The sequence below is a fragment of the Amycolatopsis sp. WAC 04197 genome (assembly GCF_003947475.1).
Classification (GTDB): Bacteria; Actinomycetota; Actinomycetes; order Mycobacteriales; family Pseudonocardiaceae; genus Amycolatopsis; species Amycolatopsis japonica.
Window position 1 is genome coordinate 112493 of record NZ_QHJK01000008.1, and the last position, 55183, is coordinate 167675.

Genomic DNA, 55183 nt, shown 5'->3' on the forward strand with positions numbered 1-55183 from the left:
ACCCGGAGCAGGGTCCGGGCAAGATGAGGACATGCCGAGTCCCGACGAGTTCACCGCCCATCTTGGTCTTCAGCCGTTGCCCGTGGAGGGCGGCCGCTGGGCGCAGAGCTGGCGCGACGAAACCGCGTCCGCGATCTACTACCTGCTCGCGCCGCCGGAAACCTCGGCGCCGCACCGGCTGGACCGCCTGGAGATCTACGCCCACCACGCCGGCGCGCCGGTGCGGATGCTGCTGTTGTTCCCCGACGGCCGGGTTTCGCGGCCGGTGCTGGGACCCGACGTCGCGGCCGGCCAACGTCCGCAGGTGGTGGTGCCCGCCGGGGTCTGGCAGGCGTCGGTGAGTACCGGTGAGTGGAGCCTGGTCGGGACCGTGGTCGTGCCGCCTTATACGGACGACAGCGTCGAGTTCCGGTCGGCGACCGCGTTGGCCGCCGAGTGGCCCGACGCGACGGAAGACCTGGCGCCCTGGCTCCGATGACCCCCGCATTTAGTCCTCTGAATGCGTCGACGCAGGTGCCCCGAACGCTAGGAACGGTCCTTTCCTTGCGAAATTTGCAAGGAAAGGACCGTTCCTAGCGTTCGGCTGCGGTTCAGGGGCCGTCGACGCCCGGTGTCCAGCTCTCCGGGTCACCGGATTCGGTCAGTACCGGCTGATACCGCGCGAAGCCCTCGGGCGCGTCCGGATGCCACGGAAAATGCCCGTCCGGCGTGGCGACGATCAACTGCAGCGCCGGGAAGTCCCCGTCCGGGTAGATCAGGAACGCGCTCCCGAAGTACTCGGGATAGTGCCCCTTCGCGACCCGTTCGAAGACCACCGGCGCGCCCTCGAAGAAATCGTCGTAGCGCTTGCCGACCTCGAAGATCTCCCCGGCGGCCGCACGGTCGACGTAGGCGTCGAGAAGGACCGGCCCCATGTGCTCGGGCAGTCCGATCACGACCGCTTCCGCGACGTTGTGCAACGCCCAGGCGCACGCGGTGAAGCAGAAGTTCGCTTCCTCCTCGTCGCCTTCGACCGCGATGACCGCGTTCCCTCTCGCCTTCGCCTGCGCCTCGATCCACTGGATGAGTTCGGTTTCTTCGGCGGTGAGGGCATCGGCTTCGGAGGTCGTCACGCGCGACATTGTGCCCCACGCGAGCGCCCGCACCTAGTCCCGGGACCGATTTTCCGCGGCATGACGGGAAAATCGATCAGCCGACCTCGGCCATGACCTCGTCCGAGACGTCGAAGTTCGCGTACACGTTCTGCACGTCGTCGCAATCCTCGAGCGCGTCGATGAGCTTGAAGACCTTCTTCGCGCCTTCGACGTCCAGCGGGACGCTGACCGACGGCAGGAACGTGAGATCCGCGGACTCGTACTCGAAACCGGCTTCCTGCAAGGCTTTCCGGACCGGGACGAGGTCGGTGGCCTCCGAAACGATCTCGAAGTTCTCGTCGAGGTCGTTGACCTCTTCGGCGCCCGCGTCGAGGACGGCCATGAGGACGTCGTCCTCACCGGCGTCACCCTTGGGCATGATCACGACGCCCTTGCGGTTGAACATGTAGGCGACCGAGCCCGGGTCGGCGAGCGAGCCGTTGTTCCGGGTGAGCGCGGTGCGCACCTCCATGGCGGCGCGGTTCTTGTTGTCGGTGAGGCATTCGATCAGCACGGCCACACCGTTCGGGCCGTAGCCTTCGTAGGTGATGGTCTGCCAGTCGGCGCCACCGGCCTCTTCACCGGCGCCGCGTTTGCGGGCGCGCTCGATGTTGTCCTGCGGGACCGAGTTCTTCTTGGCCTTCTGGATGGCGTCGTAGAGCGTCGGGTTGCCGTCCGGGTCGCCACCGCCGGTCCGGGCCGCCACCTCGATGTTCTTGATCAACCGGGCGAAGAGCTTGCCGCGCTTCGCGTCCAGGTTGGCCTTCTTGTGCTTCGTGGTGGCCCACTTGGAGTGGCCGCTCATCTCTCCTCCATCTACTCCTGTGCCCGCCGCTGAGCACAGTGTCGGTTTTGCTTAAGCCTGCCGCACGAGGTCGACGAACAGCCTGTGCACGCGTTCGTCCCCGGTGAGTTCGGGGTGGAACGACGTGGCGAGTACCGCCCCCTGCCGGACCGCGACGATCCTAGCGGCCGCGTCCTCGGAGCCCGGCATTTCGGGGACACTGGCGAGTACCTCGACCCCGTCGCCCGCCTTTTCGACCCACGGGGCGCGGATGAACACAGCGTGCACCGGGCCGCCTTCGATACCGGTGAAGTCGAGGTCGGCTTCGAAGGAGTCCACCTGCCGCCCGAACGCGTTGCGCCGGACGACGACGTCGAGTCCGCCGAGTTGCCGCTGGTCAGGCCGTCCGTCGAGGGCCTGGCGGGCGAGCAGGATCATCCCGGCGCAGGAGCCGAACGCGGGCATCCCGTCCGCGATGCGCTCGCGCAGCGGTTCCAGCAGTTCGAAGGTCTCCAGGAGCCTCGACATGGTGGTCGACTCGCCGCCCGGCAGCACCAGACCGTCCACTTCGGACAGTTCGCTCGCGCGACGGACCGGCAGCGCCCGCGCACCCGCGCGTTCCACCATCGCGGCGTGCTCCCGCACGTCGCCCTGCAGTGCGAGCACGCCGACCACCGGCCGTGCCCCCGTCGCGATCGCCACCCGACCTCCCGAAAGACCTTCCCCTTAGCTTAGGCGCCTCGGGGAAGGGCCAGGTCAGGGGACCCCGGCCAGCCGCAGCAGGGCGGCGGTCGCGGCCGCCGCGACGACGACCAGCGCGAACGGCGCCTTGCGCCAGGCGAGCACGCCGCCGACCAGCACCCCGGCAGGCCGGGCGTAACCGGCGAACTCGTGTCCCTCGGTGAGCGCGGCGACCGCGACGAGGGCGGCCAGCAGGACGACGGCCGAGCGCGCCATCAGCTTCTCGGCCTTGGGCGACACGGTGAACCGCGCCTTCAGCACGGGTCCGGCGAACCGGAAGGCGAAGGTCCCGGCGGCGAGCACACCGCCGGCGATGATCAGTTCCAGCGGATCCATCAGTGCACTCCCTCGGGTTCGCGTTCGGCGGGTTCCTTGGCCGCCACCCCGGCCAGCACGCCGACCAGCGCGAGCAGCACCGGCAGCCCGGCGGGCAGGAACGGCGTCGTGGCCAGTGCGACGGCGACGCCGACGAGTACCGGCAGCCGGGCGGCGCGGTCGCGCAGCGACGGCAGGACCAGCGCGAGCAGGACCGCCGGGAAGGCCGCGTCGAGCCCGAACGCGTCGGTGTCGCTGATCGCCGTCCCGGCGTAGGCCCCGGCGAGGACACCGACGTTCCAGCAGACGAACAGCCCGATCCCGCACACCCAGTACGCGGCCTTACGCCGCTCTTCGTCGCGCTGGGCCAGCGCGAACGCGACGGATTCGTCGATCATCAGGTGGCTGCCGACCACCCTCGACGACCACCGTTTCCCGAGGACGTCGCCGATCGCGAAGCCGAAGGGCAGATGCCGCGCGTTGGCCAGCAGACCCGCCGCGACGGCCGCGACCGGGCTGCCGCCCGCGGCGATGATGCCGACGAACATGAACTGCGAGGCACCGGCGAAGACCAGCACCGAAAGCAGCATCGGCGCCCAGATCGGGAAGCCGGAGCCCACCGCGATGGCGCCGTAGGAGATGCCGACAATGGTGTCGGCGAGGCAGACCAGCCCGATGTCACGGAGAAGATCGCGCCCCAGGACACGAGTGGTTGTTCGCCATATCGAACGCATAGCGTCATACAATGAACGAACGCAGCCGTGTTCGTCAAGGCGAACGCAACGACCGATGGAGCGAACGCATGTCCCCGACCGCGTCCGACGGTGCCCCACTGGACGTCATCGCCATGTCCCTGCGCCGGGAACGTGCCCGCACCGGGCTGTCCCTCACCGAGGTCGCCAAACGCGCGGGCATCGCGAAATCCACGCTCTCGCAGCTGGAGTCCGGCACCGGGAACCCGAGCGTCGAGACGATCTGGGCGCTGTGCGTCGCGCTCGACGTCCCGTTCTCGCGGGTGGTCGAGCCGGAACGCCCGCGCGTGCAGGTCATCCGCTCGGGCAGCGGCCCGACGGTGTTCGCCGAACACGCCGATTACGCGTGCACGCTGCTCAGCTCCTGCCCTCCCGGCGCCCGGCGCGACGTGTACCTGATTCGCGCCGAGCCCGGGAAACCGCGGCTTTCGGATCCGCATATGAGCGGCATCGTGGAGCACATTGTCCTCAGCGCGGGCCGCGCCAAGGTCGGGCCGCTGGACGAGCCGATCGAACTGCTGCCCGGCGACTACATCTGTTACCCCGGCGACGTGCCGCACATCTTCGAGGCGCTGGAACCGGGCACGTACGGCGTGGAGATCGCCGAGTACACCTGATCAGGCCGGCTCCTCCGCCTTCTCCTCGGTGACCTCGGCGAGCTTCCAGTCGCCCTTCCGCCGCAGCACCAGGACGTAGTACGCGATCGACAGCAGGGCGACGCAGGCGGTGACGATCAGGCTCGGCCGTCCGACCGCCGGGTCGAGCACGTTCTGGTAGACGACGAACACGAGGACGCCCAGCGCCAGCACCGGCGCGACCGGGAACCACGGCATCCGGTACTTCGCGTGCGCGGTGGCTCCGGTGCGCCTTCCGACGATCGCGCCGAGACAGAGCGCCGCGTAGACGGCCACGATCGACGTGCTGGTCACCACCAGCAGCAGTTTCGGGTCGACGAAACAGAGCAACGCGGCGACCAGCCCGGTGCCGACGGTGGCGACCCACGGCGTCCCGAACTTCGGGTGCACCGAGGCGAGCGCCCGGTTGACCGGCGACGGCCACGCGCGGTCGCGGCCGCTGCTGAACAGCATCCGTGAGCTGATCAGCACGATCGCCAGCACGGCGTTGATGATCGCGAGCGCCACCGCCAGGCCGATAACGGTGTCGAGGGTCCCGCCGCCGCGCGAGCCGATGAAGTAGGACAGCATGTTCTCCGAGGTGAACAGCGCGTTCAGATCGGGCGCGCCGAGCAGGACCGCGGTCACCGGGATCAGTTCGGCGAGCACCGTGATGCCGAGGGCCATCAGGATCGCGCGGGCGATGCCGCGTGAGGCGTCCTGCGTCTCCTCGCCGAAGTACACCGCCGAGCCGTAGCCGTTGTAGGCGAAGATCGCGACCGAGGTGGCGATCGCGATGGCGCCGACCGTGGCCGGGCCGCCGTCCGAGGCGACCGGATGGGCCAGCAGTTCGGTGAACGAGCGCGCCGGGTTCAGCAGGCCGAGCGCGCTGACCACGATCAGCGCGAGGATCTCGATCGCCAGGAAGATCCCGGTGACCCAGGCGTTGAGCTTGATGTCGAACACCCCGACGACGGCCGCGACCACGCAGGTCACGGCGGCGATCACCGAGCCGGGCACCCCGGGCAGGAGCACGCCGAGATAGGTGCCGACGCCGAGCGCGATCACCGCGACGATGAGCACCTGCGTGATGATCATGAGGCCGAGTACCGCGAAGCCGGGCAAGCGGCCGAGCGTGCGGGTGACGATCGCGTACTCGCCACCCGCCAGCGGGAAGGCCGACGCGAGTTCGGCGTAGACGAAGGCCATGAACACACCGACCACCGCGGCGGCCACGAAGCTGTAGAAGGCGCCCGTCCCGGCGCCGGAGAGCACCCCCGGCGCGATGATGAAGACCGACGAAGCGGGACTGATCGCGGAGAGCGTGATGAGCAGCGTGCCGAGGGTGCGCAGACCGCGGCGCAGGGCGGGAGTGGACACGGCCGACCTCCTACAAGGTGGGTTCCTTGAATCTCCTTCGAAGAACTGTTGAGCACGCATCAAAGGCCCTCCACGGTGTGACGTCAAGGGCTGATCGCGCGCAGCTCTTGCGTTTTTCGAACAAGATTCGAAGAATGAGGGACATGGCGAGACCGAGCAAGGCACCGGAGCGACGAGCCGAACTGATCGAGGTGGCCAGACGAGCCGTCCTCGAACGCGGCGTGCTGAACCTGCGGCTGAGGGACGTCGCCGAGGGCGCGGGCCTGTCGCCGGGTTCGGTCCTGTACTACTTCCCCACCCTCGCGGATCTGCTCCAAGAGGTGCAGCGCGAGGCGGTGGCGCGGTTCTGCTCGGCGAGGGAGCAGGCCGCGGGCGCGAAGACGAAGCCGTCCGACCGGCTGCTGGCGATGATCCGCAGCGGTCTGCCGACCGGTCCCGACGACGAACTCTGCGTGCTGCTCTACGAACTCGGCACGATCGCCCGCCGCGATCCCGCGTACGCCGCCCGGCACATCACGCTCTACGAGCAGCAGGTCCGGATCTACACCGGCATCCTCGAAGCCGGCGCGGCCACCGGCGAGTTCACCCTGACCGCGGAGCCGGTGTCGATCGCGCGGAACCTCGTCGCGCTGGAAGACGGCTACGGCCTGCACCTCACCCAGGCCGTGCCGACGATGGAAACCGCCACCGCCGAAGCGATGTTGCTCTCCTATGCCCGCACCGCCACCTCGAACTCCTTGGAGGACCGTTCATGACCCGCGCCCGTGACCTGGGTGTCCCGCTGCCCGGCCGGACCGGCGAGCACAACGCGCTCACCGACGTCCCCGGCGTCGAGATCGGTTTCACGACCCTCGTCGAGGGCGAGTCGGTGCGCACCGGCGTCACCGCCGTCCTGCCGCGCGGACGCGAGGACTTCGCCGTACCGTGCGCGGCCGGGACGTACGCCCTCAACGGCAACGGCGAGATGACCGGCACCGCGTGGCTGGCCGAGACCGGGTCGCTGACCCTGCCGGTGCTGATCACCTCGACGCACGCCGTCGGCGCGTGCCACCGCGGCACGATCGACTGGGTCGTCCGCGAGCGACCCGACGTCGCGGCCGAATGGCTGCTGCCGGTGGTCGCCGAGACCTGGGACGGCTACCTGAACGACAGCACCGCGCCGACCATCCACAGTGGACACGCCATCGCCGCGATCGACGCCGCGCGGCCGGGTCCGGTCAGCGAGGGTTCCGTCGGCGGCGGCACCGGGATGACCTGTTACGGCTTCAAGGGCGGCACCGGTACGGCCTCCCGCGTCGTGTCCTATGGGGACGACGAGTACACCGTGGGAGCGTTGGTACAGGCCAACTTCGGCTCACGCCGCGAGCTCACCGTCGCGGGCGAGCACGTCGGAGCCGAACTCGGCGCCGACAACCCGATGGAGGAGGCATGGACGGCGCCGTCCGGTGCCGGGTCGGTGATCGTGATCATCGGCACCGACGCTCCCCTGCTGCCCGGCCAATGCACGTCGCTCGCCCGCCGGGTCCCGCTCGGCCTCGCCCGCACGGGAACCGCGGGTTCACATTTCTCCGGCGACCTCTTCCTGGCGTTCAGCACGGCGAATCCGGGAGCGCTCACCAGCCGGTTCCCCCGCACGGAGGAAGCCGAGTACGAAACCATGCGTTTCGTCCCGTGGGGCAGGCTCGATCCCTTCTTCGAGGCTGTCGTGCAGGCGACCGAGGAGGCGGTGCTCAACGCGCTGTTCGCGAACGAGGAGATGACCGGTCACCGCGGGCACCGGGTTCCCGCGCTGCCGACCGGACGCTGGACCAGGTCCTGACGCTCGTCGCCGATCAGAGCCAGTCCGCCTCAATACCGCGGGCGCGCAACGACTCCAGCGCCGCTTCGTTGCCCGTGAAGAGCAAGGTCATCGACTTCAGGTTGGGAAAGTGTTCGACGTCGGCGAACTCGTCGACGTCGAACAGGGAGTCCTCGCCGTCCCAGTTCGGCGCGATCTCGAGGTAGATCTCGTTGCCGCCGTCCATCTCGATCTCGGTGATCTTCTCCGCGAGCTCGGCGGGGACCTCGAGCGCCTCGAAGTAGGCCGACGCCTCGGGGACCGCCTCGACGCTCCCGGCGTCGTAGGTGAAGCCCTTCTCGGCGGCGTACTCCCGCAGGTCGAACTTCGGGAGGAGTTCCTGGTTGTACATCAGCTCTTGGACCACGGCGAGCTTGAAGTTGAAGTCGGTGAACTGGATCGTCTGGCTCATGCCCGGACCTTATAGCGCGACATGTCCGGATAGGTCGGGTTCCGGAGAAGTGGTCCGATGGCAGGATGGTGGCCTGATGACCGAACTGACTCTCGAAGACGCCCGGAAGGGCCTCGCCTCGCAACCGTTCAGCGTTCTGCTCGGGGCGAGGGTGGCCTCGTTCGGGAACAGTGCCGCGACCCTGGAACTCGACATCCGCGAAGATCTGTTGCAACAGAACGGGTATCTCCACGGCGGCGTGCTCGCCTATGCAGCGGACAACGCGATCACCTTCGCGGCCGGGACCACCCTGGGTCCGGACGTCCTCACCGGCGGCTTCAGCATCAACTACCTGCGGCCGGCACAGGGAATCCGGCTCGTGGCGGAGGCGCGGGTCCTGCACAGCGGCCGGCGCCAGGCGACTTGCCGCTGCGACCTGTACGTGATCGGCGAAGACGGGACCACGACGCTCAGTGCCGCAGCGCAGGGAAGCGTGCTGACCAGGAACGGCCCCACTCGCTGATGGACGCGGGACGGTGAGACCGACAACAACGGCGAACTGAACACCGCGATGCTCGACACGACGTCGCGCTTCGCCGGTGCTCGCGCAGCAGGTGCAACTTCGCCCAGCCGACCAGGCGGGGACGCAGAGTCCGGCGGAAAGCATCGTGTCCGCGAGCCGACACGCGGTCCACTACCGTGTAGTCGGCGCCGTGCTCCGGTTGTCGTCATGGCGAGAGGGGATCGCGTGGAGTCTCTGTGGACGACGCTCGGTGTCGTGGCCGTTGTGGTGATCATCGCCTTCGTCCTGATCACACTGTTCCTCTTGGTCAAACTGGTCAGGAAACATCGCCAGGTCCATCGGCCTGACACGCCGGTGCCGACCAAGGTCACCTACTGGCTTTCCCTTGCCTACACGGTGTTCCCATTCGACCTGCTGCCCGACCCGGTCTACTTCGACGACATCGTGGTCTTGACCGGCGGACTGATCTACGTCAGCAAGTCGCTCACCAAGAAGACCCGCGAAGCCCGCCGATCGGACTAGCGGGAACTGGCCGCGGCCGTCGTGAAGGGGACTTTCCCCGCATACGATGCGGGGAAAGCGCCCTCACCACGTGAGACGAAGAGAACCGTCCACTAGGGACAGCCCTGGTAGCCGATCGACGAGGCGCGGTCGTTCCAGTCGGGGGTGAAGTTGCCGCTGGTGCCGGCGGGCATGGTGTTGTCCGGGTTGCCTCCCCAGTAGCCGTCGGAGACACAGAAGTTCTGGCCCGTACGGTTCCACCACGAGGTCGCCTGATTGTCGAAGGTCCCACCGCACGCGCTGCACGAGATGGTCCGGAAGTCGCCGTTGTACTGGTTCGGGAGCCAGTAGACGATGGTTCCTTCGCCGTTGGCGTGCTGGAACAGGCACATCTCCCCGTTGTAACAGTCGTTCCAGCCTGCCGCCTGCCGGATTCCCTGCGACACCGAGGATCCCTCGGCCGAGTCCCCCGACGAGGCCGTGGCGGCCGGAGCGCCGGCAAGCAGCGTCACCCCCACCATCATGGCGAGGCCCCATGCACTCCTCGAACGTGTTCTTCCCGATCCGTTCATGATCAACCTCCACGAGAACGAGTGGACGCACAGCGCGATCGATTTCCGGACAGCCCCACGAAGCAGATAATATGACTGGAACGCCATCCTCGATCACTTTGATGACACGATCGACTGTAGTGACCCGGTTCCAACGTGGTCAATAAGCTGACTGGCCTACAATGCTCAGTCATTTCAGTGGTTCTCGCGAGCCGACTGCCCGCCCGCATCGGGGCAACAGTGCTTTACCAGAACGATCTGCGGCGATCGACCCGACTGATATCGTCCTTGAAGGCCGATCAGTCTACTGATCCACGTGGAGCGGAGGTTGTCCGTGGACAACGAGCAGCCGGTCCCGCGGACCCTGGCCGAGAAAGTGGACTACCTGTTCCGGGAGGTCCATCCACGCGACCGGAAACCCTTCACCCATCCCGAGGTGGCGAAGGCCACCGGTCTCTCCACTGGACTGCTTTCCGCGCTGCGTTCCGGGAAGAACGTCAACCCCACCAAGGACACCTTGGAGAAGCTGGGCAAGTTCTTCGGCGTCTCGGCCGTCTATTTCCTGGACGACGAGCCGTCCGAACAGGTGAGCGCTCAGATCGCGTTGGCCGCACTGTTGCGGGACGCCGGAATCGCCCGGGTGGCCGCTAGGATGGTCGGTCTGTCCGATGGGAGTCTGGAAACCGTCACGGCCATGACCGAACAGCTACGAAAGCTGGAAGGACTCGACTCCGACAACGCTGGGGGGCGTCGAACTTGAGGTGGCGTCGCGGATCCCGCGGGATCGAACGACGGTGTCGGCAGGTGGTGGGTCAACTGGTGGTACCGGACTCGTGCGACGTCCTGCAATTGTGCGCTCAAGTGGGGGAACAACGGGGCAGGCCGATCGCGCTTCTGCCGCTGCCGATGGCGGCCTCGGGCGCCTGCGGGCTTTGGATGTCGGGATCCTCGACTGACTACGTCTGCTACGAGCGCGACACCACGCCCGTGCACCAGGCGCATATCGTCCTCCACGAACTGGGCCACATCCTCTGTGAGCATCCCGGCGCTGAGCGCCCCGAGTCGGTGCTTGCGGGCATCTTTCCCGACCTGAGCGGCACCACGCTCAAGATCATGCTGGCCCGGCAGCACGCGGGTTTCACCACTCAGGACGAGGCCGAAGCGGAGACCGTGGCCTATCTGATTTCCGAGATCATCGAGACGCGACCGCGTCGTCCGTGCCGGGAACCGACCGAGATGAGTGCCCGGTTGAGTCAGGCGCTGGAACGGTGACGGACCCTGGGGGATGCCTGGATGCCGGTGGCCAGCGTTGTTCATCTCATCGCACTGACAGCCATCGCCGCTGCCGTCGTCTACCGGGCCACGACCTGGCGTGAAGACAACAAGGCCCCCGCCGGCCGGGCCTTGTCCTTGACGATGGTGAACCTCTTCGCCCTCTATCTCCTGGGCTGGGCTCCGGCCTACTGGCTGGCCTACGACCTGCTCGGCCGCGTTCCCAGCTTGCCGCAGGTCATCCAGCACGTGGCGTGGATGGCCATGTCCTTCTACGCCCACATCTTCGTCATCCGGGTCTCCGCCCCGGCGGGGCGGTTACGACGACGTCTGCGTTTCGGCAGGGCATTGTTCGGGGTCGCTCTCCCGTTGCTGCTGATCGGCTATGTGATCGGACCGCTGCGCATCGGGTTGCCGATCGTCGGGCCGAGCGGCACCCATGATCCAGGAGTGCTCGTCTACGACCTGATCTGGGAGACGCACAACATCATCGTCCTGGTCGACGTCTTGCTCGTCCGGTGGCGTGGGATGACCATCGAGAGCACCTATCTGCGGATCGGGGTGCGCTTCATGGGGCTCGGCTGTCTGATCTGGCTGGTCATGCTGATCCACAAGGTGGCTTACCAGACAATCGTCGGCTTGGGGTACGACTTGCCGTACGAAGAGAACGGCGTACACGGCATCCAGTTCTTGTTCTCCGCTCCAGGGGTCTGCTTCCTGGTGATCGGTATGACCATCCCGTCCTGGGGACCGCGAGTCGCCCGGTACCGGCACCAGCGTCGTGCCTACCGCCATCTGACCCCGCTGTGGGAAGCACTCGCACCGGCGCGCACGGCCATTCCGGTCGCGGCCCCGCGCGGCCCTCATGCCCGGCTGCGCCACCGAGTCATCGGCATCCGCGACGCACTGGTCGGTCCGCTGCGCGACCACCTCGACGAGAACACGATCCACCTCGCCAAGTGGGAAGCGATGCGGTCCGGGCTGACCGACGATGACGCGCAGGCGGTCGCCGAGGCGGCGCTCATCGCCGCCGCGGTGTCGGCGCATTCCCACAGCGGATCTGCCTCGATCACCGCGCCCCCTGCACCGCGGCTGCGGCAGGAAGAGAACTTCGACGCAGAGACTGCCTGGCTGGTCAAAGTCAGCCAGGCATACCGGCACTCCCCCATCGTTCCCGCGGTCCTGAGGCGACAGTCGTTGCCCTAGCGGTGTCCCCCGGAGTGTCCAGAACGCGGAAGAGGCCCCATGGACGGACGTCCACGGGGCCTCTCGAACGACTCTGGCTTACCAGCCGCGCTCGGAGAGACGGTGCGGCTCGGGCACGTCGTCGACGTTGATCCCGACCATCGCTTCACCGAGGCCACGCGAAACCTTCGCGATGACGTCCGGGTCGTCGTAGAACGTGGTGGCCTTGACGATCGCCTCGGCACGCTGCGCCGGGTTGCCGGACTTGAAGATGCCGGAGCCGACGAACACGCCTTCGGCACCGAGCTGCATCATCATCGCGGCGTCGGCCGGGGTCGCGATACCGCCCGCGGTGAACAGCACGACGGGGAGTTTGCCCTTCGCGGCGACCTCCTTGACGAGCTCGTACGGCGCCTGGAGTTCTTTCGCCGCAACGTAAAGCTCGTCCTCGGGCAACGAGGAGAGGCGGCGCAGTTCCGCGCGGATCTTGCGCATGTGCGTGGTCGCGTTCGAGACGTCGCCGGTGCCGGCCTCGCCCTTGGACCGGATCATCGCCGCGCCCTCGTTGATCCGGCGCAGCGCCTCGCCGAGGTTGGTGGCACCACAGACGAAGGGCACGGTGAAGGCCCACTTGTCGATGTGGTTTTCGTAGTCGGCCGGGGTCAGCACCTCGGACTCGTCGATGTAGTCGACGCCGAGCGACTGGAGCAGCTGAGCCTCGACGAAGTGGCCGATGCGGGCCTTCGCCATGACAGGGATCGAGACGGCCTCGATGATGCCGTCGATCAGGTCCGGGTCGCTCATCCGGGCGACGCCGCCCTGCGCGCGGATGTCCGCGGGGACCCGCTCGAGCGCCATCACCGCGACGGCACCGGCGTCCTCGGCGATCTTCGCCTGCTCGGCGGTGACCACGTCCATGATCACACCGCCCTTGAGCATCTCCGCCATCCCGCGCTTGACCCGGGCGGTGCCGGTGAGCGAGGTGGTGGCCGTGTTCGTGGAGTCGTCAGACACTGCTGGACCTTTCGGAAAGCGCACGAGTGAGGGTGACGCCTCCGAGGGTAGGCCGCTTTTGGACCTCTGAAGCAGGCCAGTTCGCGGCGATTTCAGCAGTCCACTGGGTGATCTGGCCCGCACCTCTCCCCCGCGTTTCGTCCTCTGGATGCGGTGGTTCGCTGTCGAACTACCGCATCCAGAGGACGAAACGCGTCAGCGGGCCAGGCCCTGTTCGAAGGCGAACAGGCCGTCCGGGTCGTACTTCCGCGCGACTCGGCGCAGTCGCGGCAGGCTTTCGCCGTAGTACGCCTTCGCCCACTCAGGCATCTCCGGGTCGATGTAGTTGATGTACCCGGCCTGCCCGTACTCGCGGCCGAGTTCGTCACGGACCCCGCCGATCACCTGGCGCGCGTACGCCTCGCCGCCTTCCAGACCACGGATGATCTGGACGCTGCCCAGCGCGGACCGGTGCGGGAAGCACGACTCGCTCGCTGGCACCCGCGCGATCGCGCCGCCGTACCCGTCCACGATCGAGTACAGCTGCGGATCGCTCGCCAGCAACGCCGCCAGCGCGTCCGGATCGGGCACCGGATGGGTCAGCATCCGCGAAGTGGCCACGTACTCGCCGCGCTGCGCGACCGCGGCGGGGAAGGCGGACTCCTGCGCGAAGGTGCGCATCGTGGCCAAGTGGCCTTGTTCGGTCACTTCGCGTCGGAGCGGCTGGACGCCGACGCGGCGGACCAGATCGTCCAGCAACGGGTTCACCTGCGCGGCGAAGCCCACGAAACACCCACCGCAGTTCGCGGCCGCGGCACCGAGACCCATCCCCGACCACAACTCGTCCGGCATCGCGGACTGCCACTCCTGCCAGGCCGCCACGAGAGCCGCCAGCGCGGCGGGCGGGAAGACCAGGTTGAAGTTCGTCAGCGTCCTGGCCGCCGCCGTGCGGAAGGTGAACGACGTGACGATGCCGAAGTTGCCGCCGCCACCGCCGCGCAACGCCCACAGCAGGTCCGGCGCCGTCTCCTCCGACACCAGGCAGGCCTTCCCGTCCGCGCCGACGAAACGCACCGACTCGACGTTGTCGCAGGTCAGGCCATACTTTCGGGCCAGAACCCCGATCCCGCCGCCGAGGGTCAGCCCGGCGATGCCGACCTGAGGGCAGCTACCGGCGGGCAGCGCGCGACCCGCCGCCGCAAGTGCCTCGTAGACCCGGCCGAGCTGCGCGCCCGCCCTGATCTCCGCCCGGCCACCGGGCAGGATCCGGACCGCGTTCAGCCGGGACAGGTCGACGACGAGCCCTTTGTCCACTATGGAATAACCGGCGTAACTGTGCCCGCCCGACCGGGCCGCGATCGGAATCCGCTGCCTGGCGGCGAAATCGACGCACCGGCGGACGTCGTCCTCGTTCGCGCAGACCGCGACACCGGCGGGCAGCCGATGGTCGTAGAGGCTGAAGAACCCGAGCCTCTTTTCGTCGTAGCCGGGGTCGCTGGGCCGGAACAGTTCCCCCGCCAACCGGGCACGCAGCCGCTCCCACGGACCACCGCCCTCGGGGATCGCGGCGGGCACCGCCGCCATCATCGGGACCGCCCCCGCCAGCCGTAACACCGTGCGTCTGTCGAGCTCCATCGCTCATCCCCCACCGTCGGATCCGCCTCCGGGTGTCCGCCATCGAGCATAACGGCGCGTCGACATTCGGGCGGTCCCTCGCCGGTCGCCTTGCCGCGACGCCCGTCGCGGGTGTGTGATCGAGGACACACCTGTACGCGGCATCGTGTGGTGAGGAGATCGGCATGGCCGACAAACAGAGCAAGAACGGAGACTCCGGGGCCGCCGTCGCTGTGGACGACCCGGCGAAGGTCCGCAACGTCGTCCTGGTCGGCCCTTCTGGATCGGGCAAGACGACGCTCGCCGAGGCCTTGCTCGCCGCGTCCGGCACGGTGACGCGGGCAGGCTCGGTGGTGGAAGGGACCACGGTGTGCGACCACGATCCCGCCGCGGTCCGGCAGCAGCGGTCGGTCGGCCTTTCGGTCGCGCCGGTGTTGCACCAAGACCACAAGATCAACCTCATCGACACCCCCGGGTACGCCGATTTCGTCGGTGAGCTGCGGGCCGGGCTCCGCGCCGCCGACGCGGCGTTGTTCGTGGTCTGCGCGGCGGAAGGCGTCGACGCGGCCACGGTCGCGGTCTGGGAGGAGTGCGCCGCGGTCGGGATGCCTAGGGCGGTGGTCGTCTCCCGGCTGGACCATCACCGCGCCGACCCCGAAGGCGAGATCGCGGCCTGCCAGGAGGCCTTCGGCGCCGGCGTCCTGCCGCTGTACCTGCCCGCGCGCGACGGGCTCGTCGGGCTCATCACGCGCCGCTATTTCGACTACTCCCAGGGCTTCCCGCCCGAAATCGGCGAGCCGGACGAGGCCGAGCTCAGCCGGATGACCGAGGCCCGCAACGAGCTGATCGAAGGGGTCATCGCCGAGAGCGAAGACGAGTCCCTGATGGACCGATACCTCTCCGGCGAGGAGATCCCCGAGGACACGCTGATCGCCGACCTCGAAACCGCCGTCGCGCGTGGTTCCTTCCATCCGGTGATCCCGGTGTGCGCGACGACCGGGGTCGGACTGGCCGAAGTCCTCGACGGGATCGTGCGCGCCTTCCCGTCGCCGCTGGAGCACGTCCCGCCGGAGGTCACCTCGCCCACCGGGGAGCCGCACGCCGGGCTCCGTGCCGACCCCGACGGCCCGCTGGCGGCCGAGGTGGTCCGGACCGCCGTCGACTCCTACGTCGGAAGGGTCTCGCTGGTGCGGGTGTTCTCCGGAACCCTTCGCCCGGAACGACCGGTGCACGTCTCGGGCCACGGCCTCGCCGAACGCGGCCACGAGGATCACGACGCCGACGAGCGGGTCGCGCATCTGTACTCCCCGCTCGGGGCGAACCTGCGCGAAGTCCCGTATTGCGTCGCGGGCGACCTCTGCGCGCTCACCAAGGTCGGCTCGGCGGAAACCGGCGACACCGTTTCCTCACCGGAAGACCCGCTGATCATGAAGCCGTGGGCGATGCCGGAGCCGTTGCTGCCGGTCGCCGTCGTCGCGAAGACCCGCAGCGACGAGGACACGCTGGCGCGTAATCTGTCCCGGCTGGTCGCGGGCGACCCCACGCTCCGGCTGGACCGCAACGCCGAGACCAACCAGCTGGTGCTGTGGTGCATGGGCGAGGCGCACGCCGACGTCGTGCTGTCGCGGCTGCGCGCGGGAGGCGCCGACGTGGGTACCGAACCCGTCCGCATCAGCCTGCGTTCGACGTTCGCCGGGCCGGCTCGCGGGCACGGACGGCACGTCAAGCAATCCGGCGGGCACGGTCAGTTCGCCGTCTGCGACATCGAGGTCCAGCCACTGCCGAGGGGGTCGGGCTTCGAGTTCGTGGACAAGGTCGTCGGCGGTTCGGTACCGCACCAGTTCATCCCGAGCGTGGAGAAGGGAGTCCGGGCGCAAGCCCAGCGGGGACTCGTCGACGGTCATCCGCTGATCGACATCCGGGTGACCCTGGTCGACGGCAAAGCGCACAGCGTCGACTCGTCGGACGCCGCGTTCCAGACGGCCGGCGCGCTGGCGTTGAAGGAGGCCGCCGCGGCGGGCAAGATCGCGCTGCTCGAACCACTCGAAGAGGTGGCCGTACGGCTTCCGGACGAGCACCTGGGCACCGTGCTGGGTGATCTCTCGTCCCGGCGCGGCCGCGTACTCGGCACCGAATCGGGTGAAGGCGGCCGCACGATCATCCGCGCCGAGGTGCCCGCTGTCGAGCTGCTGCGCTACGCGATCGACCTGCGTTCCCTGACGTCGGGCACCGCGACGTTCACCCGCAGGCACGCCCGGTTCGAGCCGATGCCGGAAGGGGCGGTGGCCTACTGACGCCCGCGTTTAGTCCTCTGAATGCGGTCCTTGCGCGCGCAAGAATCGCATTCAGAGGACTAAACGCGGGCCTACTTGAATTCGAAGCCGCCCGGACGGCCGTTCCGGTCCGCCACCAGACCGGCCAGGGTGGCGACGGCGATCTCGGGCGGCGTGCGTGAGCCGATGTTCAGTCCGACCGGGCGGTGGACGCGCGCGATCTCGTGGTCCGGAACGTCCAAAGCCTTGAGCGCGGCGACGTGCGGGCCCGCGTGGCGCGGGTTGCCGAGCACCCCGACCCACCGCGTCGGGCGGTCCAGCACGGCCTTGAGCACGTCGCCGAGCTCGGGCCGGTCGTGATCGGTGACGACGACGTCGGCGTCCGCGCCGAGTTCCGGCAGCGTCGTGACGGCCTCCAGGCCTGGCTCGACGTCCGTCACGCGTGCGCCGTCCGGCTCGAACAACACGGCCGTGTAGCCGAGGTCCTTGCCGTAGCGCAGGAGGAACGACGCGACCGGCGTCGCGAACACCGCCACCAGCAGCCGATCGCTCATGGGTGCGTCCTCCTAAAGTTCGGGCTCGGCGATCTCGAAGTATTCCGGAAGCCGGGCGGTCCCGGCGAGGCCGAAGTACCGGACCTTCCGGCGCCGCCTCAGATGCAGGGTGTCCCGGACGGCGTCGTTGTGCACGCGGCGCGCGATGACGACGCGGTGCTCGGCGTCGGTCAGCTCTTCGGCCAGCGTCGACGGCAAGGCCGCGCGATCGACGCGCGCCAGCCGCAGCGTCAGTTCGCTTTCCTCGGCTTCGCGATCCGGCCTCGGCGCGCGCTCGGCGCGCTCGCCCAGCGTGCGCAGCTCCTCGTCACCGAGGATCGCGGCGGCCGCCCTCGCGACGACGGCGCGCCGCGCGAGGGCGGCGTCGAGCGCCGCCCAGCCCGCGTCCGTGCGGACGTGCAGCCGGTCGAGCCGGTTCGCCGTCGCGAGCAGGAACAACCCGCCCAGTACCACGATCGCGGCCACCAGACCGCCGATCCACACCCAGGTCGTCACCGGCTGAACTCGCGTTCGCCCGCGCCGACCCGCCGGGGGTCGGCGGCGATCGCCGTCTCGTAAACCCGCAGGACCTGCGTCGTGACCACGGACCAGTCGAACATCGCGACGCGCTCCCCCGCCGCCGCCGCCAGCGATGCCCGTCGGGCCGGGTCTCCGAGCAGCTCGCGCAGCCCGTCGGCCAGCGCCGCCGCGTCGCCGGTCTCGGTCAGCATCCCGGCCTTGCCGTCGTCGAGGACCCGGCGGAACGAGTCGAGGCCGCTCGCCAGGACGGGCGTTCCCGCCGCCATCGCCTCGGTGAGGATCATCCCGAAGCTCTCGCCGCCCGTGTTCGGCGCGCAGTAGACGTCGACGCTGCGCAACGCCCGCGCCTTCGTCTCGTCGTCGACCTGGCCGAGCAGATCGATATGCGGCGCCAGCTCCGGCCCGGCCTCGCGCCGGAGCTGATCGGCGTCGCCGCGGCCGACGACCAGCAGCCGCAGCTCCTCGAACTCCGGCAGCAGCATCCGCAACGCCTCCAGCAGCACCCCCATCCCCTTGCGGGGCTCGGTGTACCGCCCGACGAAACCGACCGTGCCGCCCGCTCGCGGGTAGCCGTCCAGCGGGAGCGCGCGGGAGAAGAAGTCGACGTCGACGCCGTTGGGCACCTCGACCGCGTCACCCCCGGCGTGCTCGACCTGGACCCGACGGGCCAGCGCCGAAACCGCGATCCGCGCGGTGATCTTCTCCAGCAGCGGCCGCAGCACCGGCTGGAACGCCGCCAGTGTGCGCGAACGCGTCGTCGCGGTGTGGAAGGTCGCCACGATCGGACCGTCCGCGACCTTCAGCGCCAGCAACGAAAGACTCGGCGCGGCGGGCTCGTGCAGGTGCAGGACGTCGAAGTCGCCGTCGCGGATCCATCGCCGCACGCGGGCATAGGACACCGGGCCGAACTGCAGCCGCGCGACCGAGCCGTTGTACGGGATGCCGAGCGCTTTCCCGGCGGGGACCACGAAATCCGGGACGTCGGAGTCCTCGTCCGCCGGTGCGAGCACCGAGACCTGATGCCCGCGCGCCAGCAGCGCCTTCGCGAGATCGATGACGTGTCCCTGCACGCCGCCCGGCACGTCGAACGAATAGGGGCAGACGATCCCGATCTTCATGACCCGCGACTGAGCCATCCGCTCAGCTCGCTTCGCCGAGTTCGGCCTGTTCCCCGGCTTCGAAATCGGAGATCCAGAACTTCTGCATCATGTGCCAGTCGGCGGGATGCGCGGCGATGTCCCCGGCGAAGATGTCCGCCAGCGCCTGGGTGGCCGCCGGGACCTCGGAGCGGTTCGTCACCCGGATCCGCGGGTGCAGGCGGATCTGCCAGCCGTCCTCGGTGAACCAGCAGCCGGCCGGGATCAGCGCGGCGCCGGTGGTGGCGGCGAGCCTGGCCGGCCCGCCCGGCATGCGGGTCTGCTCGCCGAAGAACTTGACCGGCACGCCGGAGTTCGTCAGGTCCCGGTCCCCCACCAGGCAGATCGCCTTGTTCTCCCGCAGCCGCTTGAGCAGCACTCGCATCGCGGAGCTGTCGCCGGTCAGCGGGACGATCTCGAAACCGAGCGATTCCCGGTAGGACACGAACCGCTGGTACAGCGACTCGGGTTTCAGCCGCTCCGCGACCGTGGTGAAACCACCGAGATAGTCGGCGAGCCAGACGCCGGCGGCGTCCCAGTTCCCGCTGTGCGGCAGCGCCATCACCGCGCCGTTGCCCTCGGCGAGGGCGGCGTCGAGGTTCTCCACGCCGGTGATCGACTGGGCGACCTTGCGGCTGACCTCCTTGCGGTCCATCGAGGGCAGCCGGAACATCTCGTGCCAGTAGCGGGCGTACGACCGCATCGCGCGGCGGGTCAGTTCGTCGAGTTCGACGCCGTCCGCCTGCGGCACGACCCTGGCGAGATTGCGCCGAAGCTGGCGCACCCCGCCGCCGTCCCGCCGGACGGCCAGATCGGCGCCCAGGCCGAAGGTCACCGAGCCCATCGACTCCGGCAGCCAGCGCGCGAGCCGCCAGCCCGTCGCGTAGCCGAAGTCACTGAGCCGCTGGGAGAACCCGCTCATGCCCCGCCCTCCGCGGCGGGTGGCCCCGCCGCCTTGGCGGCCCTCGCCGCCTTGGCCACCGCGGCCGTCCGCTGCAGGAGGGTGATCACCGAAAGCACCGCGAGAAGCCAGAGCGTGATGTCCACGGTGTACGGAACGCCCAGACCGTGCAGTCCGGTTCCCACGAGGGCGATGATCAGGCGTTCCGCGCGTTCGACGAGGCCGCCGTCGGCCTCCAGCCCGGAGGCCTCGGCGCGGGCCTTGACGTACGAGATGACCTGCGCGAGCACCAGGCAGATCAGCGCGGCGGCCGCGGCCGGGCGGTTGTCGTCGTGGACGAAGCACCACCAGGCGATCGCGGCGAACAACGCGCCGTCGACCAGCCTGTCGCAGGTCGCGTCGAGGACGGCGCCGAACGCCGTGCCGTACCCGCGGGCGCGGGCCATCGCGCCGTCGAGCAGGTCCAGCATCGCGAAGCCCCAGACGGTGAAGGTGCCCCACAGCAGCATGTCGTTGGGAAAGAACCCGAGCGCGCACAGCACCGCCCCGGCCGTGCCGATGACGGTCATCGCGTTGGGGGTCAGACCGGCACGCACGAGCACCTTCCCCATCGGGTCGGTGACGCGGGAAACGGAGGCGCGCGCGAAAATGTTGAGCATCGGTTCTTCAGGTGCACCTAAAGCAGCAGGGTCGGGTGGCCGCCCGAAGCCTATCCACCCGCACCGACACTCGTCGTCGCGCCCGCCCCTGGACCGGCTCCAGGTCAGTCCGCTTTGGCCAGTTCGGCCGAGTCGGCGAGGTCCGCGAGACCCTCTTCCCGCAGCGCCAATTCCGCCTCGGCGGCGGCGCATTTCGGCGACAGCCGCTCCAGTACGGCGGCGCTGATCTCGCCGAGCGCCTTCACCTGTTCGGGGGTCAGCGGGTCGAAGAGGCTCTCGCGGACCGCCTCGACGTGCCCGGGCGCGGCCTCCTCCAGCGCGGCGAAACCGTCGGCGGTGAGCACCGCCCAGGAACCGCGTTTGTCGGTGGGACAGGACTCACGACGCACCCAGCCGTTCGCCTCCAGGCGCGCGACCGCGTGCGAGAGCCTGCTGCGCGACGCCTTGCGCGCGTCGGCGAGCTCGCTCATCCGCAGCCGCCGCTCCGGCGCCTCGGAAAGGGCGACGAGCACTTCGTAGTAGGTGTGAGGCATGCCCGCCTCGTGCTGAAGCTGGCCCTCCAGGTGCGCTTGCAGCATCCGCGTGGCCGCGGAGAAGTCGCGCCAGACTTTTTGCTCCTCGTCGGAGAGCCATCGGGGTTCGGACATGACGCCCATTCTACCCCTGGTTGAGCGCTCAACCAAATTGCGCTACAGTCGTTGTTGAGCGCTCAACCAGACGAGGGTTCACCACGAACGCACACAGACTTTTTGGAGATCGACTCACATGACCACCACCGAGATCCCGGGCTACGTCGCAGGCAAGTGGACGATCGACACCGCCCACTCCGACATCGCCTACACCGTGAAGCACCTCGGCCTGGCGAAGTCCCGGGGCAACTTCACCGCCTTCACCGGTGAGGTCGTCACCGCCGACAACATCCTCGACTCGTCGGTCACCGTCGAGATCGACGCCTCGTCGGTCGCCAGCGGCGTCGACGGTCGTGACACACACCTCAAGTCCGAGGACTTCTTCCACGTCGACGAGCACCCGGTCATCACCTTCCGCTCGACCGGCATCCGCGAGGACGGCGGCGACTACGTCATCGACGGCGAGCTCACCTGGCGCGGCAAGACCGTCCCGGTCTCGCTCGAGGCGGAGTTCAACGGCATCGGCACCAACCCGGCCAACGACAACGCCACCACCCTCGGCGTCTCGGCCACCGCCACGGTGAACCGCCGCGACTTCGGCATCGGCCCGGAGGGCAACGCCTTCCTGTCCGAGAAGGTCAAGATCGACATCGAGCTGCAGGCCGCGCTCAACGCCTGAGGCCCCTCGAGTGTCATGAAAGGGCCGTTCAGGACGTTTTTCGTCTTGAACGGCCCTTTCATGACATCAGCCACCGGCCGCCCCCCGGCCCTGGGGTGACCACCGGCGCGCGCTAGGAACGGTCCTTTCCTTGCAAAATTTGCAAGGAAAGGACCGTTCATTGCATTCCGGAGCGGAACAGAGGCGCGCGGGCCCGAACTACCAGGCGTCCGCCAGCAACTGCCGCGTCTCCCCCAGCAACTGCGGCAACACCTTCGTGTGCCCGATCACCGGCATGAAGTTCGCGTCGCCACCCCACCTCGGCACCACGTGCTGGTGCAGATGCGCGGCGATGCCCGCGCCGGCGATCACGCCCTGGTTCATCCCGATGTTGAACCCGTGCGCCGACGACACCTCCCGGATCACCCGCATCGCGTGCTGGGTGAACTCCGCCACCTCGACGGTCTCCTCCGGCGTCAGGTCCGTGTAGTCCGCGACATGGCGGTACGGAACGGCCATCAGGTGCCCGGGGTTGTACGGGTACAGGTTCAGCACCGCGTACACCGTCTTCCCGCGCGCGAGGATCAGCGCGTCCTCGTCACTCTTCTCGGGGAGATGGCAGAACGGGCACCCCTCGTCGGGTCGCTTCGACCCCTGCACGTAGGCGAGCCGATGCGGGGTCCACAGGCGCTGCAACGCGTCCGGGACCCCCACACCGTCCTGTCCGACGACGTCAGGGCCATCGAGGCCCGTCACCGGAGTACCGCCTCCAAGCCCGCCACGGTCGGCGAAGCGTTCTCACGGCGCTGGACCCAGCCGGCGATCGCCTCGACGGCGTCGTCCACCGAGACACCGTTGATCTGGCCGCCGTCACGGAACCGGAACGACACCGCGCCCGCCTCGACGTCCTTCGCGCCCGCCAGGAGCATGAAGGGCACCTTCTGCGTGGTGTGGGTACGGATCTTCTTCTGCATCCGGTCGCCGCTCGCGTCGACGTCGACCCGGATCCCCTTGGCCCGCAGCGCCTTCTCGACCCCGCGCAGGTGCTCGACCTGGTCCTCGGTGATCGGGATGCCGACCACCTGGACCGGCGACAGCCACGCCGGGAACGCGCCCGCGTAGTGCTCGGTCAGCACGCCGAAGAACCGCTCGATCGAGCCGAACAGCGCGCGGTGGATCATCACCGGGCGCTGACGGCTGCCGTCGCCCGCGGTGTACTCCAGTTCGAACTTCTCGGGCAGCATGAAGTCCAGCTGGATGGTCGACATCTGCCAGGTGCGGCCCAGCGCGTCCTTCGCCTGCACGGAGATCTTGGGCCCGTAGAACGCGGCGCCACCCGGATCCGGCACCAGTTCCAGCCCGGAGTCCACGGCGGCGGTGCGGAGGACCTCGGTCGCCTCGTCCCACACCTCGTCCGAACCGATGTACTTCTCGTCGTTCCGAGTCGACAGTTCGAGGTAGAAGTCGTCGAGACCGTAGTCGCGCAACAGGTTCAGCACGAAGTCCAAAAGGGACTTCAGCTCACCGGGGACCTGCTCCAGGGTGCAGAAGATGTGCGCGTCGTCCTGCGTCATGCCGCGCACGCGGGTCAGGCCGTGGATCACGCCGGACTTCTCGTAGCGGTACACGGAACCGAACTCGAACATCCGCAGCGGCAGTTCCCGGTAGGAACGCCCGCGCGAACGGAAGATCAGGTCGTGGAACGGGCAGTTCATCGGCTTGAGGTAGTAGTCCTGGCCGGGTTTGCGGACCGAACCGTCCTCGTTGTGCTCGGCGTCGAGGTGCATCGCCGGGTACATGCCGTCGCGGTACCAGTCGAGGTGACCGGAGGTCTCGAACAGCGCGCCCTTGGTGATGTGCGGCGAGTAGACGAAGTCGTAACCGGCCTCGACGTGCCGCTGGCGCGAGTAGTTCTCCATCTCCTGCCGGATGATCCCGCCCTTGGGGTGGAACACCGGCAGCCCCGAGCCGATCTCGTCGGGGAAGGAGAACAGGTCCAGCTCGACTCCGAGCTTGCGGTGGTCGCGCCGCTCGGCCTCGGCCAGGCGCTCCAGGTAGACGTCCTGCGCCTCGGCGGATTCCCACGCGGTGCCGTAGATCCGCTGCAGCTGCGGGTTCTTGTCGTCCCCGCGCCAGTAGGCGGCGGCGACCCGGGTGAGCTTGAACGCCGGGATGAACTTGGTGGTCGGCACGTGCGGGCCGCGGCAGAGGTCGCTCCACACGCGTTCCTTGGTGCGCGGGTCGAGGTTGTCGTAGATGGTCAGCTCGCCGCCGCCGACCTCCATCACCTCTGAGGTGTCCACATCGGACTTGATGTCGACGAGTTCCAGCTTGAACGGCTCGTCGGCCAGTTCCTTCTTGGCCTCGTCGACCGAGTCGAAGACGCGGCGGGAGAACTGCTGCGCGCCCTTCACGATCTGCTTCATGCGCTTCTCGAGCGCCTGCAGGTCTTCCGGGGTGAACGGGGTGTCGACGGCGAAGTCGTAGTAGAAGCCGTCCTTGACCGGCGGGCCGATGCCCAGTTTGGCCTGCGGGAACTGCTGCTGCACGGCCTGGGCGAGCACGTGGGCGGCCGAGTGGCGGATGACGCTGCGGCCGTCCTCGGTGTTCGCAGCGACGGCTTCGACCTCGGCTTCGGCCTCCGGGGCCCAGGAGAGGTCGCGGAGGTTCCCCTCGGCGTCGCGCACGACGACGATCGTGTCCGGCCCCTTGGTCGGCAGCCCGGCTTCGCGGACCGCGGTGCCCGCCGTAGTGCCCGCCGGTACCACCACGCGCGGGGCGGTTGCGGCTGCTACTGACGACGGCTGGGACACGATGGACTCCTCGCGGTTAAAGCGGATGGTTCCCGTGATGTTAGTCGTCAGGTGCGGCGCGGCTCACGCGCGTTACCCCTAACACCACGAAGGCCTCCTTCCCATCGGAAGAATGCCTTCGCGTATCGAGGAACGAGGTCAGACGGTCTCGACGACCTCGTCGAAGTCCAGCCGCGGCAGGCGGTCGAACCACGGGTTCTCGCCCGGCTTGCCGACGTTGATCACGACGAGGGACTTCCACGGCTTGTCCGCGAAGAACTCCTTGTCGATGCCCTCGGCGTCGAAGCCGGTCATCGGGCCGGCGGCCAGCCCGGCGGCGCGGACGCCGATGATGAAGTAACCGACCTGCAGCAGCGCGTTGAGCTTGGCGGTCTCGACGCGAGCAGCCTCATCGGCGAACAGGTCCTTCGCGCCCGGGAAGTGCGGGAAGGTGCGCGGCAGGTTCTCGTGGAACTCGGTGTCGGCGGCCAGCACGACGGTCACCGGCGCGGCCTCGGTCTTGGCGCGGTTGCCCTCGGACATCAGCGGGGACAGGCGCTTCTTGCCCTCTTCGGTGCGGATCACCAGCGCACGCAGCGGCTGGTTGTTCATCGACGTCGGGGCCCATTTGACCAGCTCGTAGATCGCGCGGATCTGCTCGTCGGTCACCGGCTCGTCGCTGAAGTTGTTCGCGGTGCGGGCCTCGCGGAACAACAGGTCCTGAACGTCCTGCGGGAGGTTCAAGGCTTCGGTCGGCTCAACGCTGGTGGTCATGGGTGGATCTTCCTTCCGTACGCGTCCTGTACCCGTCCCAACCTAGTTGAGCGCTGAACTATTTCTCGCTCAACTATCTCTGCGTGTGGGTCCGGTCACAGGAAAGCGTCAGTAGGCACCTCGTCCCTGCACCACCGCGCGGAAGGTCTTCCAGAGGATCACCAGGTCGAGGGCCAGCGACCAGTCCTCCACATAGCGCAGGTCGAGGCGGATGCTCTCGGCCCAGCTGAGGTCACTGCGGCCACTGACCTGCCAGAGGCCGGTCAGCCCCGGCTTGACCAGGAGACGGCGGCGCGCGTCGGGAGCGTACTTCGCGGTCTCCTCGGGCAGCGGCGGACGGGGGCCGACGAGCGACATCCGACCGCTCACGACGTTGAGCAACTGCGGCAGCTCGTCGAGGGAGTACCGGCGGAGAAGCCCGCCGACCCGGGTCACCCGCGGGTCCTTGCGCATCTTGAACAGCGGGCCCGCGCCTTCGTTGTCCGACTGGAGATCCTGCTTGAGCTTGTCGGCATTGGTGACCATCGTGCGGAACTTCAGCATCGTGAAGGTGTGCCCGTCGCGGCCGACGCGACGCTGCCGGTAGATCACCGGGCCGTGGTCGTCCAGTTTGATCGCGACCGCGATCGCCAGCAGCAGCGGGGAAAAGAGGGTGAGGAGCAAGGCGGAGCCGAACCGGTCGAGTGCTTCCTTGACCAGACGACGGCCGCCGGTGAACATCGGCGCGGTCACCCGCAGCAGCGGCATGCCGAGCACGCCGGAGACGTTCAGCCGGGGGCCGGCGACCTCCATGAGCATCGGCGCGACCACCATCTCGGCCGACGTTCCTTCGAGGTCCCAGGCGAGCCGCTGGAGGCGCTTCGGGTTCCAGTGCTGATCGGCGGTCACGGCGACCACCCGGTAACCGCCGCGGCGGACGTGGCCCGCGAGGTCGTCGAGCTTCCCGACGATCGGGACGCCTTCCACCTCGCCGCTCCCCCGCTCCGCGCCGGCACCGGAATACGTGCAGACGGCCTCCACGCGCCAGCCGACATGAGGATCGGCCTTCGTGCGGGCGATCAGATCGGCGACCGTGTCGGGACTTCCCGCCGCGAGCACCGGGAGCAGGCATTCACCGAGCCGCCTGCGCCGGTGCAGCACCTGTCTCAGCGCGTACCGCTGCAGGAACATGAAGATCGAGATCATCGGGACGACGATGAAGACCCACGGCTGCACGGCGAGCGCGCCGAAGAGCAGGCCGCCCAACGCGACGAGGACAGCGGTGGCCACGAGGCCGCGCCCCAGCGTCCGGTATTCCTCCGCGCCCTCGCCCAGTACACGCGGGCTCCAGGCACGGCAGACCGACAACCCGAACAGGAAGGCCGCGGCGGTACCGAGCGCGTGCATGTCGTGCGGATCGGATCGATCGATCAAGAAGGCGCTCATCACGATGAGCACGAACGCGGTGAAAACGTCACTACCGATGACCCAGGCGCGGTAGCGCGATTCCCAAGCCGCGTACGGGGGCCGCGCCGACGTGGTGTCGACCGCGGCGGCATCGCCCGCGCCCCGTTGCGGGGGAAGCGGAATCGACTGGAGGTCGATGTGCTGCGGCGTCCCGTTGACGGTGGACGACGGCCGCACCGACTCTTCCATCAGACCTCCCGGAGTGGGAATTCCCGAACGCCGGATCAACACGCTGAGTAAATGAGACTGATCTCGAAGAGTGATCGATTCTCAAGGTCTCTCAGCGGCCGATGGGGCGACACACGCCAAGGTATCGGCCACTCTCCGGCCATCGTTACAAGGATTTCCAGCCACACCCTGGGCGAGCATCCGGCAAATGAATGCCGTGTTGATAACAAGATGATGACGATGCGTAATAGACCGTATCCTCCGAACAACTACTCAAAGTAGTCACGAATTCCCATGGCTCACGGCCACTTGGAGCACCGGTTCCCCGATCGGCCGAACAGCCCGGAAAACTCCACAGTGGACGGTTCGCGCGAGTCGATCTCCGACCGGTCCACTGTGGATTTCACACCCCGCGAGGACCACGGCCCGCCGGGTGCGCCCACCGCGCGCCGACCTACCTTGTCAATCGGTCACCGGCGTGGCGTTTCGTCACATCACGTCAGCGTCACGGCGGCCCCTCGGCCGGAGCCGGACGAGTGAGCCGCCCGGCCATGCCCCACATCACTTTCTTCATGGTCTGGACCTTTGCACGGACGTTTCGTGCCGAGGATCACAAAGAAGTCTCAATGGTCGGATCATGCGACATTTTCGTGTCGCGACACGAGATCTCCGGCGAATGTCCACACCAGCCGGAAGGGCGGACTTCGGGGATCTTCGAACCGGCGGCACTCCGCGCCCGCGATCGCCCCGAGCGGATTCGCCCGCGTCGGCAGGGCCGCCCGCGACGGCAGAAGTACCGCCCCCACACAACCCGCGTCCGACCTGGGGATCGAATACCTCCGGACGGCTCACCGCCGACCGTGGCCGAGAATGAATCAAGGCCCCGGACCGATGGTCCAGGGCCTTCATCCGGTGGGCGATACTGGGATCGAACCAGTGACCTCTTCGGTGTGAACGAAGCGCTCTCCCGCTGAGCTAATCGCCCGCTCGCGGTGTCCGGCAGACTCTACCCCACGACTTTAGGGGGCCTGCAAACGGGTGGTTCCCTCCGACCACACTCCGCTCACCAGCAAATACGGAGCGAACAACCACGAGCTAGTCGGGGTTGTCCCGGCCGGGGGCCGCCCGCGACGCGTTTCGACATTCGTGCGACGGTGCTATCGCGTGACGACTAAACCGCGCAGTATGTACATGTGGACTGCCTGCAGGGCGCATGGAGGGCTGCGCGTCGCGCGGGTGATGATGGGGTGACGGAGTATGGACCCGGGGTCCGATGACCCCGTCCGGGTGATCTGCGGCAAAACCGCGTTCCGATCAGCCGGCCGATACGTCACATCATCGCCACTCGGTTCGACCGGGCCGGGAAGGAGACGAAGGGTAGGACGATGCGCAACGATCACGTGACGCTCCGCTCGACGGCGGTGTTCGACCTCCTGGCGCCGCGGACCCCCGCGGTCCCGGTGAAGGTGGAACTGCGATACGACACCCGCGACCCGTACGCGGTCGTGGCCGCCTTCCGTACCGGCCGCGCCGGCTGGGTCGAGTGGGTCTACGCGCGCGATCTCCTCGCCGACGGCCTCCTGGCCGACGCGGGCGACGGCGACGTACGCATCCGCCCCTCCGTCGAAGACCCCGAGTCCGTCCTCATCGAACTGAACTCGCCGTCCGGGCACGCCATGTTCGAGGCGTCCGCTCAGGAGCTGGCCGACTTCCTCGACCGGACCTACGACGTCGTGCTCCCGGGCAACGAGCATCTGTGGGTCGACGTCGACGACGCCCTGACGCACCTGATTCCCAACGATCTGGCCTGATGACGGCCTTGCGAACAGCAAGTGGCACCCCGGTTGCAGAGCCGTTTTCGGGATCGGATAGTGTTTACACACACCACGGCGACGGGGTGAGAGACAGAACCGCGAGGCTCTGAACTCCCATCCAGACCGAGGATGTGCGGATGTAGCGCAGCTGGTAGCGCATCACCTTGCCAAGGTGAGGGTCGCGGGTTCGAATCCCGTCATCCGCTCGGAAGGCCCTCTCGGGCCTGACACGGTGGAGTGGCCGAGAGGCGAGGCAACGGCCTGCAAAGCCGTGTACACGGGTTCGAATCCCGTCTCCACCTCGCGCGATTAGCTCAGCGGGAGAGCGCTTCCCTGACACGGAAGAGGTCACTGGTTCAATCCCAGTATCGCGCACCATCTGTTTTCGCAGGTCAGAAGCCCTGCTCCTCTTCGGAGGGGCGGGGCTTCAGTCGTTCAAGACGGCACGGCGAGGATCATGGGGACCCCGCTCCGCCGGCCCGCGCCTCGGCGGCCGTGTACTCGACCCTGATCACGACCGACCGCTCGTTGGGCACGGTGAACTCGCTGTCGGGCACGACTTCCATCCGGCCCGCGACGTTGTGCAGGCGCCTGGTGACGTCGTCGATGCGGCCGGCGATCACCCGCTCGTTTCGCTCCGGGCTGCCGGTCTGGCTCGCCCGGCCGGTGATCCGCACCGGTTTCCGCCCGGAAACGATCAATTCACGCACCGGCGCCGGGAGGGACGCCCACCACTCGTTCACTCCCAGAATGCCGTCGTTTCCGGACCTGAACCTGCCCTCGGCGGAATAGAAGATGGTCTTCATCTTCGTGATCTTCGGCGGGATCCGCACCCGGATGTTGACCGCGAAGCTGCACGTGACCGAGGCGGTACCGCTCACCGCCACTCCGACCGCGTGCGAATTGGCCTCGCTCACCGCATAGCTGCCGCCCGTGGTCACCGATCCCCCCACTCCGCCCGGGCTGGCGGCCCCGGTCCCCGATCCGGAGAGCGTGGTGGTCGTCGTCCTCGTTCCGGTGTCCGTCGTGGTGGTGGTCTGGAGCGCCCGGAAGACGACGCTGACCGTCAGGGTGCCGGAATTCTCGCCGTCTCGTGAAGTGATGGTCGGAACCCCTTCGAGGTACCCGGCGGCACCGAGCGTGCCGCCGGGAGTGGTGTTGACGAAAGCCACTCGGCCTTCGGGTGTCACCGTGAAGGGCGCCGAAACCCAATAGTCGATGGGACCACCACCGGCGTGGATGTGCCGTTCGTTCGTGCCGTAGACCCGGCCGAGTTCCTGGACGATGCCGTGGTGGTGCCAATACCAGGGCAGCCGGAGCAGCACGGTCCCCGTCGCTCCGGGATCGACCTCGACCGTCTCCGTGGCGTTGCTGAGGAACCAGGCCGGATGACTGACCGAGCGGTTCCCGTCGGCGACGTCGACGGACGCGTTGGCGTTGACCATCACGCTGCTGTCGTTCGTCCCGCCCCAGCCGGCGAAGGTACCTCGCTTGTTGACGTCGCGCTGGACGGGAAGCCCGGGCTTCTTCGCCCCGAGATAGGCGGTGACGGCTTTGTTCCCGGCGAGGCGTTGCAGGTTCGCCACGTTCGCCACGCCCGGCAGCACACCGGGCGGGAGCTTGTCTTCCGTGGCCCGGGGGCGAGTACTCCGGTCGCGGGCCGGGCCGGACGACCCGAGTCGTCGCCTGTCGACTTCGCGCTCGTTCATGAATGCGACACCTCGCCAACGTGAATTGCCGGAGATCGAACTTCACGCACTTTCCCGCAGAACAGCACAATACCGTCACACTGTTCGGGGCTCGCCGATCTGCCAGGGCGTCACAATGGGCACCATCGGCTTCCCTGTCGGGCAGACGCCATCCGGACGGATCACTGAAAGGGACACTTGACTGCCGAAGAACGGCCGATGGACTTCGCTGTCCAGCGCATCGGCTACCGTAGCGACGTTTCCGTTTCTCGGCAGCGGGCGTGTCCGCTTTCACGGAACAGTTTGAGCGCGCTCGTGACGCGCCGAATACCGCGCCATCGTATTGAGCGATTCGACCTCACACACGTCCGTCATCTCCGGTCTTTTCAGCTCGACGTGGGACTGCCGCGCCCGTCCCTCGCGGACCTACTACTGGTCCGGTTGCTCGCCGTGGATCTGCCGGGTTTCGGAGGAAGGCAGGGAGGTCATCCGCGCTCCGCCAGGACGTCGCTCCACCAGCGCTCGGCGACTTTCGGATGCGAACGCAGCCAGCCGACGAGCGCGTTCTCCCCGAACGCCGCGTGCAGCGGATTGTCCGCGTCCTGGCTGATCCCGTGCGCCTCCGCCGCCAGTTCCGGCGGAAGCCGCAGGGGTTCGACGACGGCGTCCAGGCGCGGCCCGAGGAAGAACGGCACCGAGAACCGCTCCACGCCGGCGGGTGGGCTGACCACGCGGTGGCGTGTCGCCTTCAGATAGCCCTGCGTCGCGATCTCCAGCATTTCGCCGATGTTGAACACGAAACTGCCCGGGATCGGGGTCGCGTCGATCCAGCCACCGTCGGCCGACTGGACTTGCAGGCCGCCGATCTCGTCCTGCTGCAACAAGGCGAGGTAGCCGTAGTCCTTGTGCGCCCCGACGCCCTGTTCCCGCTCGGCCGTGGGACGGCCGGGATAGCGGATGATCTTGACGTGGGTGGTGGCCTCGTCGTCGAACCAGGCGTCGAAGTAGCCCTCGTCCTGTCCCAGCGCCGCGGCGAGCGCGCGCAGGACTTCACGGCTGACCCGCAACGCCTCCGCCTGCCACGCCAGTGTCGTATCCCGGAGCCCGGGAAGCGTTTCTGGCCATTGGTTGGGGCCGATGAGCCGCTGCCAGGCGGGGCCGCCCGGCGGCACGGGCGCGCGTTCCGGGCCGATGTCGATCTGCTCCCGCCAATCGGGAGTGCCGCCGGTGTACTCGTGACCGGTCCGCGTATAGCCGCGGAACTGCGGGGAGTGGATGTTCTCGATCGCCAGCCGTTCCTCGACCGGCAACGCGAAGAAATCCTTGGCCTCCTCGAAGATCCCGGCGGTCAGCCGCTCGGGCACGCCGTGGCCGACCACATAGAAGAAGCCGACCTCGTGCGCTGCGCGGCGCAACCCGGTCAGGAACTCCTCGCGATCCGCGGCGGGATCGCGGAAGCGCGAGATGTCGATCGCCGGCAGGGCGGTGGCCCCTTCGGCCGCCTCAAACGTCGTCACTCTCGCAGATTAGGCTTCTCCCTGAGCCTGAACGGGTGTTCCCACATCGCGGTCACCGGGTTTCCCTGCGGTCGTTCGTTACCCTGTGAGGGTGAGCGCAGCCGAAGACGCGAACCAGAGCCCGTTGGGGCGTTTGGAAGCCGGCGTGTCGGCACTGGTCAGGTGGAGCGAAAGCAAGCACATCCGGGCAGAGGTGGCCCGCCGCTCGAACTGCGATCTGCCCGCCAGCGAACTGCGCCTGCTCGAGCATTTCGACCTGTCCGAACCGATGCGCATCTCGGATATCGCCGAGTGCCTGCAGATCGAAGTCTCGACGGTCTCCTTACAGCTTCGCCAAATTCGCCGAGACGGACTGGTGGCGGCGATCCCGGACGAGCGCGACCGCAGGATCACCCGGATCGCGATCACACCGAGCGGCCGCGCGACGATGGCCAGGGTCCGCGCCGCCCGCCGCGACCTGCTCGCGGAGGTACTCGATCAGGTGCCCACGGCCGATCTCGACCGCACCGCCGAGGTGCTGCTGCTGGTGCAGGATCACATGCTCGCCGGGATGCGCGAACTGCTCGGGCTCACCACCGCGGACTGACACCTCGCCCTTCGGACGAGCTTGCCGCCTTCGCGCACCAATGCTTTGATTGCTCAAAGCAATAAAGTGCCACCCGAGTCCCACGAAGGGAACACGACCATGAGCACGGCAGTGATCACCGGCGGCACCGACGGGATCGGGCGAGGCCTCGCCGAGGAGTACCTCCGGCGCGGGTACGACGTCCTGGTCGTCGGCACGAGCAAGACGAAAGGCGAGATGTTCGCCAGGAGCGCCGAGCGGGCCCACTTCCTCGCTGCCGACCTCAGCCGGGTGAGCGACAACGAACGGTTGGTCGCCCACATCGCGGATCGGTTCCCGGCGATCGACGTGCTGGTGCTCGGCGCCCGCTATCACCGCCCGGCCCGCCTCGTCACCCCGGATGGATTCGAGAGCAACTTCGCGCTGTTCTACCTGAGCCGGTTCCTGTTCAGCCACGGCCTGGCTTCCGCGCTCGGCCGCGCGGAAGCCCCGGTCGTGCTGAACTTCGGCGGTGCGGGCAGCCAGGTTCCCGTCCGATGGCACGACCTGCAACTCGAGCAGGACTACCACGGGGTCGGCGCGATGGGCCACGCCGCACGGCTCAACGACCTGCTCGGCGTGCATTTCGTGGCACAACATCCGGATATCCGGTACGTCCTCAACCACCCCGGCGTCGTGGCCACGAGCTTCGCCGGCGAGTACGACCGAGCCACCTCGGCCCAGGTGTCACATCTACGGGCGACCGGGAAGAGCGTGGCGACCAGCGTCGGGCAGATCCTCCCCCACCTCGACCCTCCGGGCCGGAACGGGCTCACCGCGGTAGTGGAGGGCGCGCTCGTACCGCTGGCACCGAAATGGTTCGACCGCGGCGACGCGGCCAGACTGCACGAAACCACCGAGAGGCTCCTCGCCGAGTTACCGCGATGAGCTTGGGCGGACTCAAAGCGAAACGCGCGCCGCTGACCCCGACCACGATTCGCGGATCGTTTCCGCGTTCTCGCGCAGGAAGTCGTCGAAGGTTCGAGGTGGGCGGCCGGTGAGGTCGGCGACCGCGTCCGTGGTCGGGGCGAGCCTGCCTTCGGCGACTTCGGCGAACAGCGCGGCGACATCCTGGGCGAACCGGGCGGGCAAACCGTTCGAGGCGAGCCGGGCGGCGAAGGCCTGCGCGGGCAGGTCGACGTAGCCGATCTCCCTGCCTGCGACAGCCGACAACTTCGCGGCGATCTCGGTGTGCGTGAGGGCTTCCGGTCCGGTGAGGACGAACGTCTCCCCCGCCCGGGGGCTCACGGTCAGCAAGGCGGCAGCGCACGCGGCGATATCCGAACAATCCACATAGGACACCCGGCTGTCGCCGTACGCGCCGAGAATATCCCCGTTCTCGGTGAAGACCGCAGCACCGGTACGGAAGTTCTGCATGAACCCGCTCGGCTGCAGGATGCTCCAGGCGAGGCCAGACGCCTTCAGATGCTCCTCGATGACCCAGTGCGCGCCTTCGGCCAGCTTGGCACCCTCACGCGCATGCCAGACCGACACCTTCACGATGTGCTCGACCCCGGCCTCGATGGCGGCGTCGATCACGACGCGCTGCTGGCGGACCATCGGTTGCTCCCCTGTCACGGGCTGGGCCCCGCCGGCGTTGAGGAACACCCGGTCCACCCCCGTCATCGCCGTCGCCACCGACTCCGGGTCGTCGAAATCGCCGACGACGTAGGGGCAACCGAGTTCGTCACCTACGGCCGGATCACGTACGAACGCGGTGATCTCCTCGCCGCGCAGGTGGTGCACAAGATGGCGGCCGATACTCCCGGACGCGCCGGTGATCAGGATCATCACGATCTCCATTAAACTGAGGGCGACTCGACTTACTAAGTCGAGGGTACCTCGATATAAGCGGGAGGCAAGAGTGAGTCCAGCCGCCGGACGCCGGCCACGGGCCGACGCGCTCCGTAACCGCGAGCGTCTGCTGGCCGAGGCGGACGCGGTGTTCCGCGAACACGGCACGGACGCTCCACTCGAAAGCGTCGCGCGCCGCGCCGGGGTGGCGATCGGCACGCTCTACGGACATTTCCCGACCCGCAGGGCACTGGTCGGCGCGCTGCTCCGTGAACGGAACGAGGCGCTGTTCGAGGCGGGCGACACCTTGCGGGACCAGGCTCCGGGCGAGGCTCTGCGCCGGTGGGTCGACCTGGTCGTCGCCCACGCTGCCACCTACCGGGGACTCGCGGCCATGCTGGCGGACGGTGCCGATGACGAAGCCTCTGAGCTGTACGCGTCCTGCGCACGGATGGCCGACATCGGCGAGCGGCTGATCACCCGCGCGGTCACCGCCGGAGTGGTCCGCGCGGACGTGACCGGAGCGGACATCTTCGCCTTGATGAACGCCGGCGCCTGGACGCGAGAGCACGCCTCCGCCGAACAGGCGGCACGACTTGTCGCCTACACCATCGGCGGAATGCTCAAGCCCTAAGCGGGCGAAGAACTTCTGCTCGGCGGGAGGGGATCGCCTGCCCGGAGCCGTCGCCAGGCTTCACGCCGCCGCCGTTGTGCCGCGGGGTCGGCGACCGGCGCGGCCGACAGCAGGCGGTGGGTGTAGGGGTGCACCGGATCGGTGAGCACCTCCTTCGTCGGACCTTGCTCCACGATGTGGCCGCGATGCATCACCGCGACCCGGTCGGCGAGCCGCTCGACGACGGCGAGGTCGTGGCTGATGAACAGGCAGGCGAAACCGAGTTCGTCCTGCAAGGTCCGCAGGAGATCGAGGATCCGGGCCTGGATGGTGACGTCGAGCGCGCTGGTCGGCTCGTCGGCCACCAGCAGGTCCGGATCGAGCGCCAGCGCTCTGGCGACACACACGCGCTGCCGCTGTCCGCCGGACAGCTGGTGCGGATAGCGACCGCGCAGATCGGGGGAAAGCCGCACCGATTCGAAGAGCCCGGCGACCCGCTCGTCCACCTCGGTCCCGCGATGCGTGCGATGCAGCCGGATCGGTGTGGCCACACTCTCCCCCACGGTGATCCGGGGATTGAGCGAGGACAACGGATCCTGGAAGACCACGCCGATCCGGCGGCGCAGCGCCTTGGCGGTCTTGCCCTTCGTCCGGGCGATGTCGGTCCCACCGATCCGGACCGAGCCCGAGGTGGGCGGGATCAATCCCGTGACCGCACCGGCCACGGTGCTCTTCCCCGACCCCGATTCCCCGACCAGACCGAGGATCTCACCGGGTTCGACGTGGAGGCTCACCCCGTCCGCCGCCCGGACCGCCATCGCCCGGAAGCGGCCACGATAGGTGACGGACAGGTCTTCCACCACCAGCAACGGCGCTTCCGCCGGCGCGTCCGGCACCGACCGGGTGGCGGGATGGTCGGTCGCGGCCTGATGACGGGCGGACACGACCGGCTCCGCCACGAGCACCCGCTCGACTCCTTCCGTCGCCGCGGCACCGAGCGAGACCACCGAGCCGAGCAGCCGCCGGGTGTAGTCCTCGCGTGGCGAGGTGAACACCGCTTCCACGGCGTCCTGCTCCACGACGCCGCCGTCGTACATCACCACGACCCGGTCGGCGATGTCGGCGACCACGCCCATGTCGTGGGTGATCAGCAGGATCGCCGTGCCGAGCCGGTCGCGCAGATCCCGCAGCAGTTCGAGGATCTCGGCCTGCACGGTGACGTCGAGCGCCGTGGTCGGTTCGTCGGCGATCAGCAGTTTCGGTTCGTTGGCGACCGCCATGGCGATCACGATCCGCTGCAGCTGACCGCCCGACAGCTCGTGCGGATACGACCCGAACCGTTGCTCGGGAGCGGGCAGTCCCACCAGGCCGAGCAGTTCGATCGCCCGCCGCCGGGCGGCCTTCGGTGTCAGGTCCTGATGAGTGCGGATCGCTTCGATCAGTTGGTCTCCGATGGGGAACACCGGATTCAGCGCGCTCATCGGTTCCTGGAACACCATGCCGATCTCGTTGCCCCGGACGGCGCGCAGTTCGTCCGGCGTCAGCGTGTAGAGATCGCGGCCGGACAGCAGCGCCCGGCCGGAGACCTCCGCGTTCGGCGACAGCAATCCGAGCAGGGACAACGCGGTGACCGATTTGCCCGAGCCTGATTCGCCGACCACCGCGACGACTTCCCCTGCCGAGACCGACCAGGAGACCGAACGCGCCGCCCTGGTCTGTCCAAAAGAGACACTGACGTCACGTAAGGCCAGCAGGGCGGCCTCGCCGTCCGGCTCCGCCTGCCCACCGGACGGCGAGGCCCCCGTCACTGGATCAGCCCGAACTGGCGGTAGTCCGGATACGCCGGGAACCGCCCGATCACGACGTTGCCGAATTTCGATCCGTGCAGGAACGAGTTCCGCGTGTAGATCAGCGGGACCACCGGCGAGTCGCTGAGGATCTTCTTGTCCAGCGCCGCCCACTTCTTCCCCGCTTCGGCGGGATCCAGCGTCGCCTGTGCCTCGGTGATCAGCCGGTCGACCTCGGGATTGGCGTACCGCGACTCGTTGACCCCGCCGTTACCGATCTCGGTCGACTGGAACAGCGGCTGGATGTTCGCGTTGGCGGACGGGATGTCCGGCTGCCACGAGGTCAGCGTCAGGTCGTAGTCCGAGATGCCCTTGGTGTCCACTTCGGACGTGTAGGTGTCCTCGTCGAGCGCCTTGATGGTGATCTTGATGTTCGCCCTGGCCAGCGCGGCCTGGATGGCCGCAGCCTTCTCCGGGTAGCTGTTCTCGTTGCGGGTGGCCAGGACCAGGCCGTCGAGGCCGTTCGGCAGACCTGCCTCGGCCAACAGCTTCTTCGCCTTCTCCGGGTCACCGCTCGGCGGAGCCGGGTACAGGTCGAACTGTTCGCGCCCTTGCAGGCCCGGCGTGATCAGTGTGGTCGCGATGTCCCCGGCGAGCTGGGCGTTCCCGGCACTGGCGACCTGGTACGCGGCCTTGTCCACCGCGTACTGGAACGCCTGGCGCACCTTGGGGTCGACGAGTTTGCCGCGCTGGGTGTTCAGCGTGAGGTACGCGAGCGCTCCCGATTCCGAGGTGACGACCCGCGACTTCGCCGAAGGGTTCGCCTGGATCTGGGCCAGCTGTGCGGGAGAGGCGAACGGGATGCTGAACGCGCTCTGGTCGTCACCGCTGTCGTCGATCAGCCGCTTCGAGATGACGCTGGTGTCCTGACCGAGCTGGAAGACGATGGTGTCCGGGTTGGCCTTGCGGGTGTCATCGGTCGCCCGGTCCCAGTGCGGGTTCCGGACGAGCCTCGCCTCCTTGCCACGCTCGTACTTCTCCAGCACGTACGGGCCGGACGCCACCGGATGGTTGCCGTAGTCCGCCTCTTGCCCCTTTCCCTTGGGCACCGGGGAGAACGCGGGTGTGCTCGCGATCCAGTTCCAGTCACCGTAAGGACGGGCGAGATGGAACACGATGGTCTTGTCGTCGGGTGTCTCGATCGAGTCCAGCTCCTTGCCGCCCTCGAACGGCCCCTTGTACGCCAGGCCCGGGGACAGCAGGTCCTTGTGGTAGGTCAGGCCACCGGAGAAGGCGGCCGCGTACGTCCGCTCCAGTCCCCATTTGATGTCCTGCGACTTGATCGGGGAGCCGTCGCTGTACTTGACGTTGTCCTTCAACGTGAAGGTCCAGGTCTTACCGCCCTCGGTAGGCCTGCCCGTGTCGGTCGCGAGGTCGGGGATGATCGTGGTGTCCTGCCCTGGCGCGACCTTCCACGAGGTCAATCTGCGGTGCACCAGGCCGAGCGCGGTGACCACGAGGCTTCCGCTCTTGGCCGGGTCGTACTGCTGGGTGGCGCTGTCGTTCAGCAGCCGGACGGTGCCGCCGGGTTTGACCTCGCCCCCGGTCTGCGCCGGTTTGTCGTTGGCGCCGCAGGCGGTCAGCACCGTGGTGGCGGCGACCACCCCGGCCACCGCCCTCAGCAAAGCCTTGCGTTTCATCGTTTCCCCTTCAGATCAGGCGGGCTCGCGGATCGAGCGCGCCGTAGCACAGGTCGACCAGGAAGTTCACGACCGTCACGAGGACCGCCGAGAACAAGGTCACGCCGAGCAGCACGGGCAGGTTCATCGAGGCGATGCCGTCGACCAGCAGCCTGCCGACCCCGGCCATCCCGAAGATCCGTTCGGTGATCACGGTCCCGGCGAGCAGCGCGCCGAGGTCGACACCGAACACGGTGACCACCGGCAGGAGCACATTGCGCAACGCGTGCTTGCCGACCACCTTCCGCTCGCTGAGCCCCTTGGCTCGCGCGGTGCGAATGAAGTCCTCGCCGAGCGTCTCCAGCATCTGGCTCCGCGTCAGCCGCGCGTAGATCGCGGCGTGCAGGAAGGCCAGCACGAGCCAAGGCAGGACGAGGTGCCAGGCCCATTGGACCGGATCCTCGCCGATCGGCACGTAGCCGTTCTTGGGCACGACATCGAGCGCGAACGCGAAGATCGTGATGCCGATCATCCCGGCGAGGTAGGCGGGCAGGGAGACCCCGGCCATCGCGACCGCCATGGTGATCCGGTCGGCCGCGCTCCCCCGGCGCAGCGCCGAGAGCACGCCGAGGCCGACGCCGATGACGAGCCAGAGGATCGCGGCGCCGAGCGCCACCGAGAAACTCACCTCGATCCGCTCGCCGATCTCCGTCAGCACTTCGACGTTGTTCTGGAAGTCGTAGCCGAAGCACGGGGCACCGCAGTGAATCGCGGTGACACCGGTACCGAACGTCCGCCCGGCGAAGATCCCGCCGAGGAATTCGGCGAACTGCCGGTACCAAGGTGCGTCGTAACCCATGAACTCCCGTGCCAGCGCGAGGCTTTCCGGGGAACAGGGACGACCGCAGGCCATCCGCGCCGGGTCGGCGGGCAGCAGGTAGAACACCACGAAGGTCACGAAGGTGACGATCAGCAGGACGAGGACCATGCCGGCGAACCGGCCGAGCACGAAGCGCAGGGCACGCATCAGTCCCGGCCTCCCGACCGCGGGTCGAGCGTGTCGCGCACGGCGTCGCCGACGACGTTGAACGCCAAAGTGACCACGAACAGCAGCAGTCCCGGGAACACCAGGTACAGCGGGTCGGTCTCGAAGAAGTCGATCGCGGCGCTGATCGTCCGGCCCCAGCTGGGGGTCGGCGGCAGAACACCGACCCCTAGGAAGGAAAGCGCCGCCTCGCTGCCGATCATCGACGGGATCGACAGGCTCGCCACGACGATCACCGGTGCCCACAGATTCGGCAGCAGTTCTCGGGTGAAGACATGCCAGGGTCCCCCGCCCATCGCCTTGGCCGCCGACACGAAGTCGCGGCCACTCAGCGAAAGCGTCTGCGCGCGGACGATCCGCGCGACCCGGGGCCAGCCGAAAACGCCCAATACGATGATCAGCAAGGGCTGCCGCGGGAAATCGGGTGGTGCCATCGCGCCGAGCGCGATCATGAAGATCAGGTACGGGAAGCCCAGGAGCACGTCGGCGGTCCAGGTGACCACCCGGTCCCACCAGCCGCCGAGATAGCCCGCACTGGCCCCGATCACCACACCGAGCGCGGTGGCCAGCGCGGTCGCGCCGAGTCCGACCAGCAACGACGTCCTGGCGCCGTGGGCGACCAGTGCGAACAGGTCGACACCGGTCAACGGTTCCACCCCGAACCAGTGGGATCCGCTGACCCCGCCCAGGGGGCCGGCGGGCAGCCCGGTCGGCCCGAGGTTGGCGATGTCCGGGTTGAGGCTCTGTCCTTCGACGAGGACGAGCAGGTCCGCGGCGGCCGCCATGACCAGGATCAGCACCACGGCGATCGCGCAGGTGAGCGTCCATCCACTGGACCGGACCGCGTGCCACACCGCGGACGGCAGGGAACGCGCCGCCGTCGGCGGGATGCCTTCGGGCAGCAGCAAGGGATCGGGCACAGCACCTACTCGGGTTCATCTGATCGGGTGACGATCAGGGACCCTAAGGAAAGAAAACCGTCCCACCCAGCTTTGGCGCCGTCGTCTCACCAGCTGGACTGTGAGCTATCCGGCACCCCACTAGTCCTCTTTGGACGCAGAGCCCGCACTCGCCCCGGTCACCGCCTCGTCAGCTCTCGAAGAGCACGGCGGCGATCTCGCCGGCCGTGACCTTGGCCAGGTCCACGAAGAAGGGCAACCGTTCGGGGATCATCAGGGCCGTCGAGCCGCGCAGGCCGAGGGCGAAGCGAGCACGGCCTTCCCGGTCGCGGAGCGGAATGCCGATCGTGCGGAAACCGGCGGCCAGTTCCTCGTCGTTGAAGGCCCATCCGCGTTCACGGGTCAGCGCGAGTTCCTTGGCCAGCGCGGCCGGATCCGCCGGGGCGCGTTCGGTTCCGTCGGTGAACGGCAGTCGCGCCAGCTCGTCTTCCGACACCTCGGACCAGGCGAGCAGTGCCCGGCCCAGCGCACTGGCGTGGAGCGGGATCCGGAGCCCCTGGAGATCGTGCCCGTCCGCCTCCCGCCAGCGGCTGGTGCCGAGCAGCACCATGTCGTTGCCGTGCCGGACCGCGATCGACGCGGAAGCCCCGGTGGTGGTCGCGAGCTGTTCGAGATGAGGCTCGACAAGGTAGATCCGGTGCTGCCGGTAGGCGATCTGCCCGTACTCCGCGAGCGCGCCCCCGATCCGGTACCGGTTCGAAGTCGGGCTCTTCTCCAGGAAGCCCGCGCCGATGAGCGCGGTCACCAGACGATGAGTGGTACTGGCCGGGAGCTCCACCCGCCGGGACAGCTCGGTGATCCCCAGCTCCCCGCCACCACGAAAACAGCCGAGGACCGCCAGCGCCCTCGCCACGGTCTGGACGCCGTCACCACTTTCTCGCGCCATACGGCCCAGCGTAACAGCATTCCAGATAGTGGTAGGACTTTCGCCGTCGGCGCCAGTTGTGCCAGGAATCCCGAACCTGTTTTCCATTCTGTGGAACACCTGGATCCCTTGAGGCGGCGTGGTTAGCGTTGCGCCCATCTCGACCGGGCCATCCGAACCGGGTCCCCTCTCCCCAGGAGTCACCTCCATGCCCCGCAGCCGGAATTCCAGACTCACGCTCGCACTCGCCGCCCTCCTCGCGCTGACCACCGCGTGTGCCGGCGCCGGCACGGACACCGGCGGCACCTTCACGCTCAAGGTCACCGATCCCGGCAACTCCGGTCCGCTCGCGGTCGGCAAACGGGACGGGACGTTCGACAAAGCCTTGGCACCACTGGGCGCCCGCATCGCATGGGTCCCCAGCACCCCGGGCTTCAGCTCGAACCTGAAACTGTTCAACACCAAGCAACTCGACGTCTCCGGTGGCGCGTACAGCCCGGTGATCGGCGCGCTGTCCAAGGACGTCGGCGTCCGGATCGTCGCCGTCGCCGATCCGGTCGGCAAGGACCAGAACGGCATCCTGGCCACACCGAAGTCGGGGATCAAGTCGGTACGCGATCTGGCGGGCAAGCGGATAGCCGTGAACCCGGCCGGGAAAGGCGAGTACATCACGCTGCTGGCCTTGGCTCAGGCCGGTGTTCCCGTCGACCAGGTCGAACGCGTGCCGTTGCAGCAGGCCGACGCGACCTCCGCGTTCGCCACCGGGCAGGTCGACGCGTGGGCGTCGTTCAACGAGCCTTACCAGGAGGCGAAAGCCAACGGCGGCGTGGAGATCGCCACCGAGCAGAGCATCGGCTCGGTGGACAACACGATCGTCGCCTTCCGCACCGAGGTGCTGGACTCGCGGCCGGACGTCGCGGCGAAGTATCTGGAGACGTTGCAGCAACTGACCCGGCAACAACGGGAGAACCCGGCGGACTTCGAAAACGTCTTCGAGAAGGCGGGCCCCCGCGCGCTGTCGGGCGATCGGCTGCGGCGTGCGCTGGCGCTGGGCGCACAGGCCGCAGTTCCCCGGTACCCCGACGAAAAGGACCTGCGTGACCTCGAATCGGTCGCGAACCTGTTCGCGGCGAACAAGGTGACCCCGCGGACGATCACCGCCGCGGACGTGATCTACGACCTGCCGGCCAAACTCGCCGCATACCGGGAGGCGGCGAAATGAGCACCATCACCGCGCCCGGGCCGGTGCGCACCGGGCCGCCGGGCCTCGTCCGGCCCGAATACCGGGGACGCGGACGCCGTCGCCGCTGGTCGTCGATCCCGCTGCGCTTCGCCGTTCCACTGCTGCTCGTCGGACTGTGGTGGACCGGCTCGGCCACGGGAGGTATCTCCGAGCAGATCCTGCCCGGACCGCCGAAGGTGTGGAACGCGTTCATCGAGCTGTTCCAGACCGGCCAGCTGGTGGACTTCACGCTCGCGTCCCTGCAGCGCGCGGCGGCCGGAGTGGCCCTCGGTGTCGCGTTCGGACTCCTTTTCGGCGTCCTGTCCGGGCTTTCCGCGCTCGGCGAGGAACTGATCGACGCCACCATGCAGATCAACCGCGCCATCCCGTTCCTCGCGCTCGTGCCGCTGTTCATCGCGTGGTTCGGCATCGACGAGACGTTCAAGGTGCTGCTGATCGCGGTCGCCACCGTCGCGCCGATGTACGCCTACACCTATCTCGGTGTCCGCAACGTCGACCGGAAGATGCTGGAGGCGGCGAGGAGTTTCGGGCTGCGCGGACCGCGGCTGGTGTTCGGGACCATCCTTCCCTCGGCGCTTCCCGCCGTGCTGATGGCCCTGCGGATCTGCCTGTCGATCAGCGTCACCGGGCTCATCGCGGCCGAGCAGGTCGGCACCCGGGAAGGCATCGGCTACCTGGTCAGCCTGGCTCAGGAGTACAACCGCACCGACTACATGGTGCTGTGCGTGGTGCTCTACGCCGTACTGGGCCTGGTGTTCGACGGGGCGGTGCGGGTGCTGGAGCGGTTCGCGATGCCATGGCGAGCGGGGGTGGCGGCGCGATGACGGCCACCACCACCGACCTCGCGGTGTCGCTGTCGGGTGTGAGCAAGAGCTTCGGCGACAAGACCGTGCTGGACGGCGTCGACCTGGAGATCAGGCGGGGCGAGTTCGTCGTGCTGCTCGGCCCCAGCGGTACCGGCAAGACCACCCTCCTGCGGCTGCTGCTCGGGCTCGAACAGCCGGACGCCGGAGACATCCTGGTTCCCCGGAAGCGGACCGTCGTCTACCAGGAGCCGCGGCTGATCCCGTCCAAACGCATACTGTCCAATGTGGTCATCGGCCGGCCGCACGGCAGGCAGACCAAGGACAGCGGGCGCCGCGCGCTCGCCGAGGTGGATCTCGCCGACAAGCACCGCGCCTGGCCCGCGACCCTGTCCGGCGGTGAAGCGCAGCGCGTCGCGCTCGCCAGGGCGCTGGTACGCGAACCCGAACTGCTGTTGCTCGACGAGCCGTTCGCCGCGCTCGACGCGCTGACCCGGTTGCGCATGCAGGATCTCGTCGGTGACCTCGTCGCCCTCCACCGGCCCGCCGTCCTGCTCGTGACCCACGACGTCGACGAGGCGATCCGGCTCGCCGACCGGGTGCTCGTCCTCCACAAAGGACGGTTCGGGCACGACGTCGTCATCGACCTTCCCCGCCCCCGTGACCGCACGGACCCCGCGGCACTCGACTACCGCGCCGCCTTCCTCGCCGAACTCGGCGTCGGCCCGACCCCTTCGGAGGACCCCCATGACCATCACCGATGAACAACCGATCGACCGGCTCTGGTACACGCGCTGCCCGGTACCCACCGCCAGTGGTCTCGCCAACAGCCTCGGCTGGCTTTCCGGCAACGCGCGCGAGCACGGCCTTCCGCTGGCGATCCTCCAGGACGCCGCACCGGAGATCGCCGTCCATCACTACGACCACCGGCTCCGCGGGTTGATCCGTGAAGGCGGCAACGTGCCGGCCATCGCCGCCCGCGCTCAAGGCTCACCCACCCGGCTCATCGGGCTGACCTGGATCGACGAGGCGCAGGCCATCCTCGTCGCGGGCGACTCCCCCATCGCGGACGCCGCCGGGCTCGCCGGCGCGCGGATCGGCATCCCGGCCTGGGCCGCGGATCAGGCCCGCAGCTTCCCGAGGGCGATGGCCTTGCACGGGTTCACGAACGCGCTGCGCCTGGCGGGCCGCACCCTCGCCGACGTCACGGTGACCGAGGTCGACGTCAACCGCGACCCTCAGGTACGCGGCCGCGCCACCGGCGGCACCACCTGGGGCGTGGCCGAACTCCTGGCCGGTGAGGTCGACGCGATCTACGTGAAGGGCGCACGGGCGGCCGAGGCGGCGCGGGAACACGGGCTACGGGTCGCGGTCGATCTCGACACCGCCACCACCCGCCGGGGCCGGGTCAACAACGGCACACCCCGCCCCATCACCGTGCACGCCGACCTGCTGGAGCACCGTCCCGAACTGGTGGTGGGCTTCCTCGCGGCGAGCCTGCGCGCCGCGGATTGGGCCGCCACTCACCTCGACGAGGTCCGTACCGTGCTCGCCGGCGAAACGTTCTCCGGACCGGAGGGTGTCGTCGCGGCGTACGGCGACGGGTTCCATCGCACCCTGCACCCAGACCTGTCCGCCGAGCGGATCGAACTGCTGGGGGTACAGAAGCAATTCCTTTACACCCACGGATTCCTCGCCGCCGACTTCGACCTCGGCGCTTGGGTGGAGCACGAGCCTCTGGCGCAGGCGAAGGCGTTGATCGCCGGCGAGCAGGCAGCATGACCAGGTTCCTGTGGGAGCTGCCCACCCGCGGCGACGGTCGCCGCGCGGACCCGAATCAGTGGCAGCGCGCCGGCTTCGCACATCTGCACCAGGTGATCGACGCGGCAGAACTGTCCGGATTGGACGGTGTGGTCGCCGCGTACGACCCGCACGGCGAGGAATCCTGGATCGTGGCGGGCGGCGCACTGCGCCACACCCGCCGGGCCAGGGTGACCGTGGAGTTCACGCCGTCCTTCGCCACCCCGGTATACGCGGCGAAGATGTCGCTGACCTTGCAGCGCCTCGGCGCCGACCGGCTCGACTGGCTGGTGCGCGTCGACACCGATCCGGAAGACGACCGGCAGCGTGGCGACCGCCTCGGCACCGCCGAACGCTACGAACGCGCGGCCGAGTTCCTCACCGTCGCCCGCGGCGTGTGGTCCGGGCGCGGCGCCTCACCCGGCGGATTCGACGGCGGGGAGTTCGACCACGACGGCGCGTACTTCCACGTCCGGTCGGGTGGCTTCGACGAAGCGGCCGACGGCCACCCGTTCCCGGTGGTCCACCTTTCCGGGGCGTCACCGGAGGCGATCGCCTTGTCGGCCGCGCACGGAGACGTGCACTTGTTCTCCGCGTCCACAGCGGATCCGGCCTCGGCCGTCCGTGCACTCCACACCGCAGCCGCGAGACACGGCCGGACGGTACGGGCCGGGCTGGTGCTGCCGATCATCGCCAGGGAGGACGAGCACGAGGCGTGGGCCCGGGTCCTGCGCCTGTGGCGCGAGATCCACCCGGCCGCCACCGAACGGGACATCCGCTCCCGCACGCCGGACGGGACGACGTTCGACGGCTTCGACCGCATCGGATACCGCACCCCGGTCGGGCTGGTCGGCAGCTACCGGCAAGTGGCGGACCGGCTCGCCGGGTACGAGCGCGCCGGTATCACCACTTTCGTCCTCAGTGGACACCCGGGTATCGAGGAGATCCACCGGGCGGGCGAACACCTCCTTCACCTCGCCGACCCGGCGAGCCGGACACCGACAGGAGCGAAGGCATGACCGTGGACGTCTACTGGCGCATCGGTATGGGCGGCGACCACGCCTCGCTGCGCACCCCGAAGATCCGCAACCGCGGCGACTGGGGTGGCATCGGCCCCGGCAACATCGCACCGGCCCTGCGCGACGGCGAGCCCGACGGGTACGCCTACGTCGACCACGCCGCGGCCGTGGCCAAAGCGTCGGAAGCGGCCGGATTCCTCGGCGGGCTGTTGCCCTCGTTCCCCGGCACCGAAGACCCGTGGGCGTTGTCGGCCGCGCTCGCCAAGGAGACCAGCACCTACCGTTTCATGGTCGCGTTCCAGCCCGGGTTCCTGCACCCGTTGCAGGCGGCACGCATGTCGGCGAGCCTGCAACGCGCCACCGGCGGCCGCCTCGTCTACAACATCATCTCCGGCGGCGGCGGACCCGCGCAGCTCTGGTGGGGCGACAAGGTGGACCACGACGACCGCTATGCCCGCACTTCGGAGTTCCTGCATGTCCTCAAAGGCGTGTGGCGGGGCGAGCCGTACGACTTCGACGGCCGGTTCTTCGCCACCCGCGGTGCCGCGCTGCCCGAACACCTCGCCGGCGAACCCTTCCCGGAGATCTACTTCTCCGGCTCGTCGGAGGCGGCCGTGAACGCGGCGGGACTGCACTCCGACTACTACCTGTCATGGCTGGAGCCGTTCGCCGATCTCAAGCGGAAGTTCGACGGAGTCCGGGAGCACGCCGCGAAACTCGGCCGCACCCCGAAATTCGCGGTACGCATCGACATCCTCGCCCGGCACACCGAGGAAGCCGCGTGGGCCGAGATCGAGAAGGGCTGGCGGTACGTCGACCCGGAGATCGCCAACCGGCAGGCGCAAGGCGACTCCGTCGGCGCGGGCCGCATCAAGGGCTGGGTGCCGTCCACCATCACCGGCTACCGCGACGTCGAGGTCCAGCCGAACGTCTGGGCCGGGTTCTCCCTGCTCCGCGGTGGACCCGCGTTCGGCCTCGTCGGCAGCTACGAGCAGGTCGCCGAGCGCCTCGACCAGCTGCTCGACCTCGGCGTCGACGCGTTCATCCTCGCCGGGAACCCGCATCTGGAGGAGGCCTACCGCGTCGGCGAGGAGGTCCTCCCCCTGCTCGGCCGTTCCCGCTTCACCAGCCCCACCGCCCCGCGCGAACCCGCGTTCGTCGCCTGACCAGGAGAAATGATGACCAGCACACTCGACTCGACCGTCTCCGAATTCGTGGAGAAAGCCCGCAAGGACGCCGAGAAGGCGTTCCGGGTCTTCCGGGAGACCGGCACCACCTCGGCGAACGGCACCGTGAACTTCGTGGAGCGGGTGCCCGGCGAAGAGATCGCCGTGGCCCTCAACGAGCCCGGCCCCTGGGCCGACGACCGCGCGGTGGAACCCGTGGTCGCCACGTTCGACGGCACCGTGCTGTCCGGCAGCGGCCGCGCCGGCTTCATCGGCGGCTACAGCAAGGTCTTCCGCGAGCACCCGGAGATCACGACGGTGGTGCACGTCCACACGCCATGGCTCGGCGGATGGGCCCAGACCCACCGCACCCTGCCCATCCGCTACGCCGCGTCCCAGCGGCTCACGCTGTCGAGGGAGATCCCGCCGCATATCGACCGCAGCCGTCCCGCGAGCGAGTTCATTTTGGACCGGCTGCGGGAGGATCCGCATCTGGTCGCGATCTTCGAGGCCAACGGCGGCGTCAACGTGCTCGGCCGTGACGGCCTGCTGGAAACCGCGAAGTTCATCGTCCTGCTCGAAGAAGGCGCGCAGTTCCAGGCGATCGCCGAAGGGCTGGGCGGATCGGTCGAGTTCGACCCGACCAACCTGGTCGCGCAGTGGAGCCGCAGCGGACTCGTCGACGAGGCACGCCGCCTCGGCCTGATCCCCGAACACTGAGGAGCACACACCATGACCGTTCGAGTCGGGTTCTTCCCGCACAACAATTCACTGTTCGTCCTTCGTCACCGCGGCATCCTGGAACGGCGGCTGCCCGGCGTCGAATGGGTCGACCTCCGCACCCTGCCCGCGAAACCGCCCGTCGACCCGAAGACCGCACTGCCGACCCTGCACTCGGACTGGCTGTTCGAACCGGGCGGGTACGACTTCATCGGCACCGGGTTCACCCCGCCGGTGACCGGCCTCGCCCACGGGCGTGACCTCGTCTACGTCGGCATTTCCGGGCCACGGGTGGAAAACGGCAGGCTGGTGGTCAAGCCGGAGTCGCCCATCCGGTCCGTCGCCGACCTCCGCGGACGCCGGGTCGGCATCGCGCACGGGTCCTGGCAGACCACGCTCGTGCTGTTCGCGCTCGAACGGGCCGGGCTGACCTGGTCCGATATCGAACCGGTGGACACCTCGGTGCACGACGGGCCGTCCGCGTTCCGGTCCGGCGACCTGGACGCCTGGGTCGGGGCGTACCCGGCGTTGGCCGCGGTCGAGCAGGAGAGTCCTGTCCGGACACTGATCGACACCGAGGGTCTTTTCAGCCATCCCTCACTGTGGTTCACCCGCCGCGATTTCGCCGAGAACCACCGCGACGAACTCACCGAAATCGTCCGGTCGCTGCAGGAGTCGGACGCGTGGATCGCGGCCAATCCCAGGGAAGCCGCCAGCTATTTCGCCGAAGACGCCGGGACGACCTCCACAGCCGACCTGGACCGCTGGGAACACGCCTTGCGCGGCCGCCCGTTCGGGCTCAACCCGGTGACCGACGAATTCCTCACCGAACAGCACCACGCCGCGGAACTACTGGCGGCCAACGGACTCCTGCCCCGGCCGGTCGATCCACGGTCCGCGGTCCTGCCCTGGTTGAACGATCTGCTGGCCCCGCAGGCGGCCCGGTAACCCCGCGGCGGGTCAATCTCGCCCGTCGTCAAAGGTGTCTTGTCCGTCGGGGTGAAGGGGACTTTCGTCGCATCGCATGCGGCGAAAGTCCCCTTCACGTCATGTCCGGAAGGGTTCCGCGCCCTGAACCGCGCTCACCCTATCGCGACGCGGCGTGTTTCCCGCTGGGCTGGTCTTCGGCGGCCTGGTCCAGGATACGGTTCGCGACCCGGCCGAGCGCCGCGTCCAGTTCGTCCTGTCCTTCCAGGCCCCAGTCCCGCAGCCGTTCGGCCAGCCAGGCTTTCCAAGCCCGGATGAGCTTTTCGAGTTCGGCGCGTCCTGCCTCCGTGGTGGCCCATCCCCCGGATCTGAACGTCAGGTGGCCTGTGAATTCGAGGCGCGCAAAGGCGGCTTCGAACACCTCTGGCGGAACGCCGTAACGATCGCCGATCACGGACAGGGACGTCGGCTTGTTCCGGCGTTCCCGCAGGCGAACCTGCCCAAGGCACCACAATCCGCCGGCGTCGAGTTCGCAGCCGGACTTCATGATGACACCCGCCGAGGCCGCCTTCCCGTCGCGCGCCAGCAGGCGGCCGACGGCACGCTCGAGATCCTGATCCCCGTTGCCCGGCTCCGGCATCGCGAAACCGTCGCCGAGGTCCGGCGCGGCCGCCCGCGAGGTGTCCCGCAGCGGAACCTCCTTGAGGAAGAACGCCAAAACCAGCGCGACGAGCCCGACCGGTGCGGCATAAAGGAAAACCGTGTGCAGGGAATCGCTGTACGCCTGCACGTACGGCGCCGACACCGCGTCCGGCAAGGTGTGGAGCGCGTTCGGGACCTGGACGGCCTTGGGGTCGATCCCGGGCGGCAGCGGATGTTCCGCACCCGCCGCGGCCATGTTCGGCGCCAGCTGGTTGGCGTAGATCGTGCCGAAGACGGCCGCACCGAACGAAGAACCCAAGGACCGGAGGAAGGTCACCCCGGATGTCGCGACGCCCAGATCGCGGTAGTCCGCGGTGTTCTGCACGACGATGACCAGCACCTGCATGCTCAGGCCGATTCCCAGGCCCAGCACGGCGAAGTAGAGGGACATCTCCCAGAACCCGCTCGTCGGTGTCAGCCGCGAAAGCAGGTACAGGCCGAGCGTCAGCCCGATCCCGCCGGCGATGGGGAAGATCTTGTACCGCCCCGTCCGGCCGACCACGTTGCCCGCGAACACGCCGGCCACCAGCAGCGCGATCACCATCGGCAGCATCCGCACGCCCGAACTGGTCGCCGAGATGCCGTGGACGTACTGCAGATAGGTCGGCAAGTACGACAGCGCACCGAGCATCGCGAAGCCCACGACGAAGCTCAGGATCGCCGAAACGGTGAACACGGGATTCCGGAACAGCCGCATCGGCAAGGTCGGTTCCTTCGCGCGCTTTTCCGCGAAGACGAACAGCACCAGCAAGATCACCGAGCCGATCGACATCCCGATGATCGTCGGCGAGTCCCACGCGTACTGCGTACCGCCCCAGCTGGTGACCAGTGTCAGGCCGGTCGCGGCCAGTCCGATCAGCAGGATACCGAGATAGTCGATCACCGGCCTCGCCGCGGCCTTGACGCTCGGCATCGCGCTCGCCGCCACGATCAGTACCAGGACCGCGATCGGGACGTTGACGTAGAAGGCCCATCGCCACGAAAGGTGGTCCACGAACAGCCCGCCCAGCATCGGGCCGAGCACCGTGACCACACCGAAGACCGAACCCAGGACGCCCTGGTACTTGCCCCGCTCGCGCAGGGGCACGACGTCGGCCACGAGCGCGGTCGCCGTGACCATCAGGCCGCCCGCGCCCAGGCCCTGCACCGCGCGGGCCACGATGAGCCAGATCATGTCGCCGGCGAACCCGCAGAAGAACGAGCCCACCGTGAACACGATCACCGACAGCTGGAACATCAGCTTGCGGCCGAACAGATCGCCGAGCTTTCCGACGACGACGGTCATGATCGTCTCGGCGAGCAGATAGGAGGTGATCACCCACGACAGATGCCCTGCCCCGCCGAGATCCCCGACGATCGTCGGCAGCGCGGTCCCCACGATCGTCTGGTCGAGCGCCGCGAGCAACATCCCGAGCATGACCGCCGCGAACACCGCGTTCCTGCGTTTGCGGCTCAAGACCGGCGGGGCGGCGTCCGGCCCGCCGACCTCGGCGGTCGTGGTCATCGAGCCTCCCTCACGTCGGGCACTCAACGTAAGACAGGCCCCGGGTGCCGCGCACTTCGATGATCACTCGATCCGGTCATCTCGCCGGCTCCGACAGATCACTGTGGCGCCGGTTCCTTCGAGTGACGTCCCAGGCTGCCGATCGCGGCCATGATCAGCACGACACCCACGACACCGGCCACCGTCAGCCTCTCCCGCAGGAAGACCACGGCGATGAGGACGGCCGTCACCGGCTCGAGCAGCGTCGCCACCACAGCGGCACCGCTGGGGGTGGTCCTCAGGCCGGTGAACAGCAGCGCGTAGGCGAGCGCCATCGTCACGGCCCCCAGGTAGCCGATCAGGGCCCACGACCCGATGTCGGTCGTCCAGATCCCGTCGCCGCTCGACAACGGTATGACCAGTCCGGCGGGAACGAGGACCATCGCGGCGACGCAGGTGGTCGTCGTGGTCATGGTCAGCGTGTCGAGCCGCAGGGACAGCGGCGCGGCCGCCTCGGCGGAGAGGGCGTAAGCGGCCCCTGACACGAGTGCGGCGAACACACCCAAGACCGGGTACTGCGCTTCGCCTGCCGGGCTGCCGAACACACTGACCAGCAGAAGCCCTGACACCGCGACCGCGACGGTGAGGACCTGGCCGGCGGAAGGCGGGCGCCGACGCCGGACGCTGCCGGTGATCAGCAACAACACCGGCGCGAACCCGAGGCACACCACGGTGGTGATGCTCACCCCGGTCCACAGGACCGCCACGAAGAAGAACAACTGGAAGGTCGCCGTCGCGACCCCGACCACGGTCACCCGCCGCCAATGCAGCCTGCCGAGCCGCGCGCAGGCGCGCAACCGCCGCATCGCGGCGGCCGCGATCAGCAGGACGACAACGGCGAAGAACGCGCGGTAGCCGCCGATGGTGAGCGGGGAGAGACCTGAAGCGTCGTGGATCACGGGGATGGCCGGACCGATCGTTCCCCAGAGCATGCCGGCCAGGCACACCAGGACCAGCCCTCCGCCCTTGCCCGCGGACGTCTGGACGGGCTCGGATTCCGTCGTCGCCATACCGGCAGCATGTCAAAGAGGTGCACGACCGACTGCTTCGGGAAGCATCACAGGACCGCCACCGCCGCAGCGGCACACTTCTACGGCAGCATCAGGGCAAGCCATCCCCCGCAGGCCGCGGCGAGCGCGCCGACGACGAATCCCAGCCACCTCGGGCAGGTGTAGTCGTCGATGACGAGTTCTCGCACCAAGGCGATGAGCAGGCCGACCGTGCCGAACACGATGAGGACCACGTCCGTGGTCACGGTATTGCGCAGATCCACGACCGTGGTGCCCTTGCGCAGGAACACGATCTCGCCGGTCACCGTCGAAACCTGCACCACCACCGGAGTACCCGGCTCGGTATCGATCGCCTGCTGGCCGTTGCCGAACTCGAAGTCCCCGGCCGCGCCGCGGACGGTGATGAAATAGGTGAAGTGCGGCTCAGGGTCCTGTGACGACATGTGGGACTCTTGCCGGTGCGCGATGACCGTGCCCTCGACACTGGAGGTCGGCGCGTCCCGCACGTTCAGGTCGTGGACGGCGTAGGTGAGCAGGCCGGCCGACACACCGAACCACAGCAGTGTTGCGAAGAGCCGGATCACCAGCATCGCCGCAGCCTAGGGACAGCGCGTGCGGACGGGGAGGGCATAACCGCCCTCAGCCCCGCGCCGTGACGACGGCCGGGTATCCGCCGCGAGATGGTCTTGCAGTGTGGCGTGGCGGAATTGGTAGACAGGGCCGACCGTCCTGAGGATGTGCCGTTGGCGTGCGTCCTCGAGGAACCGCAGGAGCCGGAACGGTGTCCGGTACCGGACGGTGAGGTAGAGCTGGCCGCAGGCCGCTCGTATCGTCTTCGACAGCGCGGTCCACACCGCGACCGCGATCGCGGCCCCGATCAACGCGCCCATGACGGCTTCTTCCAGCCCGCTCCCGATGCCGCCGATCACACCGCCGATCAACCCGAAGACAAGCGCGCCCGCCAACGTGAAGGTCACGAGAAGCAGGGGCACGGTCGCCAGTTCGGCGCGCCAGAGGTTCACCGGGGTGGGCGGGTTGACGTCGTTTCGCCCTTGCTGGGCGAGGTGATCGAGAAGACCGACCGTCAGGCCGCCGACGAGGCCGACGGGCAGGCATACCGCGAGGCCTCCCGCGTATCCCGTGGCGAAACCGCCGGCGAATCCTCCTTGAGAACCCGCCACGACTCCGAAGCCGAGTCCGAGGGAAAGTCCCAGCAGGACACCGCGCCTGAGGTTCCTTGACCGGAATGAGCCACCGAGTGTGAGCGGGTACCTGGCGGCGGGCGCCAGGAACTTGATGGCGATGCCGATGCCGGCGGCGGAACCGAGGGTGACCCAGAACAAGTCGCCTGCCAGGGCGGTGATCAGGGCCGCCGCGGTCAGCGCGGCGGGAATCGTGAGCAGTGCCAGCGGTATGGCGGAGGCGAGGCGTCCGGACCACGGCGACCACGCGGTCATCCCCCACCAGGTGAAGTCGCGGGTGCGGTCTCGATGAAGTCTGCCGGCGATGACACCGAGGGTGCGCCGGACCGTGGCGGGGCTGTATCGAGACGGCTTCTGCCCGGGGCGCGCCGAGTAGGCGGCCGCGACCGCTTTCTCGAGGAGGTGCTGTGTGATGGCACGGGGGTCGGCGAACCGGTCGCCGAGCAATTCGTCGACGGCGGCGTCCAGATTCCCCAGCGGTGGGTAGATGTCGTGCAGAAGACTCACCCACAACGGGCTGCTCAACACCGACGCCAGGGGGCCGGAACGCTTGTCCTTGACTGTTTCGGCGATCGATCTCCACGCGGAGGGAGCCGGCGAGGCCAGTGGACCGAGTAGATAACGGACCGTTGCAGCGGGCGTCAACGGTTTCAGCCGTACCGCCACCGCGCCGACGAACAGGTGCTGCCGCGCGGCGTCGGCCATCTCCTCCGTGCGGCTGAGCAGTATCACGCGGCACGTCGCCTGCTCGCTGAGCGCTCGCAGCGCGATCGGCCGCAAGTTCTCGGGGATCTCGTCGAGCCCGTCGAGGATGACGGTGACGTGCCGCTCCAGCAAAGCCCGCGCATGACGCGCGCCCGCTCTGCCGCGAAGCAGAGGGACCAGCGTCAGCCTGCTCACCAGCCAGTCCACGACCGGAGTGGTCTCTGGATCCCAGCCGTGCAGAGTGAGGATCACCGGCACCGGAATTCGCCGCCGGGCCTCGGCATCGGACGCGGATTCGCGATACCGCAAGGCGTCGAGCTGCAGCAGCACAGCGGCCGAGCTCTTACCCGCCCCCGGTGGACCGACGAGGATCAAGCGTCCTGACGGAAGAGCACCGTAGATCTTGTGCAGCTTCTCGCGGTTGCCCGACCGCAGGTCCGCCGAAGTGATGGTGTCAAGGCCCGGCAAGGGCGGGAACCACGCTCCCGCGCCGCGAGGTGCCGTCGCGGACGCGACGCTCCCGGCGATTCCCTCCGACACGCCCGTCCACCGGATCGGCAACGGAGACGGCTGCATCAGGCCACGCTCCAACGCGGCCGCCATGCCTTGGGTTCGCATCGCCACCGCGAACCGATCCGACAACTCGTCGAGTCCCACCGAAGGCGGTGGGAGAACCGTCCTCCACAACGCGACGACACTGACAATCAGGCCCACCGCGGCGAGGACGAACTGCCCGTATGTGGCAGCGGCACTCCGGGCATCCGAGGGCAGTACGGCGACCTGGACAACCCACCACACCAGCGCCACGGCAAGCAGGCCGAGGCCGACCAGCAAACCCTGTCGTCTTTTCACTGACATTCCATCGGAATACGAACGTGCGGCA

The 55183-nt window shown here is 68.4% G+C and carries 55 protein-coding genes and 4 tRNA genes; 26 read left to right on the plus strand and 33 right to left on the minus strand.

Annotated features, from left to right (window positions below; all coding sequences use genetic code 11):
- The first annotated feature begins 31 nt into the window (after nucleotides 1–31).
- Complete coding sequence (locus DMC64_RS27600) at nucleotides 32–478, plus strand: cupin domain-containing protein (RefSeq protein ID WP_125735892.1); 447 nt, start codon at nucleotides 32–34, stop codon at nucleotides 476–478.
- A gap of 112 nt (nucleotides 479–590) precedes the next feature.
- Here the strand turns inward: DMC64_RS27600 and DMC64_RS27605 are convergent, their stop codons facing one another.
- The 5 genes from DMC64_RS27605 to DMC64_RS27625 all read right to left on the minus strand — a co-directional run bounded on the left by DMC64_RS27605 (nucleotide 591) and on the right by DMC64_RS27625 (nucleotide 3707).
- Nucleotides 591–1121, minus strand: a complete 531-nt coding sequence (locus DMC64_RS27605; RefSeq protein ID WP_125735893.1) for a DUF4262 domain-containing protein — start codon at nucleotides 1119–1121, stop codon at nucleotides 591–593.
- 67 nt (nucleotides 1122–1188) lie between these two features.
- On the minus strand, nucleotides 1189–1938 hold the full coding sequence (locus DMC64_RS27610) for a YebC/PmpR family DNA-binding transcriptional regulator (RefSeq protein ID WP_016334762.1): 750 nt from the start codon (nucleotides 1936–1938) through the stop codon (nucleotides 1189–1191).
- 51 nt (nucleotides 1939–1989) lie between these two features.
- The gene (gene pdxT, locus DMC64_RS27615) at nucleotides 1990–2619 is read right to left on the minus strand and encodes a pyridoxal 5'-phosphate synthase glutaminase subunit PdxT (protein WP_038512501.1); all 630 of its coding nucleotides are present in this window, start codon (nucleotides 2617–2619) and stop codon (nucleotides 1990–1992) included.
- A gap of 54 nt (nucleotides 2620–2673) precedes the next feature.
- Nucleotides 2674–2994, minus strand: a complete 321-nt coding sequence (locus DMC64_RS27620) for an AzlD domain-containing protein (protein ID WP_007034928.1) — start codon at nucleotides 2992–2994, stop codon at nucleotides 2674–2676.
- Entirely contained in the window at nucleotides 2994–3707 is a 714-nt protein-coding gene (locus DMC64_RS27625) for an AzlC family ABC transporter permease (RefSeq protein WP_037338952.1), read from the minus strand. Before DMC64_RS27625 ends, DMC64_RS27620 begins: the two co-directional genes overlap by 1 nt.
- Nucleotides 3708–3775: 68 nt before the next feature.
- On the opposite strand from DMC64_RS27625, the gene DMC64_RS27630 reads away from it, so the two are divergent.
- Complete coding sequence (locus tag DMC64_RS27630; protein ID WP_037338954.1) at nucleotides 3776–4342, plus strand: helix-turn-helix domain-containing protein; 567 nt, start codon at nucleotides 3776–3778, stop codon at nucleotides 4340–4342.
- On the opposite strand, the gene DMC64_RS27635 is transcribed toward DMC64_RS27630, so the two are convergent.
- On the minus strand, nucleotides 4343–5719 hold the full coding sequence (locus tag DMC64_RS27635; protein WP_125735894.1) for an APC family permease: 1377 nt from the start codon (nucleotides 5717–5719) through the stop codon (nucleotides 4343–4345).
- Between the two features lie 143 nt (nucleotides 5720–5862).
- Between DMC64_RS27635 and DMC64_RS27640 the strand changes: the two genes are divergently transcribed.
- Nucleotides 5863–6474, plus strand: coding sequence for a TetR/AcrR family transcriptional regulator (locus DMC64_RS27640; protein WP_125735895.1), 612 nt, complete (start codon nucleotides 5863–5865; stop codon nucleotides 6472–6474).
- Entirely contained in the window at nucleotides 6471–7538 is a 1068-nt protein-coding gene (locus tag DMC64_RS27645) for a P1 family peptidase (protein ID WP_125735896.1), read from the plus strand. Before DMC64_RS27640 ends, DMC64_RS27645 begins: the two co-directional genes overlap by 4 nt.
- A gap of 13 nt (nucleotides 7539–7551) precedes the next feature.
- On the opposite strand, the gene DMC64_RS27650 is transcribed toward DMC64_RS27645, so the two are convergent.
- Nucleotides 7552–7968 (minus strand): hypothetical protein, encoded by a 417-nt coding sequence (locus tag DMC64_RS27650; protein WP_125735897.1) that lies wholly within the window; start codon nucleotides 7966–7968, stop codon nucleotides 7552–7554.
- A 76-nt stretch (nucleotides 7969–8044) separates the two neighbouring features.
- Between DMC64_RS27650 and DMC64_RS27655 the strand changes: the two genes are divergently transcribed.
- Nucleotides 8045–8470, plus strand: coding sequence for a PaaI family thioesterase (locus tag DMC64_RS27655; protein WP_125735898.1), 426 nt, complete (start codon nucleotides 8045–8047; stop codon nucleotides 8468–8470).
- Nucleotides 8471–8695: 225 nt separating this feature from the next.
- Nucleotides 8696–8992 (plus strand): YkvA family protein, encoded by a 297-nt coding sequence (locus DMC64_RS27660; protein WP_037338967.1) that lies wholly within the window; start codon nucleotides 8696–8698, stop codon nucleotides 8990–8992.
- Nucleotides 8993–9084: 92 nt separating this feature from the next.
- On the opposite strand, the gene DMC64_RS27665 is transcribed toward DMC64_RS27660, so the two are convergent.
- Nucleotides 9085–9483 carry a peptidase inhibitor family I36 protein gene (locus tag DMC64_RS27665; RefSeq protein WP_158634259.1) on the minus strand — a complete coding sequence of 133 codons (399 nt, stop codon included), beginning with the start codon at nucleotides 9481–9483 and terminating at the stop codon, nucleotides 9085–9087.
- A gap of 373 nt (nucleotides 9484–9856) precedes the next feature.
- Between DMC64_RS27665 and DMC64_RS27670 the strand changes: the two genes are divergently transcribed.
- Genes DMC64_RS27670 through DMC64_RS27680 form a run of 3 tightly spaced genes read left to right on the plus strand, consistent with a single transcriptional unit; the run spans nucleotide 9857 to nucleotide 12000 of the window.
- Entirely contained in the window at nucleotides 9857–10282 is a 426-nt protein-coding gene (locus tag DMC64_RS27670; protein ID WP_125735900.1) for a helix-turn-helix domain-containing protein, read from the plus strand.
- Nucleotides 10283–10326: 44 nt separating this feature from the next.
- Nucleotides 10327–10794 (plus strand): hypothetical protein, encoded by a 468-nt coding sequence (locus DMC64_RS27675; protein ID WP_052120600.1) that lies wholly within the window; start codon nucleotides 10327–10329, stop codon nucleotides 10792–10794.
- A gap of 21 nt (nucleotides 10795–10815) precedes the next feature.
- Nucleotides 10816–12000, plus strand: coding sequence for an MAB_1171c family putative transporter (locus tag DMC64_RS27680; protein ID WP_125735901.1), 1185 nt, complete (start codon nucleotides 10816–10818; stop codon nucleotides 11998–12000).
- A gap of 78 nt (nucleotides 12001–12078) precedes the next feature.
- Here DMC64_RS27680 and pdxS read toward each other — a convergent pair whose 3' ends face one another.
- Together pdxS and DMC64_RS27690 are read right to left on the minus strand one after the other, a co-directional pair.
- Nucleotides 12079–12993 (minus strand): pyridoxal 5'-phosphate synthase lyase subunit PdxS, encoded by a 915-nt coding sequence (gene pdxS, locus DMC64_RS27685; protein WP_016334773.1) that lies wholly within the window; start codon nucleotides 12991–12993, stop codon nucleotides 12079–12081.
- Between the two features lie 195 nt (nucleotides 12994–13188).
- On the minus strand, nucleotides 13189–14607 hold the full coding sequence (locus DMC64_RS27690; protein WP_125735902.1) for an FAD-binding oxidoreductase: 1419 nt from the start codon (nucleotides 14605–14607) through the stop codon (nucleotides 13189–13191).
- A gap of 164 nt (nucleotides 14608–14771) precedes the next feature.
- On the opposite strand from DMC64_RS27690, the gene DMC64_RS27695 reads away from it, so the two are divergent.
- Complete coding sequence (locus tag DMC64_RS27695) at nucleotides 14772–16880, plus strand: elongation factor G-like protein EF-G2 (RefSeq protein WP_037338979.1); 2109 nt, start codon at nucleotides 14772–14774, stop codon at nucleotides 16878–16880.
- 71 nt (nucleotides 16881–16951) lie between these two features.
- Here DMC64_RS27695 and DMC64_RS27700 read toward each other — a convergent pair whose 3' ends face one another.
- The 6 genes from DMC64_RS27700 to DMC64_RS27725 form a co-directional block, all read right to left on the minus strand.
- Nucleotides 16952–17413 (minus strand): XdhC family protein, encoded by a 462-nt coding sequence (locus tag DMC64_RS27700; protein WP_125735903.1) that lies wholly within the window; start codon nucleotides 17411–17413, stop codon nucleotides 16952–16954.
- Nucleotides 17414–17425: 12 nt separating this feature from the next.
- On the minus strand, nucleotides 17426–17908 hold the full coding sequence (locus DMC64_RS27705) for an NUDIX hydrolase (protein ID WP_125735904.1): 483 nt from the start codon (nucleotides 17906–17908) through the stop codon (nucleotides 17426–17428).
- Entirely contained in the window at nucleotides 17905–19050 is a 1146-nt protein-coding gene (locus DMC64_RS27710; RefSeq protein WP_072030876.1) for a glycosyltransferase family 4 protein, read from the minus strand. Before DMC64_RS27710 ends, DMC64_RS27705 begins: the two co-directional genes overlap by 4 nt.
- A 22-nt stretch (nucleotides 19051–19072) precedes the next feature.
- The gene (locus DMC64_RS27715; RefSeq protein WP_125735905.1) at nucleotides 19073–19990 is read right to left on the minus strand and encodes a phosphatidylinositol mannoside acyltransferase; all 918 of its coding nucleotides are present in this window, start codon (nucleotides 19988–19990) and stop codon (nucleotides 19073–19075) included.
- A complete protein-coding gene (gene pgsA / locus DMC64_RS27720) occupies nucleotides 19987–20628 on the minus strand; it encodes a phosphatidylinositol phosphate synthase (protein WP_016334780.1) in 642 nt (213 codons plus the stop codon). The genes DMC64_RS27715 and pgsA overlap by 4 nt, the downstream gene beginning before the upstream one ends.
- A gap of 104 nt (nucleotides 20629–20732) precedes the next feature.
- A complete protein-coding gene (locus DMC64_RS27725; protein ID WP_125735906.1) occupies nucleotides 20733–21275 on the minus strand; it encodes a MarR family winged helix-turn-helix transcriptional regulator in 543 nt (180 codons plus the stop codon).
- 118 nt (nucleotides 21276–21393) lie between these two features.
- On the opposite strand from DMC64_RS27725, the gene DMC64_RS27730 reads away from it, so the two are divergent.
- Nucleotides 21394–21936, plus strand: a complete 543-nt coding sequence (locus DMC64_RS27730) for a YceI family protein (RefSeq protein ID WP_034307837.1) — start codon at nucleotides 21394–21396, stop codon at nucleotides 21934–21936.
- A 198-nt stretch (nucleotides 21937–22134) separates the two neighbouring features.
- On the opposite strand, the gene DMC64_RS27735 is transcribed toward DMC64_RS27730, so the two are convergent.
- The 5 genes from DMC64_RS27735 to DMC64_RS27755 form a co-directional block, all read right to left on the minus strand.
- Nucleotides 22135–22671 carry an HIT domain-containing protein gene (locus DMC64_RS27735; RefSeq protein ID WP_037338994.1) on the minus strand — a complete coding sequence of 179 codons (537 nt, stop codon included), beginning with the start codon at nucleotides 22669–22671 and terminating at the stop codon, nucleotides 22135–22137.
- Nucleotides 22668–24728 (minus strand): threonine--tRNA ligase, encoded by a 2061-nt coding sequence (gene thrS, locus DMC64_RS27740; protein WP_125735907.1) that lies wholly within the window; start codon nucleotides 24726–24728, stop codon nucleotides 22668–22670. Before thrS ends, DMC64_RS27735 begins: the two co-directional genes overlap by 4 nt.
- A gap of 138 nt (nucleotides 24729–24866) precedes the next feature.
- Nucleotides 24867–25481 carry a malonic semialdehyde reductase gene (locus tag DMC64_RS27745; RefSeq protein WP_037339000.1) on the minus strand — a complete coding sequence of 205 codons (615 nt, stop codon included), beginning with the start codon at nucleotides 25479–25481 and terminating at the stop codon, nucleotides 24867–24869.
- 108 nt (nucleotides 25482–25589) lie between these two features.
- Entirely contained in the window at nucleotides 25590–27116 is a 1527-nt protein-coding gene (locus tag DMC64_RS27750; RefSeq protein WP_199755115.1) for a sugar transferase, read from the minus strand.
- Nucleotides 27117–28008: 892 nt separating this feature from the next.
- Nucleotides 28009–28080, minus strand: a tRNA-Val gene (locus DMC64_RS27755).
- A gap of 400 nt (nucleotides 28081–28480) precedes the next feature.
- On the opposite strand from DMC64_RS27755, the gene DMC64_RS27760 reads away from it, so the two are divergent.
- From DMC64_RS27760 to DMC64_RS27775, 4 genes are all read left to right on the plus strand, one after another.
- Nucleotides 28481–28906, plus strand: a complete 426-nt coding sequence (locus DMC64_RS27760) for an SsgA family sporulation/cell division regulator (RefSeq protein ID WP_005159130.1) — start codon at nucleotides 28481–28483, stop codon at nucleotides 28904–28906.
- 136 nt (nucleotides 28907–29042) lie between these two features.
- Nucleotides 29043–29115 (plus strand) — tRNA-Gly (locus DMC64_RS27765).
- A 25-nt stretch (nucleotides 29116–29140) separates the two neighbouring features.
- Nucleotides 29141–29211 (plus strand) — tRNA-Cys (locus DMC64_RS27770).
- Between the two features lies 1 nt (nucleotide 29212).
- Nucleotides 29213–29287, plus strand: a tRNA-Val gene (locus tag DMC64_RS27775).
- Between the two features lie 77 nt (nucleotides 29288–29364).
- Here the strand turns inward: DMC64_RS27775 and DMC64_RS42735 are convergent.
- Both DMC64_RS42735 and DMC64_RS27785 read right to left on the minus strand, forming a co-directional pair.
- Nucleotides 29365–30618 carry a hypothetical protein gene (locus tag DMC64_RS42735; protein ID WP_158634260.1) on the minus strand — a complete coding sequence of 418 codons (1254 nt, stop codon included), beginning with the start codon at nucleotides 30616–30618 and terminating at the stop codon, nucleotides 29365–29367.
- 464 nt (nucleotides 30619–31082) lie between these two features.
- The gene (locus tag DMC64_RS27785; RefSeq protein ID WP_199755116.1) at nucleotides 31083–32114 is read right to left on the minus strand and encodes an isopenicillin N synthase family oxygenase; all 1032 of its coding nucleotides are present in this window, start codon (nucleotides 32112–32114) and stop codon (nucleotides 31083–31085) included.
- 91 nt (nucleotides 32115–32205) lie between these two features.
- Between DMC64_RS27785 and DMC64_RS27790 the strand changes: the two genes are divergently transcribed.
- Both DMC64_RS27790 and DMC64_RS27795 read left to right on the plus strand, forming a co-directional pair.
- Nucleotides 32206–32700: a MarR family winged helix-turn-helix transcriptional regulator gene (locus tag DMC64_RS27790; protein ID WP_037340168.1), complete on the plus strand. Its 495-nt coding sequence runs from the start codon at nucleotides 32206–32208 to the stop codon at nucleotides 32698–32700.
- Between the two features lie 99 nt (nucleotides 32701–32799).
- Nucleotides 32800–33606: an SDR family NAD(P)-dependent oxidoreductase gene (locus DMC64_RS27795; RefSeq protein ID WP_125735909.1), complete on the plus strand. Its 807-nt coding sequence runs from the start codon at nucleotides 32800–32802 to the stop codon at nucleotides 33604–33606.
- 12 nt (nucleotides 33607–33618) lie between these two features.
- Here DMC64_RS27795 and DMC64_RS27800 read toward each other — a convergent pair whose 3' ends face one another.
- Nucleotides 33619–34509 carry an SDR family oxidoreductase gene (locus DMC64_RS27800; RefSeq protein WP_125735910.1) on the minus strand — a complete coding sequence of 297 codons (891 nt, stop codon included), beginning with the start codon at nucleotides 34507–34509 and terminating at the stop codon, nucleotides 33619–33621.
- A 73-nt stretch (nucleotides 34510–34582) separates the two neighbouring features.
- Here DMC64_RS27800 and DMC64_RS27805 point away from each other — a divergent pair, with 73 nt between their 5' ends.
- Complete coding sequence (locus DMC64_RS27805; protein WP_125735911.1) at nucleotides 34583–35146, plus strand: TetR/AcrR family transcriptional regulator; 564 nt, start codon at nucleotides 34583–34585, stop codon at nucleotides 35144–35146.
- Here the strand turns inward: DMC64_RS27805 and DMC64_RS27810 are convergent.
- The 5 genes from DMC64_RS27810 to DMC64_RS27830 all read right to left on the minus strand — a co-directional run bounded on the left by DMC64_RS27810 (nucleotide 35143) and on the right by DMC64_RS27830 (nucleotide 41481).
- On the minus strand, nucleotides 35143–36933 hold the full coding sequence (locus DMC64_RS27810) for an ABC transporter ATP-binding protein (RefSeq protein WP_125735912.1): 1791 nt from the start codon (nucleotides 36931–36933) through the stop codon (nucleotides 35143–35145). The genes DMC64_RS27805 and DMC64_RS27810 overlap by 4 nt on opposite strands.
- On the minus strand, nucleotides 36930–38612 hold the full coding sequence (locus DMC64_RS27815; RefSeq protein WP_037339027.1) for an ABC transporter substrate-binding protein: 1683 nt from the start codon (nucleotides 38610–38612) through the stop codon (nucleotides 36930–36932). Before DMC64_RS27815 ends, DMC64_RS27810 begins: the two co-directional genes overlap by 4 nt.
- A 10-nt stretch (nucleotides 38613–38622) precedes the next feature.
- Nucleotides 38623–39618, minus strand: coding sequence for an ABC transporter permease (locus DMC64_RS27820; RefSeq protein ID WP_125735913.1), 996 nt, complete (start codon nucleotides 39616–39618; stop codon nucleotides 38623–38625).
- Nucleotides 39618–40556 (minus strand): ABC transporter permease, encoded by a 939-nt coding sequence (locus DMC64_RS27825; RefSeq protein WP_125735914.1) that lies wholly within the window; start codon nucleotides 40554–40556, stop codon nucleotides 39618–39620. The genes DMC64_RS27820 and DMC64_RS27825 overlap by 1 nt, the downstream gene beginning before the upstream one ends.
- A 169-nt stretch (nucleotides 40557–40725) precedes the next feature.
- Nucleotides 40726–41481, minus strand: a complete 756-nt coding sequence (locus tag DMC64_RS27830; protein ID WP_125735915.1) for an IclR family transcriptional regulator — start codon at nucleotides 41479–41481, stop codon at nucleotides 40726–40728.
- A gap of 187 nt (nucleotides 41482–41668) precedes the next feature.
- Between DMC64_RS27830 and DMC64_RS27835 the strand changes: the two genes are divergently transcribed.
- Genes DMC64_RS27835 through DMC64_RS27870 form a run of 8 tightly spaced genes read left to right on the plus strand, consistent with a single transcriptional unit; the run spans nucleotide 41669 to nucleotide 49159 of the window.
- A complete protein-coding gene (locus tag DMC64_RS27835) occupies nucleotides 41669–42682 on the plus strand; it encodes an NrtA/SsuA/CpmA family ABC transporter substrate-binding protein (protein WP_125735916.1) in 1014 nt (337 codons plus the stop codon).
- On the plus strand, nucleotides 42679–43527 hold the full coding sequence (locus DMC64_RS27840; RefSeq protein ID WP_125735917.1) for an ABC transporter permease: 849 nt from the start codon (nucleotides 42679–42681) through the stop codon (nucleotides 43525–43527). The genes DMC64_RS27835 and DMC64_RS27840 overlap by 4 nt, the downstream gene beginning before the upstream one ends.
- On the plus strand, nucleotides 43524–44270 hold the full coding sequence (locus DMC64_RS27845) for an ABC transporter ATP-binding protein (RefSeq protein WP_125735918.1): 747 nt from the start codon (nucleotides 43524–43526) through the stop codon (nucleotides 44268–44270). Before DMC64_RS27840 ends, DMC64_RS27845 begins: the two co-directional genes overlap by 4 nt.
- Nucleotides 44254–45288: an ABC transporter substrate-binding protein gene (locus DMC64_RS27850; RefSeq protein ID WP_125735919.1), complete on the plus strand. Its 1035-nt coding sequence runs from the start codon at nucleotides 44254–44256 to the stop codon at nucleotides 45286–45288. The genes DMC64_RS27845 and DMC64_RS27850 overlap by 17 nt, the downstream gene beginning before the upstream one ends.
- Entirely contained in the window at nucleotides 45285–46325 is a 1041-nt protein-coding gene (locus tag DMC64_RS27855; RefSeq protein ID WP_125735920.1) for an LLM class flavin-dependent oxidoreductase, read from the plus strand. The genes DMC64_RS27850 and DMC64_RS27855 overlap by 4 nt, the downstream gene beginning before the upstream one ends.
- Nucleotides 46322–47491, plus strand: coding sequence for an LLM class flavin-dependent oxidoreductase (locus DMC64_RS27860; protein ID WP_125735921.1), 1170 nt, complete (start codon nucleotides 46322–46324; stop codon nucleotides 47489–47491). The genes DMC64_RS27855 and DMC64_RS27860 overlap by 4 nt, the downstream gene beginning before the upstream one ends.
- 12 nt (nucleotides 47492–47503) lie before the next feature.
- Complete coding sequence (locus DMC64_RS27865; RefSeq protein ID WP_125735922.1) at nucleotides 47504–48211, plus strand: class II aldolase/adducin family protein; 708 nt, start codon at nucleotides 47504–47506, stop codon at nucleotides 48209–48211.
- A gap of 12 nt (nucleotides 48212–48223) precedes the next feature.
- Nucleotides 48224–49159 carry an ABC transporter substrate-binding protein gene (locus DMC64_RS27870; protein ID WP_125735923.1) on the plus strand — a complete coding sequence of 312 codons (936 nt, stop codon included), beginning with the start codon at nucleotides 48224–48226 and terminating at the stop codon, nucleotides 49157–49159.
- A 139-nt stretch (nucleotides 49160–49298) separates the two neighbouring features.
- On the opposite strand, the gene DMC64_RS27875 is transcribed toward DMC64_RS27870, so the two are convergent.
- The 4 genes from DMC64_RS27875 to DMC64_RS27890 form a co-directional block, all read right to left on the minus strand.
- Nucleotides 49299–51344, minus strand: coding sequence for an MDR family MFS transporter (locus DMC64_RS27875; RefSeq protein ID WP_125735924.1), 2046 nt, complete (start codon nucleotides 51342–51344; stop codon nucleotides 49299–49301).
- Between the two features lie 98 nt (nucleotides 51345–51442).
- Nucleotides 51443–52393, minus strand: coding sequence for a DMT family transporter (locus DMC64_RS27880; RefSeq protein ID WP_233629835.1), 951 nt, complete (start codon nucleotides 52391–52393; stop codon nucleotides 51443–51445).
- A gap of 80 nt (nucleotides 52394–52473) precedes the next feature.
- Nucleotides 52474–52983 (minus strand): hypothetical protein, encoded by a 510-nt coding sequence (locus DMC64_RS27885; protein WP_125735925.1) that lies wholly within the window; start codon nucleotides 52981–52983, stop codon nucleotides 52474–52476.
- Nucleotides 52984–52992: 9 nt separating this feature from the next.
- Complete coding sequence (locus DMC64_RS27890; protein WP_125735926.1) at nucleotides 52993–55152, minus strand: hypothetical protein; 2160 nt, start codon at nucleotides 55150–55152, stop codon at nucleotides 52993–52995.
- Nucleotides 55153–55183: the final 31 nt, after the last annotated feature.

Bases quoted from the DNA above. Each gene is read 5' to 3' on its own strand.
- DMC64_RS27600 (WP_125735892.1), top strand. From the start codon at position 32: ATGCCGAGTCCCGACGAGTTCACCGCCCATCTTGGTCTTCAGCCGTTG.
- DMC64_RS27605 (WP_125735893.1), bottom strand. From the start codon at position 1,121: ATGTCGCGCGTGACGACCTCCGAAGCCGATGCCCTCACCGCCGAAGAA.
- DMC64_RS27610 (WP_016334762.1), bottom strand. From the start codon at position 1,938: ATGAGCGGCCACTCCAAGTGGGCCACCACGAAGCACAAGAAGGCCAAC.
- DMC64_RS27620 (WP_007034928.1), bottom strand. From the start codon at position 2,994: ATGGATCCGCTGGAACTGATCATCGCCGGCGGTGTGCTCGCCGCCGGG.
- DMC64_RS27625 (WP_037338952.1), bottom strand. From the start codon at position 3,707: ATGCGTTCGATATGGCGAACAACCACTCGTGTCCTGGGGCGCGATCTT.
- DMC64_RS27630 (WP_037338954.1), top strand. From the start codon at position 3,776: ATGTCCCCGACCGCGTCCGACGGTGCCCCACTGGACGTCATCGCCATG.
- DMC64_RS27640 (WP_125735895.1), top strand. From the start codon at position 5,863: ATGGCGAGACCGAGCAAGGCACCGGAGCGACGAGCCGAACTGATCGAG.
- DMC64_RS27645 (WP_125735896.1), top strand. From the start codon at position 6,471: ATGACCCGCGCCCGTGACCTGGGTGTCCCGCTGCCCGGCCGGACCGGC.
- DMC64_RS27650 (WP_125735897.1), bottom strand. From the start codon at position 7,968: ATGAGCCAGACGATCCAGTTCACCGACTTCAACTTCAAGCTCGCCGTG.
- DMC64_RS27655 (WP_125735898.1), top strand. From the start codon at position 8,045: ATGACCGAACTGACTCTCGAAGACGCCCGGAAGGGCCTCGCCTCGCAA.
- DMC64_RS27680 (WP_125735901.1), top strand. From the start codon at position 10,816: ATGCCGGTGGCCAGCGTTGTTCATCTCATCGCACTGACAGCCATCGCC.
- DMC64_RS27690 (WP_125735902.1), bottom strand. From the start codon at position 14,607: ATGGAGCTCGACAGACGCACGGTGTTACGGCTGGCGGGGGCGGTCCCG.
- DMC64_RS27695 (WP_037338979.1), top strand. From the start codon at position 14,772: ATGGCCGACAAACAGAGCAAGAACGGAGACTCCGGGGCCGCCGTCGCT.
- DMC64_RS27700 (WP_125735903.1), bottom strand. From the start codon at position 17,413: ATGAGCGATCGGCTGCTGGTGGCGGTGTTCGCGACGCCGGTCGCGTCG.
- DMC64_RS27710 (WP_072030876.1), bottom strand. From the start codon at position 19,050: ATGAAGATCGGGATCGTCTGCCCCTATTCGTTCGACGTGCCGGGCGGC.
- DMC64_RS27715 (WP_125735905.1), bottom strand. From the start codon at position 19,990: ATGAGCGGGTTCTCCCAGCGGCTCAGTGACTTCGGCTACGCGACGGGC.
- pgsA (WP_016334780.1), bottom strand. From the start codon at position 20,628: ATGCTCAACATTTTCGCGCGCGCCTCCGTTTCCCGCGTCACCGACCCG.
- DMC64_RS27725 (WP_125735906.1), bottom strand. From the start codon at position 21,275: ATGTCCGAACCCCGATGGCTCTCCGACGAGGAGCAAAAAGTCTGGCGC.
- DMC64_RS27730 (WP_034307837.1), top strand. From the start codon at position 21,394: ATGACCACCACCGAGATCCCGGGCTACGTCGCAGGCAAGTGGACGATC.
- DMC64_RS27745 (WP_037339000.1), bottom strand. From the start codon at position 25,481: ATGACCACCAGCGTTGAGCCGACCGAAGCCTTGAACCTCCCGCAGGAC.
- DMC64_RS27750 (WP_199755115.1), bottom strand. From the start codon at position 27,116: ATGGAAGAGTCGGTGCGGCCGTCGTCCACCGTCAACGGGACGCCGCAG.
- DMC64_RS27760 (WP_005159130.1), top strand. From the start codon at position 28,481: ATGCGCAACGATCACGTGACGCTCCGCTCGACGGCGGTGTTCGACCTC.
- DMC64_RS42735 (WP_158634260.1), bottom strand. From the start codon at position 30,618: ATGAACGAGCGCGAAGTCGACAGGCGACGACTCGGGTCGTCCGGCCCG.
- DMC64_RS27795 (WP_125735909.1), top strand. From the start codon at position 32,800: ATGAGCACGGCAGTGATCACCGGCGGCACCGACGGGATCGGGCGAGGC.
- DMC64_RS27800 (WP_125735910.1), bottom strand. From the start codon at position 34,509: ATGATCCTGATCACCGGCGCGTCCGGGAGTATCGGCCGCCATCTTGTG.
- DMC64_RS27815 (WP_037339027.1), bottom strand. From the start codon at position 38,612: ATGAAACGCAAGGCTTTGCTGAGGGCGGTGGCCGGGGTGGTCGCCGCC.
- DMC64_RS27820 (WP_125735913.1), bottom strand. From the start codon at position 39,618: ATGCGTGCCCTGCGCTTCGTGCTCGGCCGGTTCGCCGGCATGGTCCTC.
- DMC64_RS27830 (WP_125735915.1), bottom strand. From the start codon at position 41,481: ATGGCGCGAGAAAGTGGTGACGGCGTCCAGACCGTGGCGAGGGCGCTG.
- DMC64_RS27835 (WP_125735916.1), top strand. From the start codon at position 41,669: ATGCCCCGCAGCCGGAATTCCAGACTCACGCTCGCACTCGCCGCCCTC.
- DMC64_RS27840 (WP_125735917.1), top strand. From the start codon at position 42,679: ATGAGCACCATCACCGCGCCCGGGCCGGTGCGCACCGGGCCGCCGGGC.
- DMC64_RS27845 (WP_125735918.1), top strand. From the start codon at position 43,524: ATGACGGCCACCACCACCGACCTCGCGGTGTCGCTGTCGGGTGTGAGC.
- DMC64_RS27850 (WP_125735919.1), top strand. From the start codon at position 44,254: ATGACCATCACCGATGAACAACCGATCGACCGGCTCTGGTACACGCGC.
- DMC64_RS27855 (WP_125735920.1), top strand. From the start codon at position 45,285: ATGACCAGGTTCCTGTGGGAGCTGCCCACCCGCGGCGACGGTCGCCGC.
- DMC64_RS27860 (WP_125735921.1), top strand. From the start codon at position 46,322: ATGACCGTGGACGTCTACTGGCGCATCGGTATGGGCGGCGACCACGCC.
- DMC64_RS27865 (WP_125735922.1), top strand. From the start codon at position 47,504: ATGACCAGCACACTCGACTCGACCGTCTCCGAATTCGTGGAGAAAGCC.
- DMC64_RS27870 (WP_125735923.1), top strand. From the start codon at position 48,224: ATGACCGTTCGAGTCGGGTTCTTCCCGCACAACAATTCACTGTTCGTC.
- DMC64_RS27875 (WP_125735924.1), bottom strand. From the start codon at position 51,344: ATGACCACGACCGCCGAGGTCGGCGGGCCGGACGCCGCCCCGCCGGTC.
- DMC64_RS27880 (WP_233629835.1), bottom strand. From the start codon at position 52,393: ATGGCGACGACGGAATCCGAGCCCGTCCAGACGTCCGCGGGCAAGGGC.
- DMC64_RS27885 (WP_125735925.1), bottom strand. From the start codon at position 52,983: ATGCTGGTGATCCGGCTCTTCGCAACACTGCTGTGGTTCGGTGTGTCG.